This window comes from Microcystis sp. M049S2 (assembly GCF_020245625.1).
Lineage (GTDB): Bacteria > Cyanobacteriota > Cyanobacteriia > Cyanobacteriales > Microcystaceae > Microcystis > Microcystis ichthyoblabe_A.
Window position 1 is genome coordinate 1 of the sequence record NZ_JADBUN010000038.1, and the last position, 57,671, is coordinate 57,671.

At 43.5% G+C, this 57,671-nt stretch carries 44 protein-coding genes and 1 pseudogene (1 of these 45 running past the window's edge); 22 read left to right on the forward strand and 23 right to left on the reverse strand.

Annotation, left to right across the window (positions count from 1 at the left end; all coding sequences use genetic code 11):
• Nucleotides 1–144 precede the first annotated feature (144 nt).
• Both IM496_RS03230 and IM496_RS22280 read left to right on the forward strand, forming a co-directional pair.
• Entirely contained in the window at nucleotides 145–345 is a 201-nt protein-coding gene (locus tag IM496_RS03230) for a DUF433 domain-containing protein (RefSeq protein ID WP_287661256.1), read from the forward strand.
• Nucleotides 346–749: 404 nt separating this feature from the next.
• Entirely contained in the window at nucleotides 750–836 is an 87-nt protein-coding gene (locus tag IM496_RS22280) for a PEP-CTERM sorting domain-containing protein (RefSeq protein WP_080600724.1), read from the forward strand.
• 282 nt (nucleotides 837–1,118) lie between these two features.
• Here the strand turns inward: IM496_RS22280 and IM496_RS03235 are convergent, their stop codons facing one another.
• Nucleotides 1,119–3,755 carry a M1 family metallopeptidase gene (locus IM496_RS03235; protein ID WP_287661218.1) on the reverse strand — a complete coding sequence of 879 codons (2,637 nt, stop codon included), beginning with the start codon at nucleotides 3,753–3,755 and terminating at the stop codon, nucleotides 1,119–1,121.
• A 4-nt stretch (nucleotides 3,756–3,759) separates the two neighbouring features.
• On the opposite strand from IM496_RS03235, the gene IM496_RS03240 reads away from it, so the two are divergent.
• Together IM496_RS03240 and IM496_RS03245 are read left to right on the forward strand one after the other, a co-directional pair.
• Complete coding sequence (locus tag IM496_RS03240) at nucleotides 3,760–4,197, forward strand: DUF4079 domain-containing protein (protein WP_016514615.1); 438 nt, start codon at nucleotides 3,760–3,762, stop codon at nucleotides 4,195–4,197.
• Nucleotides 4,198–4,299: 102 nt separating this feature from the next.
• On the forward strand, nucleotides 4,300–5,394 hold the full coding sequence (locus tag IM496_RS03245; protein ID WP_287661219.1) for a CobW family GTP-binding protein: 1,095 nt from the start codon (nucleotides 4,300–4,302) through the stop codon (nucleotides 5,392–5,394).
• A gap of 82 nt (nucleotides 5,395–5,476) precedes the next feature.
• On the opposite strand, the gene IM496_RS03250 is transcribed toward IM496_RS03245, so the two are convergent.
• Nucleotides 5,477–6,388 carry a metal ABC transporter solute-binding protein, Zn/Mn family gene (locus IM496_RS03250; RefSeq protein ID WP_194015143.1) on the reverse strand — a complete coding sequence of 304 codons (912 nt, stop codon included), beginning with the start codon at nucleotides 6,386–6,388 and terminating at the stop codon, nucleotides 5,477–5,479.
• Nucleotides 6,389–6,522: 134 nt separating this feature from the next.
• Between IM496_RS03250 and thrS the strand changes: the two genes are divergently transcribed.
• Entirely contained in the window at nucleotides 6,523–8,322 is a 1,800-nt protein-coding gene (gene thrS / locus IM496_RS03255) for a threonine--tRNA ligase (protein WP_194015141.1), read from the forward strand.
• Nucleotides 8,323–8,583: 261 nt separating this feature from the next.
• Here the strand turns inward: thrS and IM496_RS03260 are convergent, their stop codons facing one another.
• On the reverse strand, nucleotides 8,584–8,880 hold the full coding sequence (locus tag IM496_RS03260; protein ID WP_194015139.1) for a DUF7219 family protein: 297 nt from the start codon (nucleotides 8,878–8,880) through the stop codon (nucleotides 8,584–8,586).
• A gap of 337 nt (nucleotides 8,881–9,217) precedes the next feature.
• On the opposite strand from IM496_RS03260, the gene purC reads away from it, so the two are divergent.
• Nucleotides 9,218–9,943, forward strand: a complete 726-nt coding sequence (gene purC, locus IM496_RS03265) for a phosphoribosylaminoimidazolesuccinocarboxamide synthase (protein WP_287661220.1) — start codon at nucleotides 9,218–9,220, stop codon at nucleotides 9,941–9,943.
• Between the two features lie 61 nt (nucleotides 9,944–10,004).
• A complete protein-coding gene (gene coaE / locus IM496_RS03270) occupies nucleotides 10,005–10,586 on the forward strand; it encodes a dephospho-CoA kinase (RefSeq protein WP_194015135.1) in 582 nt (193 codons plus the stop codon).
• Nucleotides 10,587–10,595: 9 nt separating this feature from the next.
• Here the strand turns inward: coaE and IM496_RS03275 are convergent, their stop codons facing one another.
• The gene (locus IM496_RS03275; protein WP_194015133.1) at nucleotides 10,596–11,426 is read right to left on the reverse strand and encodes an energy-coupling factor transporter transmembrane component T family protein; all 831 of its coding nucleotides are present in this window, start codon (nucleotides 11,424–11,426) and stop codon (nucleotides 10,596–10,598) included.
• Nucleotides 11,427–11,674: 248 nt separating this feature from the next.
• Nucleotides 11,675–13,843, reverse strand: a complete 2,169-nt coding sequence (locus tag IM496_RS03280) for a lytic transglycosylase domain-containing protein (protein ID WP_287661222.1) — start codon at nucleotides 13,841–13,843, stop codon at nucleotides 11,675–11,677.
• Between the two features lie 354 nt (nucleotides 13,844–14,197).
• On the opposite strand from IM496_RS03280, the gene cysC reads away from it, so the two are divergent.
• Together cysC and IM496_RS03290 are read left to right on the forward strand one after the other, a co-directional pair.
• Complete coding sequence (cysC, locus tag IM496_RS03285) at nucleotides 14,198–14,743, forward strand: adenylyl-sulfate kinase (RefSeq protein WP_104395846.1); 546 nt, start codon at nucleotides 14,198–14,200, stop codon at nucleotides 14,741–14,743.
• A gap of 347 nt (nucleotides 14,744–15,090) precedes the next feature.
• Nucleotides 15,091–16,818 (forward strand): ABC transporter ATP-binding protein, encoded by a 1,728-nt coding sequence (locus IM496_RS03290; protein ID WP_194018081.1) that lies wholly within the window; start codon nucleotides 15,091–15,093, stop codon nucleotides 16,816–16,818.
• Between the two features lie 538 nt (nucleotides 16,819–17,356).
• On the opposite strand, the gene IM496_RS03295 is transcribed toward IM496_RS03290, so the two are convergent.
• Nucleotides 17,357–18,304, reverse strand: coding sequence for an NAD-dependent epimerase/dehydratase family protein (locus IM496_RS03295; RefSeq protein WP_194018084.1), 948 nt, complete (start codon nucleotides 18,302–18,304; stop codon nucleotides 17,357–17,359).
• Nucleotides 18,305–18,490: 186 nt separating this feature from the next.
• Nucleotides 18,491–19,540, reverse strand: a complete 1,050-nt coding sequence (hemE, locus tag IM496_RS03300; RefSeq protein ID WP_287661225.1) for a uroporphyrinogen decarboxylase — start codon at nucleotides 19,538–19,540, stop codon at nucleotides 18,491–18,493.
• Between the two features lie 201 nt (nucleotides 19,541–19,741).
• Here hemE and IM496_RS03305 point away from each other — a divergent pair.
• Nucleotides 19,742–20,102 (forward strand): annotated as a pseudogene (locus tag IM496_RS03305) (four helix bundle protein).
• Nucleotides 20,103–20,189: 87 nt separating this feature from the next.
• On the opposite strand, the gene IM496_RS03310 reads toward IM496_RS03305, so the two are convergent.
• The 3 genes from IM496_RS03310 to IM496_RS03320 all read right to left on the reverse strand — a co-directional run bounded on the left by IM496_RS03310 (nucleotide 20,190) and on the right by IM496_RS03320 (nucleotide 25,067).
• Nucleotides 20,190–22,415 (reverse strand): heavy metal translocating P-type ATPase, encoded by a 2,226-nt coding sequence (locus tag IM496_RS03310; protein WP_287661227.1) that lies wholly within the window; start codon nucleotides 22,413–22,415, stop codon nucleotides 20,190–20,192.
• A gap of 183 nt (nucleotides 22,416–22,598) precedes the next feature.
• A complete protein-coding gene (locus IM496_RS03315; RefSeq protein ID WP_287661228.1) occupies nucleotides 22,599–23,813 on the reverse strand; it encodes an S-layer homology domain-containing protein in 1,215 nt (404 codons plus the stop codon).
• Between the two features lie 30 nt (nucleotides 23,814–23,843).
• Nucleotides 23,844–25,067 (reverse strand): NAD(P)/FAD-dependent oxidoreductase, encoded by a 1,224-nt coding sequence (locus IM496_RS03320; RefSeq protein WP_287661229.1) that lies wholly within the window; start codon nucleotides 25,065–25,067, stop codon nucleotides 23,844–23,846.
• 150 nt (nucleotides 25,068–25,217) lie between these two features.
• On the opposite strand from IM496_RS03320, the gene IM496_RS03325 reads away from it, so the two are divergent.
• Entirely contained in the window at nucleotides 25,218–26,405 is a 1,188-nt protein-coding gene (locus IM496_RS03325) for a glycosyltransferase (protein ID WP_287661230.1), read from the forward strand.
• A gap of 523 nt (nucleotides 26,406–26,928) precedes the next feature.
• Here IM496_RS03325 and IM496_RS03330 read toward each other — a convergent pair.
• The gene (locus tag IM496_RS03330; RefSeq protein WP_287661231.1) at nucleotides 26,929–30,618 is read right to left on the reverse strand and encodes a CHAT domain-containing tetratricopeptide repeat protein; all 3,690 of its coding nucleotides are present in this window, start codon (nucleotides 30,616–30,618) and stop codon (nucleotides 26,929–26,931) included.
• A 906-nt stretch (nucleotides 30,619–31,524) separates the two neighbouring features.
• Between IM496_RS03330 and IM496_RS03335 the strand changes: the two genes are divergently transcribed.
• Together IM496_RS03335 and IM496_RS03340 are read left to right on the forward strand one after the other, a co-directional pair.
• Nucleotides 31,525–31,791: a hypothetical protein gene (locus IM496_RS03335; protein WP_046661765.1), complete on the forward strand. Its 267-nt coding sequence runs from the start codon at nucleotides 31,525–31,527 to the stop codon at nucleotides 31,789–31,791.
• Nucleotides 31,788–32,210: a type II toxin-antitoxin system VapC family toxin gene (locus IM496_RS03340; protein WP_287661232.1), complete on the forward strand. Its 423-nt coding sequence runs from the start codon at nucleotides 31,788–31,790 to the stop codon at nucleotides 32,208–32,210. The genes IM496_RS03335 and IM496_RS03340 overlap by 4 nt, the downstream gene beginning before the upstream one ends.
• A 26-nt stretch (nucleotides 32,211–32,236) precedes the next feature.
• Here the strand turns inward: IM496_RS03340 and IM496_RS03345 are convergent, their stop codons facing one another.
• Nucleotides 32,237–32,476, reverse strand: coding sequence for an antitoxin (locus IM496_RS03345; RefSeq protein WP_159294788.1), 240 nt, complete (start codon nucleotides 32,474–32,476; stop codon nucleotides 32,237–32,239).
• A 394-nt stretch (nucleotides 32,477–32,870) separates the two neighbouring features.
• Here IM496_RS03345 and IM496_RS03350 point away from each other — a divergent pair, with 394 nt between their 5' ends.
• Entirely contained in the window at nucleotides 32,871–33,110 is a 240-nt protein-coding gene (locus IM496_RS03350) for an addiction module protein (RefSeq protein ID WP_004268322.1), read from the forward strand.
• Nucleotides 33,111–33,227: 117 nt separating this feature from the next.
• Nucleotides 33,228–33,422 carry a type II toxin-antitoxin system HicB family antitoxin gene (locus IM496_RS03355; protein ID WP_002784633.1) on the forward strand — a complete coding sequence of 65 codons (195 nt, stop codon included), beginning with the start codon at nucleotides 33,228–33,230 and terminating at the stop codon, nucleotides 33,420–33,422.
• A gap of 263 nt (nucleotides 33,423–33,685) precedes the next feature.
• Here the strand turns inward: IM496_RS03355 and IM496_RS03360 are convergent, their stop codons facing one another.
• Together IM496_RS03360 and IM496_RS03365 are read right to left on the reverse strand one after the other, a co-directional pair.
• On the reverse strand, nucleotides 33,686–34,810 hold the full coding sequence (locus tag IM496_RS03360) for a DUF1822 family protein (RefSeq protein ID WP_287661234.1): 1,125 nt from the start codon (nucleotides 34,808–34,810) through the stop codon (nucleotides 33,686–33,688).
• 70 nt (nucleotides 34,811–34,880) lie between these two features.
• Complete coding sequence (locus IM496_RS03365) at nucleotides 34,881–35,909, reverse strand: hypothetical protein (RefSeq protein WP_194016559.1); 1,029 nt, start codon at nucleotides 35,907–35,909, stop codon at nucleotides 34,881–34,883.
• A 114-nt stretch (nucleotides 35,910–36,023) separates the two neighbouring features.
• Here IM496_RS03365 and IM496_RS03370 point away from each other — a divergent pair, with 114 nt between their 5' ends.
• From IM496_RS03370 to IM496_RS03380, 3 genes are all read left to right on the forward strand, one after another.
• Nucleotides 36,024–36,974: a class I SAM-dependent methyltransferase gene (locus IM496_RS03370; RefSeq protein ID WP_194016557.1), complete on the forward strand. Its 951-nt coding sequence runs from the start codon at nucleotides 36,024–36,026 to the stop codon at nucleotides 36,972–36,974.
• 63 nt (nucleotides 36,975–37,037) lie between these two features.
• Nucleotides 37,038–38,204: a fatty acid desaturase gene (locus tag IM496_RS03375; RefSeq protein ID WP_159294784.1), complete on the forward strand. Its 1,167-nt coding sequence runs from the start codon at nucleotides 37,038–37,040 to the stop codon at nucleotides 38,202–38,204.
• Nucleotides 38,205–38,502: 298 nt separating this feature from the next.
• A complete protein-coding gene (locus IM496_RS03380) occupies nucleotides 38,503–39,489 on the forward strand; it encodes a quinone oxidoreductase family protein (RefSeq protein ID WP_194016555.1) in 987 nt (328 codons plus the stop codon).
• Nucleotides 39,490–40,114: 625 nt separating this feature from the next.
• Here the strand turns inward: IM496_RS03380 and IM496_RS03385 are convergent.
• Complete coding sequence (locus IM496_RS03385) at nucleotides 40,115–40,996, reverse strand: tetratricopeptide repeat protein (RefSeq protein WP_287661235.1); 882 nt, start codon at nucleotides 40,994–40,996, stop codon at nucleotides 40,115–40,117.
• Nucleotides 40,997–41,030: 34 nt separating this feature from the next.
• Entirely contained in the window at nucleotides 41,031–41,177 is a 147-nt protein-coding gene (locus IM496_RS03390; protein ID WP_172456657.1) for a hypothetical protein, read from the reverse strand.
• Between IM496_RS03390 and IM496_RS03395 the strand changes: the two genes are divergently transcribed.
• Both IM496_RS03395 and IM496_RS03400 read left to right on the forward strand, forming a co-directional pair.
• Complete coding sequence (locus IM496_RS03395) at nucleotides 41,119–42,597, forward strand: efflux RND transporter periplasmic adaptor subunit (RefSeq protein WP_287661236.1); 1,479 nt, start codon at nucleotides 41,119–41,121, stop codon at nucleotides 42,595–42,597. The genes IM496_RS03390 and IM496_RS03395 overlap by 59 nt on opposite strands.
• A 213-nt stretch (nucleotides 42,598–42,810) precedes the next feature.
• A complete protein-coding gene (locus IM496_RS03400; protein ID WP_287661237.1) occupies nucleotides 42,811–44,028 on the forward strand; it encodes an ABC transporter permease in 1,218 nt (405 codons plus the stop codon).
• Nucleotides 44,029–44,088: 60 nt separating this feature from the next.
• Here IM496_RS03400 and IM496_RS03405 read toward each other — a convergent pair whose 3' ends face one another.
• Nucleotides 44,089–44,520: an NUDIX domain-containing protein gene (locus IM496_RS03405; RefSeq protein ID WP_287661238.1), complete on the reverse strand. Its 432-nt coding sequence runs from the start codon at nucleotides 44,518–44,520 to the stop codon at nucleotides 44,089–44,091.
• 129 nt (nucleotides 44,521–44,649) lie between these two features.
• Between IM496_RS03405 and IM496_RS03410 the strand changes: the two genes are divergently transcribed.
• Nucleotides 44,650–45,579: an NAD(P)H-dependent glycerol-3-phosphate dehydrogenase gene (locus IM496_RS03410; protein ID WP_287661239.1), complete on the forward strand. Its 930-nt coding sequence runs from the start codon at nucleotides 44,650–44,652 to the stop codon at nucleotides 45,577–45,579.
• A gap of 329 nt (nucleotides 45,580–45,908) precedes the next feature.
• Here IM496_RS03410 and IM496_RS03415 read toward each other — a convergent pair whose 3' ends face one another.
• From IM496_RS03415 to sir, 3 genes are all read right to left on the reverse strand, one after another.
• Nucleotides 45,909–47,162 carry an AAA family ATPase gene (locus IM496_RS03415; protein ID WP_287661240.1) on the reverse strand — a complete coding sequence of 418 codons (1,254 nt, stop codon included), beginning with the start codon at nucleotides 47,160–47,162 and terminating at the stop codon, nucleotides 45,909–45,911.
• A gap of 3 nt (nucleotides 47,163–47,165) precedes the next feature.
• On the reverse strand, nucleotides 47,166–48,908 hold the full coding sequence (locus IM496_RS03420) for a tetratricopeptide repeat protein (RefSeq protein WP_287661241.1): 1,743 nt from the start codon (nucleotides 48,906–48,908) through the stop codon (nucleotides 47,166–47,168).
• A 105-nt stretch (nucleotides 48,909–49,013) separates the two neighbouring features.
• Nucleotides 49,014–50,951 carry a sulfite reductase, ferredoxin dependent gene (gene sir / locus IM496_RS03425; protein ID WP_287661242.1) on the reverse strand — a complete coding sequence of 646 codons (1,938 nt, stop codon included), beginning with the start codon at nucleotides 50,949–50,951 and terminating at the stop codon, nucleotides 49,014–49,016.
• A 196-nt stretch (nucleotides 50,952–51,147) separates the two neighbouring features.
• Here sir and IM496_RS03430 point away from each other — a divergent pair, with 196 nt between their 5' ends.
• Nucleotides 51,148–53,547 (forward strand): ATP-binding cassette domain-containing protein, encoded by a 2,400-nt coding sequence (locus IM496_RS03430; protein ID WP_287661243.1) that lies wholly within the window; start codon nucleotides 51,148–51,150, stop codon nucleotides 53,545–53,547.
• Between the two features lie 57 nt (nucleotides 53,548–53,604).
• On the opposite strand, the gene msrA is transcribed toward IM496_RS03430, so the two are convergent.
• The 3 genes from msrA to IM496_RS03445 all read right to left on the reverse strand — a co-directional run.
• A complete protein-coding gene (gene msrA / locus IM496_RS03435) occupies nucleotides 53,605–54,267 on the reverse strand; it encodes a peptide-methionine (S)-S-oxide reductase MsrA (RefSeq protein ID WP_149989070.1) in 663 nt (220 codons plus the stop codon).
• Between the two features lie 135 nt (nucleotides 54,268–54,402).
• Entirely contained in the window at nucleotides 54,403–56,052 is a 1,650-nt protein-coding gene (locus tag IM496_RS03440) for a DUF6930 domain-containing protein (protein WP_194015246.1), read from the reverse strand.
• Nucleotides 56,053–56,128: 76 nt separating this feature from the next.
• On the reverse strand, nucleotides 56,129–57,671 hold the 3' portion of the coding sequence (locus IM496_RS03445; protein ID WP_287661244.1) for a caspase family protein. It continues 533 nt past the right edge of the window; 1,543 of the gene's 2,076 nt are visible here — the last part of the coding sequence; the start codon falls outside the window, past its right edge — the gene reads right to left on this strand; its stop codon occupies nucleotides 56,129–56,131.

Consider the following 57,671-nt stretch of genomic DNA (forward strand, 5'->3'; position numbering starts at 1 on the left):
AGACCTCTTGCAAAAGTCTTAAGTCGATCCTTGTACAGCAACATTTTTGAAGATTATCAACTACTAATAAATAATTAACTGAAAGTCCCTCCCATTATTGTTTCTATCGTTTGTTTTCGGATTTATGCAAGAGGTCTAATCACGATTCAAAGTTTAGTCATGGATCATAAAACGGGAATGAGTGCCGAAGCGATCGCTAAAGAGTATCCTCAATTAAGTCTGGCTCAAATTTATAGCGATCTAGCGTATTATCACGCGAATAAAGAACAGATAGAGGCCGATATCGATGCTTACCGAGCCGATTGTGAAGACTGGGAATCCCGATATCGAGCCGGTGAATTGTAATGAGTCAAATCCGTCTCTACCTTGATGAAGATGCGGGTCAACGCTCGAGCGTGGAAGCTTTGCGGAATCTGCGGTCAGTAAGGTATGGGACTTGCGCTTTGATAATGTACCTTTTGGGCGAACGCAGTTCGCCCCTACATTGTGGACAAAATCCGTTACTGTAGGGGCGCAATGCTTGCGCCCTCCGCTCGCTCAGGTTTGCTGATCACCCTAAGGGACTTGCGCTTTGATAATGTACCATCTGGCTGGTCTGGTTTTTCTACGGAGCGATTTTCTGGCTGGGATATTATTTCTACGCCAGTCCCTATAGTCATTTCAATTAAAATTGAGAATATTAATCCCAGAGTTCATAAGGGTTTTGTCGGTATAGAGTGTATCAGACTTATCTGAAATGACTATAACTAATGATTTCGTTAGTACCGGAGCCTAGTTCTATTTTAGGGTTAGGCCTGTTTTCTTTGGTGGGTTTTTTAATTAAGAAATGGTCATAATCTAACCTGACTTTGATGGGAAAGTCCATAAATTCCCTATTTTTGGCATTTCAATCAGTTAGCGTCTAAATCATTAGATAAAAGGGCATCCTCGAAAAGGGGTGCTTTTTTGTTGTTCGGATGTATCGATCGAGCTACTCTGTTCTCACTCAACAAGCTCGGAGAAAGCGGGTTTCTTAACAAAAAATTTGAGCGTTAATTTAGATATTTACCAGAAACCCGCTTTCTGTTGCACTGACTGATAAGTATTGATATTGACTGATAACTGATAACTCAGGTTAACTAACTATTTTTCGCCTCTAATTTCGTCAAACGACTTTTAAGTTCCTGATTTTCCTGTTTCATTTTTTCTAATTCCTCGCGAATTTCCTGAATTGCTTTGTCGGAACCTAATTTTTTCTGGACTTTTTGTACTGCTTCCTCCGCTACACGACGGACGCGACCATCGGGAGTTCGATCGCTCAAAGCTTGTAAAATAGCGATAGCTTTGGCATTTTCTATCTGTCCTAAAGCGTTACACACTGCCACCTGCGTCAAGAAAAAAGTTTCCTTGGCAATAGTTTCTAAACGTTCCAAAATTACGGTTAATTTGTCGGTGGTTTGTCCCGAAGAAATCGCTCCCAGGGCGCGGATAGCTGCTAATCTCAGGGGTTGAGGCGTGCCTAAAGCCGTGTAGGTCAAAATTGACTCTAAAGCCGCCAGCGAGGTTTTTAACTGGCTTAAACCGCCAATTGCGCCCGCTCTTACTACCTCATTCCACCCCTTTCTTGACTGTAAAATATGATTGAGCAGGTCAATAATTTCCCCTTCTTTATTTTGCAATTGTCCCACGGCCATGGAGCCTAATCCTCGCGCCGTGGCCGCTTCCACATAATAACTAGCATCTCCGGTTTCTAGTAGGGATTTAAGCGCGTTATAACTATCTAAGGTTTTAATTTCACTTAATCCCTCGACAACTGCCCGACGGACTTGTGCTTTTTCATCGTTTAAACCTTTAATTAAAGCAGTAACCGCCTGATCTAACCGAAGAGTCGCTAACTGTTTGGCCACCTCCACACGCACACCCCAAAAAGGCTCATTTTCTAGGGATATCCCTAAAGCTTCGATCGCTTCTAAACCGCCTTTTTTAGCAATGGCTATGGCTGCATAGATACGGGAAATCGGATCGGGATCCTGTTGTAATTGCGCTTTTAATTCGCCGATGGGATACTCAAGAGTGACGGTTTTGAGGAAATTATTACCCCGATCAAACTTGACAAAATCGGGCTTTTGTGCTAGGGGAAAATAGAAACTTTGTTCTTTTTGGTGAATCCGCAGATTGTAGGTAATATCCTCAGAGTTGAGATAGGCAAAAGCGACGGGAATTTTCAAGTCGAATAGTTCCTTTTCGTCCTGGGTTTGGGTGACAGTTAATTGGGCTAAATTATTCTCATTGTCCCAACTGTAAGCGACCTTATAATCGGGATGACCACCGCGATAAACGTACTGATCAAAGAGGAATAATAAATTGTAGCCAGTCGCTTTTTCGATCGCCCTTAATAAGTCCACGGTTTCTACGGTTTTATGGGCATTATCCCGCACAAAAGTATGAATCGCTTTTGCAAATAAATCTTCCCCTAAAATAGAGCGGATCATGTGATAAACACAAGCAGCTTTTTCGTAGAGATGACGATCATAAAGTTCGATCGCTTCTCGATAAACATGAGTAACAATGGGACGACGATAGCGGGAAGCATCTTCTTCTAAATAACTTCTTGCTTCCCCTAATAAATAATAACTAGCATCAGCTTTTCCGTATTCCGATTCTGTCCATAAAACCTCAGAATAGGAGGCCATTCCCTCTTTAATCCAAGCGTGAGACCAGTGTTTAATTACCACTAAATCACCGAACCATTGATGAGCTAATTCATGGGCAACTAAGCTTTCTGTCCAAGTATGATCGATGCTGGCTCTTTGATCAATTAAACAGCGATCGGTTAAAATTGTGGTGGAAGTATTTTCCATCCCACCAAAAATAAAATCATCTACGCAAACTTGTGCGTATTTAGGATAGGGATAGGGATAACCAAACTTTTGGCTAAAAAACTCGATCATGCGGGTAGTTTTACCCATACTTCTTTGTCCCTCTTCTTCCCGTCCTTTTTCCACATAATAAGTGACAGGAACACCATTCCATGAGTCCCGTAATTCAGCAAAATTTCCCACCGCAAGAGTCATTAAATAGGTGGGATGAATTTGCTTTTGTGACCAGTGATAAATTCTGTCCTCACCAACGGTTGCCACCGAGATTAATTCCCCGTTAGAAATAGCGATATAGGGTTGGGTAATTTTAACCCGAATTTCGGAAGTGACTAATTGGCCAGGGTAATCAAAACAGGGAAACCAAAAGCGAGAATCTTCCTCTTCTCCCTGGGTCCAAACTTGCATCGGTTTGTCGGGATAATATTCGTCGGGGGCGATAAAATATAATCCCCGTTGTGGTTGCTTAACCTGATAGTTAATCGTCAGGATAATCGGTTTATCGGTGGTGGGTTGTAGCAGATGAATAGTCAGGAGAGAACGATCATAGTCAAAGGGTTGACTGATACCTTCAATGAACACAGAATTAATATTTAAATCCACCGCATCCAGGATTAAACTGCTAATTCCCTGACGAATGGGGGTGAGGGTAATCTGACAGCTACCATCAAAACTTTGTCCGGGAATATCAATAATTAAATCGAGAAAAATATGATTAACTTGTCCGGGTCGATCGGGGTTATAATGGGGTTTAGCCCCCGGTAATTCAAAGGGTTGACGCTGATTATTTTCCGTGTCGATGGTGAGATGAGACATATTAGCCCTAACTTGCTGATTTTTGTCCGGTAAACTTAAATTAACACGATCGGTCGTCCCTTTCCTTGCTAACAATAATCCCACCCCTATGAATCTCCCCTCCTTTCTCTGGTTATGGAAAATTGCCGCTTGGTCGATGGGATTTACCCTCTTTGCCTATTTTTTACTGGCAGTTTCGGGGGTAAACATGGGTTATCGACGACTTGCGGGCCAATCTCGACCGAAATGGTTAAGACCCTTTCATCTCCTCAGCGGCCTGATCATGGTTGCTTTGGTCTTAATTCTGCTGGGAATCGGATTAGTGGGAACAATCGGTCATTATGGCAGTTTAGGCCACTCTTCCCACCTGATAGCGGGTTTATCGGTGGTTTTTCTGGTTTTTGTTTCGGCAATTACCGGCCTGAACATTACAACTCGTCCACCTCTAGCGCGGTCTCTCCACATCGGCACTAATCTTTTATTGTTTCTGGGTTTTCTTTTTGTTACCCTAACAGGATGGGATGTGGTCCAAAAATATCTACAATAAAAATAGTCGGCGATCGAGTGGAGACTGTTCGATCAAGAAAAACTAGCCATCTCATCCCGAAAAATCGCTTTTTAGTGACAGAATACTCACCCCCAAATTATTATGCAAACCGTCGAATCACAAGCTATTAACACGATGTCAGTGCCAAAAAAAGGGCTACCGGTAACAATTATTACTGGGTTTCTTGGTAGTGGTAAGACTACTCTTCTCAATCATATTCTCAGCAATCAACAGGGATTAAAAACTGCTGTTCTTGTCAATGAATTCGGTGAAATCGGTATCGATAACGAACTGATTATCAGTAGTGATGACAGCATGGTAGAATTAAATAATGGCTGTATTTGCTGCACGATTAACGAGGATTTAATTCAAGCAGTTTATAAAGTTCTCGAACGTCCCGAAAAAATCGATTATTTAGTCGTAGAAACCACGGGATTAGCCGATCCTTTACCGGTAGCTTTAACCTTTTTAGGGACGGAATTACGCGAAATGACCCGTTTAGATTCCATTGTCACCATGGTGGATTGTGCCAATTTTAGTCTCGATTTATTCAACTCGCAAGCGGCCTTAAGTCAAATCACCTACGGTGATATTATTGTTCTCAATAAAACCGATCTAGTGGATGAAGCTGATGTGGATTCTTTAGAAATAAGAATCCGGGACATGAAGCAAGGAGCGAGAATTCTTCGTACTAGCAAAAGTCAGGTTCCTTTACCCTTAATTCTCAGCGTCGGACTATTTGAATCGGATAAATATTTCGACACAGAGGAAGAACACCACGACCATCATCACCACGACCACGATCACGACCATTGCGATCATGATCACGACCATCACCACCACGATCACGATCATCACGATCATTCTAATCATTTAGAGGTGGATGGATTTACTTCTATTTCCTTTGCTAGTGACCAACCTTTTTCGATTCGGAAGTTCCAGTATTTCCTCGATAATCAGTTACCAGAAAGCGTTTTCCGCGCTAAGGGTATTCTCTGGTTTGATGAAAGTCCTAAACGTCATATTTTTCACCTTAGTGGTAAACGTTTCACTCTCGAAGATGACGAATGGAAAGGTAGTCCGAAAAATCAGCTAGTTCTTATCGGTCAAAATCTCGATCATGAAACCCTAAAAGAACAGATTAACAATTGTCTCAGTTTACCTGCTGTCAATCGCGGTAAAGGATTCGGCAAATAAACCCCGTGGGGGTGTTAGCCTAGGGTAACGCACCCCCATCACCCAAATTCCCCACTTCCCCACTTCCCCCAATTATTTATTTTTATTCGGGTACTTTTCCCCCTAAAGATTCTACGATCGAGCGCGTATTTTCTTTCAGCATTTTTACATAACTATCGCCCCCAGTACCCACCGCGCCGATCGAATCAGAATATAATTGTTGTGGTGCTAATTTCACCCCCGCTTCTTCGGCTACAGTGGTAATTAAAGCGGGATTAATAGTCGTCTCGGCAAAGATAGCAGGAACCCGGAGATTTTTAATAGCATCGGCTAAATTTTTCACCGTTTGGGCGCTTGGTTGTTCTTCGGTACTAATACCAATTAAAGTTCCCGCTACTTTTAAACCATAGGCATGAGCATAATACTGAAAAGCGTCATGAGTGGTGACTAATTGTCTTTGGGAAGGGGGGATAGTTTCAATAGCCGCAGCAATCCAGCGATCAAGATTTTCTAATTCTGCGATTAATTGGGCGGCATTTTGGGTAAAAATCTCTTTATCTTCGGGACTTAATTCAATCAATTGATCTCGGATTTTTTTCACCATGATTATACCATTTTTAGCCGAACCCCAAACGTGGGGATCGGGGACTTTCTGCCCCTCTTTTTCCAATTGTAAAGGCTTGATTGCTTCTCCCACGGCCACTTTTTTAGCTTTAATTCCCGTAGAATTGATCATTTTAATTAACCCCGGTTCGAGATTATAACCGTTATAGAGAATTAAATCGGCTTTTTCTAAAGCTACACTATCGGCGGGAACGGGTTCATAAACGTGGGGATCATCCCCCGGTTTTAAAATGTCTTGATGGTCAATTTCTTCACCGCCTACTCGTGCGGTTAAATCGGCGATAATTGTGCTAGTGGAGATTACCTTAGGTTTTTGGTTATCGGTGGTATTAACCGAAGGATTACAAGCAACCAATCCCAAAAATAAACAGGATAAAATTAGTTTTTTCATCGAGAAATAGAGATGAGGGGTTAGAGGTTAGAGATGAGGGGAAATGGCATTGATATCTATCCTGATTTTTTTCCTCACTAAAGACTCCTTTTACTATTAAAATAGAGAATAGAGAAGGTGTAAATTGAAGAGATATGGATAACCAAGCCCCGATTAAACTACCGAAAACCAGCGAATCCGACCACCTTAAGCGCATTCGTCACACCACCTCCCATGTTATGGCCATGGCGGTGCAAAAATTATTCCCGAAAGCCCAAGTTACTATCGGGCCTTGGACTGAAACCGGATTTTACTACGATTTTGATGTGCCGGAACCTTTTACCGATAAGGATCTCAAGGACATCAAAAAAGAGATGGTCAAAATTATCAATAAAAAACTGCCGGTGATTCGCGAGCAAGTTTCTCGGGAAGAGGCGGAAAAGCGCATTAAAGCGATTAATGAACCCTATAAGCTGGAAATTCTGGCGGGAATTCAAGAACCCATCACCCTTTATCATCTTGGGGACGCTTGGTGGGATTTGTGCGCCGGTCCGCACCTAGACAATACAAGTGAACTAGACCCGAAAGCGATCGAATTAGAGACGGTAGCGGGTGCTTATTGGCGCGGGGATGAGAATAAAGCCCAATTGCAGCGCATTTATGGCACAGCTTGGGAAAATCCCCAACAATTAGCCGAATACAAGCGCCGTAAGGAAGAAGCACTGAAACGAGACCATCGGAAATTAGGCAAAGAATTAGGTTTATTTATTTTCTCTGATTCTGTCGGTCCTGGATTGCCTTTATGGACACCCAAAGGAACTTTAATTCGTTCTTTGTTAGAAGATTTTCTGAAAAAAGAACAGTTAAAACGCGGTTATTTACCCGTAGTTACTCCCCATATTGCTCGCGTCGATTTGTTTAAAATTTCCGGTCACTGGCAAAAGTACAAAGAAGATATGTTTCCCATGATGGCAGACGATGAGGAATCTGCTAGTAAGGAAATAGGATTTGTCCTCAAACCGATGAACTGTCCTTTTCATATTCAAATCTATAAAAGTGATTTGAGATCCTATCGGGAATTGCCGATGCGTCTGGCAGAATTCGGTACAGTTTACCGTTACGAACAATCGGGAGAATTGGGAGGATTAACTAGAGTTCGCGGTTTTACCGTCGATGATTCCCATTTGTTTGTCACTCCCGAACAATTAGACAAGGAATTTTTAAGCGTTGTTGATTTAATTTTGACGGTGTTTAAGAGTTTACAATTAAAGAATTTTAAGGCGCGATTGAGTTTTCGTGACCCCGAATCGGATAAGTATATCGGTTCCGATGAAGCTTGGGAAAAGGCAGAATCAGCGATTAGAAAAGCGGTGCAAACTTTGGGGATGGATTATTTTGAAGCCCCCGGAGAAGCGGCTTTTTATGGTCCAAAATTAGACTTTATTTTCCAAGATGCCCTCGAAAGAGAATGGCAGTTAGGAACGGTACAGGTAGATTATAATTTACCCGAACGTTTTGAATTAGAATACGTTGCCGAAGATGGTAATCGTAAACGTCCGGTGATGATTCATCGCGCACCTTTTGGTTCTTTGGAACGTTTAATCGGTATTTTAATCGAAGAATACGCAGGCGATTTTCCTCTTTGGTTAGCCCCTGTCCAGATACGATTATTACCGGTTAGTGATAGTCAATTGGATTACGCTAAAGAGGTGACAGCGAAAATGCAATTGTTAGGAATTCGCGCCGAAACCGATACCAGTGGCGAACGTTTGGGTAAAATGATTCGCAATGCTGAAACCGCAAAAATTCCCGTGATGGCAGTGGTGGGGGCAAAAGAAATGGAAAGTAATAGTTTAAGTATTCGCACCCGTGCCACGGGCGATTTAGGAGTAATTAGCGTTGAGGAAGTGGTGACAAAATTAGAAACTGCCATCCAAAATCACGGTAATTTTTAAGCGTTTGCTCATCTAATTCTATGGGGACAGAAAATATTTCTGTCCCAGTATTTTTGATCAACCCAGGAGATTTTTCGGGTGCATCTGATATTTGTGACTTTCTCTCACTTATGGTGAGCAGCAGCAGTTATTCAAAGAGGGCGAATGCAATTCGCCCCTACAATAATATTATTGCGCCAATAGTAGGGGCGCACCGCGTGCGCCCTGTAATATAGATATTTCTACAAAATTGAGATGCACCCGATTTTTCCTGATTATCCTTTAGATGTCATCATCTTTTTTAAAGGGATTTTCCCCAATGCCTAGGCCTTTTTTGCTCTGTTTTAAGTCTTTCCAGAGGGCTTTAATTTTTTGGTAGGCTTCTAGAGAACTGATTTTGCCCCCCGTTTCCAGATTACAAATAAAACTGACTTTTTGGGCAAATTCCTGTAAATTGGCGTTAAATAGCAAGTTTTCTGGCTTAAATTCCCCATAGTAGGGGGCGCGAGGATAGAGAAAATCCTCCTTGCGGCGATCGGGGGGATTCGGGTTATCATCGTTAGGAGGATTCTGATTCATAGGGCGACGGCGGGTAATTTTTCGGAATTTCTTTAGATTTTTCGGTAATGGTAATGGGAGATAATATCAGTTGTTGGCTATCATTGAGGATTTAAGTAAAAACTTGACTGATTCGCCAAAAGTTGACCCCTGGTATCGTGACACTTTTTGGTTATAGGTTAAGATTCGGTCGCCAAATGTTGGCATTTATCTTTAAGCAGCAATTATACATTATTTTTCTCAACAATTATCCCTCTGATAAGATAAATTTTTTGTCTAGGTTGATCGCCAAAATTTACTGATGCCACTATCTGATTAACCATCGATTTTCTTCTATCAATTGCCAAGGATGATAACTATGGAAAAACTCTATGAAGGCAAGGCCAAAATTCTCTATCAAACCGATGATCCTGATATTCTCCTCACTTATTACAAAGACGATGCCACCGCTTTTAATGCCCAAAAACGCGGGCAAATTGTCGGTAAAGGGGAAATTAACTGTACTGTCTCCACTGCCCTATTTCAATGGTTAGAATCCCTAGGAATACCCACCCATTATATCGATCGCCCTAGTTCTAGGGAAATGCGCGTCAAGGCGATTAAAATCATTCCCTTGGAGGTAGTAGTCAGAAATATCGCCGCCGGGAGTTTGTGCAAGCAAACGGGATTAAAGGAGGGGAAAATTTTACCTTTTCCTCTTGTAGAATTTTACCTCAAGGATGATGCTTTAGGCGATCCTTTGTTAACGCATGATCGCATAAAAGTGATTGATATTGCCAGCGAGGGGCAAGTCAATCAGTTACGAGATTTAGCCCTGCAAATCAATCAATATCTACAAGAATTTTTTGATAAGTGCCAGATTATTCTCGTCGATTTTAAGTTAGAATTTGGAGTTGATAAAACGGGCAAAATTTATCTAGGTGATGAAATTAGCCCCGATACCTGTCGTCTCTGGGATAAAACCCAAGAGGATGCTCAAGCGCGCATTCTCGATAAGGATCGTTTTCGTCGCGATTTAGGAGATGTGGAAACTGCCTATCAACAAGTACAAGCAAGAGTTTTACAACAGATAGAGAGTTTATAACTTTAGGGTGTGTTAGCGAGCGCGTAACGCACCTTAATTGAGATTAGCAATTTAATAATTTATGTCGAGAAGAATTATCGGATTAACAGGGGGAATAGCCTGTGGTAAATCCACGGTTTCTAATTATTTAGAAAATATCTACAAAATTCCCGTCCTTGATGCGGATATTTATTCCCGGGAAGCAGTGGAAAAAGGTTCGGCAATTTTAGAGAGAATTTTGGTGCGTTATGGCAGAAAAGTTAAAACTGAGGATAATTCCCTTAATCGCCAACAGTTAGGAGAGATTATTTTTAATAATCCCGAGGAAAAAATCTGGTTAGAAAGTCAGATTCATCCCTACGTTAGAGAATGTTTTAATCGGCATTTAGAGCAGTTGGAAGCCCCGATAGTTGTTTTTTCTATCCCTTTATTGTTTGAAGCCAAATTAACCCATTTAGTCACAGAGATTTGGGTGATTTATTGCAGTTTCGAGCAACAAATTCAACGCTTAATGACTAGAAATAACTTAACTAGAGAACAAGCGATCGCTCGGATTAATAATCAAATGCCTTTAGCCGAAAAAATTGCCTTAGCTGATATTGTTTTGGACAATTCTGGGGATTTAGAAGCTTTATATACCCAGATCGATCGAGCTATACAATAGGGATTAATATTAAAACAACCAGGCAAATTTTCCCACCCCGAATTTTACATAGAGAATAATTGCCAAAACCAATAAAAATAGAAAGCCAATAATTAATAAATAGTCTTTATTGGTTAAGATTGATTCCTGTAAAAATGTGCGATCAGGATCACCAGAGAAAGCCTTAGCTTGTAAAACTACCTCTAGTTTTTGCGATTTAGCCATAGCATTTAAAATTAAAGGTACAGCGATGGAAGCATAAATTTTTCCTTTTTGCAGCCAACCCATTTTTTCTATTGCTAATCCTCGTAATCTTTGAGCAGAAATAATCGATCGAGATTCTTCTACTAGGAGAGGAAATAAACGCAAGGTAGAGGAAAAAATAAAGACTATTTTGTAAGGAATTCTGGCTTTAGTTAAACTCACCATCATCTGATTTATATCAGTGGTAAAAATAGCGAGGGGAATAATTAAAACCATCGTGAGAGTTTTAAAGATAACATTTAAACCGTAGAGGGTTCCCTCCACAGTCATTTTAGTAGAACCGACAGTTAATAAGGGAGTTAATTCAGTTTTTCCCGTTAAAGCTTTTACCTGTTCCACATTAAAAAATCCCATGGTAATTAATAAGAATAGATAAAAGGGAGCCATGAATTTTAAAATAGTGAGGAGATAAGACCATTTTACCCCCGCCCAGAGACAAGCTAAAGCGACAATAAGAGTTAGAAAACCGCCAGCGAGAGGACTTTCCCAAGTAAAAGCGATGAGAGTAACCACGATCATCATGGTTAATTTTGTCCGAAAATCTAGGCGAGTAAAAGGAGAATCTCGATCGACGGTTTGCCAGTTAAATGATTGCATAATTAGGAAAAAAGTTAGTAAGTAGCTAGGTGTTAAAAACTGTCAGATGCCCCCCTTATTAAGGGGGATCCCCCCGCCTATCGGCACCCCCCTTATCAAGGGGGGCAGGGGGGATCGGCACACCCTTATTAAGGGGGGATTAAGGGGGGATCGGCACACCCTTATTAAGGGGGGATTAAGGGGGGATCTATCTTCAATTTAATTATAACTTTAAGGGAATGAGTTAATCACCCGTCCCCATTAATCCACTAGGAAGGGTTAGCAACTCTCTTCATTTGCTCTTGAATTTCGGGGTTATAAATCTGGAGATAATTCCAATAATTACCAAACACTGATTCTATATAACCCTTAGTTTCTCTAAAGGGAATATTCTCGACAAATTCATCGGGATCGCTAAAATCGAAACGCTGTCTCCATTTGGAAACTGCCCCAGGTCCAGCGTTATAACTAGCCACGGCAAAAAGTGAATTTCCGGCGAATTTGCCGTGGGTATAATCGAGATACCATGTCCCCATCATAATGTTATCTTCGGGATTAGTTAAAGAATAACTTTTATTGCCAGTATTACCCGCGATATATTTACCCGTATCGGGCATAATCTGCATTAATCCCACTGCCCCCACAGGAGAACGAATTTCTTTTTCAAAGCGGGATTCTTGCCGGATTAAAGCTGTCACTAGCAGGGGATTTAATTGTCTATCTTTAGACCATTGTAGGATGCTATCGTAGTAGGGAAAAGGGAATAAAGCGTGCCAGTATTTATCATTTTGTCGCAGGACTTTCCAGGCTTCCTTTTCCTCCGGGGTATCTCTTTCTCGCAAGCGCCAAATCAGGTTAATTCCTTCTAAATTTTGATTGCGAGAGAGTTTATAGACACCGAGGTTAAATTGTTCGTCAACGGTTAAATTCCAAGGATCAACAATTTCTGCTTGGAAGAGATTCCAAGCATCCGTATCTTCACCAATTCGATATAATTCCTTGAAAGCTTCCGAACCGGCGGGGGGATCGTTACGAGTGGCGGGTTTGACGGTGGTAGGATTATAGGAGCGGACAGTGGTAAAATCCCCCACGTCCCAACCTAATAAAACCGCCGAGCGCCAAGCATAATAGGAATGGGGATGACGAGAAATAGTGTAGGTAAAAGCTTGTTTTGCTTCTTGGTTTTTGCCGAGTTTTTGCGCCCATTTTCCCACCCAAAAGGCCGCTTTCGGGGCAATTTGACTATCGGGATTATTAACCGCAATTGGCTGCGCCCACTGCCACGCCTTGGCGTAATCACCGGATTTAGCGGCTCTTTGGGCCATTAACCAGCGATAATCGGCGGCTTCGTCGGATTTTGGGTATTTATTTAATAAAGTCTGCCATGTTTGACTAGCGGCCTGAGCATTAGTTGATCCTAGTAATTTGGCTTTCGCTTCCAAAGCTTCCGGAGCGCGATCGGGAAATTGCTTGACAATGCGATCGAGATATGCTATGGCATCGCGGTTAGGAGAAATTTGGGCGAGTCGCAGTAATCCCAAACCGGTTTCTGGGGCCTGGGGATAGGTTTTAATTAATTTTTGGTAAGCGCTGCGAGCTTCTGGCAGTTTTTTGGCAATTTGTAGCCCGCGGGCGTAACGATAGGCTTGTTCGGGGCTAGGAGTGGCTTTAGCGTAGGCTTTATAGGCTTTTTCGTACAATCCCGACTGCCAATAACCCGCCCCAATCATTGCCCAATCCGCCGGAGTTAACTGATTGGCGTAGTCTTTCACCAAACGATCGCGGGCCTGATTGAGGGTAGGATCAAAAGGATTAGCCTTGGCTAACTGTAACCATAGGGGAAATTGATCGGGATTTTCTTGAAGACGTTGGCGAATTAAAGCCAAAGTCCGCGGGTGTCGGGGGTATTCCTTGAGCAATTTTTCATGATAACTGGGGTCGTATTTGCCCAAAGAGTGGTAAGCTTCCGCCACTACGGGCGATTGGGGATAGGTTTTAATTAATTTTTGCCAAATTTCTCGCGCTTTTTCACTATCATTGCTTAATTCGTGGGCGCGTCCCTGTTTGAGGAGAATCTGGGGAGCGAGGACAGGATATTGTTTTTCTAAGCCTTCTAATTGTTTTAAAGCCGGACCGCCTTCATATTTTCTCAATAAATCCATGGCCAAGAGATAGCGGGCGCGACTACGCTCTAAAGAGGGCGAGTTGGCATCGGCAACATCTTTTAACTTGACATCTCGCTCGGTTTGTGGCAAAGAAGCGCTATCAACCACGGCAGAGGGTTGGTTAGGATCTTGGCTAGGAAGCGACGCACTATTGCGATCGAGCCAAGCGAGAATTTTCGGGTGAAAGAGAAAGAGACTGGTGAGAGTAAAAAGCGCAACCCCAGAACCTAGTCCAAGAATGAGCGGGGTGTGAGGGGGGAATTTCTTAAACATTACCTTAATTCAAGACAGTAACTCAACCTACATTATCAGTGATCGTGGTGACAGGTTGTTTGTTTCAACCAGCTTGGGGGTGTGGGGTGTGGGGTGTGGGGTGTGGGGTGTGGGGAAGTGGGGAAGTGGGGTGTGGGGTGTGGGGTGTAGGGTGTGGGGTGTGGGGAGAATAAATAGAAATAATCTCCTGTCTCCTGTCTCCTGTCTCCTGTCTCCTGTCTCCTATCTCCTGTCTCCTATCTCCTGACTCCTATCTCCTGACTCCTGACTCCTATCTCCTGACTCCTATCTCCTGATCACTGATCCCTGAGATATGGTACGCTAAACAGGATTTAAGTATTATTAATGATTACTATGAAACAGCGCGGCGTGACGGTTTGGTTAACGGGATTGAGCGGTGCGGGGAAAAGCACGATTACCGAGGCATTACAGGCAAAATTAATCGCTGAAGGTTATTCCATTGAGGTTCTCGATGGCGATATAGTACGGACGAACCTCACTAAAGGTTTAGGATTTAGTAAAGAGGATCGCGATGAAAATATCCGTCGCATTGGTTTTGTGTCTAATTTGCTTACCCGTCACGGTGTAATTGTCCTAGTTTCAGCTATTTCTCCCTATCGTGAGATTCGCGAGGAAGTACGGGGAAAAATCGGCAATTTTGTCGAAGTTTTCGTGAATGCTCCCTTAAGCGTCTGTGAGGAGCGCGATGTGAAAGGATTATACAAAAGAGCGCGTGCTGGCGAAATCAAGTCTTTTACGGGAATTGACGATCCCTATGAACCACCTTTTAACCCAGAAGTGGAATGTCGCACTGATTTAGAGACTTTAGAGGAAAGTGTCGCCAAAGTCTGGAACAAATTGACGGAATTAGGCTACATTCATCAAGCTGTGGCGGTTTGATCACAAAATAACTTTGTATTATTGGAAAATATCGTAGGGACGTGGACTAAAAACGTCTCTACACCCCAATTAACCCCTTAGGCAAATTTGTTAGTTAATCTCCTTTTCTTCAGTACCTAAGCAAGGTTAATTATACCTCTCACTAACCCTCTGGCCAAAGTGCAAGAGTGCCTAAACAGTAATCAGTGATCAGTAAACAGTAAACAGTAAACAGTGAAAAGACAGTAGGAAACTTCTATTTAATACTGCTCACTTAAAACTTAAATCTGATAACTGATAACTGATAACTGTCTCAACTAGCAAATTAATTTTGCACGAATACTTATATTTAAAGGCGATAAATTATTTTGAAATCTCGCTCTAGTTATTGGAACCTCATTCCCTATCTCCGTCCCCAAACCCAAACAATTATTTTGGCGTTTATCTGTACGATCGGATTTACGGTATTTTGGCCGATTTTAGCTTGGTTAGCTGGACAAATGGCCAGATATATCGGTGAGGGAAATGTGCAAGCATTGGCGACACTTTCGGGGGTGGGGGCAGTGGTTTTTTTACTGCGGGGAATGTCTCAGTATGGGCAAGATTCCCTGATGGCAAAAGCTTCTTTAAAAATTGCCCTGGAATTAAGAAAAAAAGTTTATGCACATCTGCAAACCCTCGGCTTAAATTACTTTGAAACAGCAAAAACTGGTGATTTATCCTATCGTTTAACGGAAGATATCGATCGCATTGGGGAAGTAATTAATAAATTTTTCCATGATTTTATTCCCTCCGCCTTACAGTTAATTGTCGTCTTTGCCTATATGTTTATTGTTAACTGGCAATTGACGATCGCTGTCATTATTATCGCTCCTTTGTTGGGAGTTTTGGTGGGATTTTTTGGTGAAAAATTATTACAATATGCTCGTCGCGCCCAAGCGAAAATATCTAATCTTTCTTCGTTATTAACCGAAGTTTTTGGCGGTATTCGTGTGGTGCAAGCTTTCGCAGCTGAAGATTATCAAACCGAGCTTTTTGCTCAAGAAGCGGAGGAAAATCGCCGCGCTCAATACCTATCAGAATCCACCAAAGCTTTACAATACGTCGTGGTGGGATTCTTACAAGCTCTCGGTGTCATCTTTTTATTCTTTCTCGCTGGTTGGCAAATTTCCCAAAAGAATTTAACTGGAATTGACTTTGTTAGTTATGTGGCAGCGGTGGCAATGTTAATCGATCCCATCGCCCATATTACCAGTAATTATAATCAATTTAAACAGGGTCAAGCCTCCATGGATCGGATTTTTGAATTGTTAGCTATTTTGCCAACAATTACCGAAAAACCGAATGCGATCAATCTGCAACCCCATAGCAAAGAAGTTGAATATTGTCAAGTAAATTTTTCTTACAATGAGGACAGACAGGTTTTAAAAAATATTAGTTTTACTGCACACGCTGGCGAAATGATTGCTTTAGTGGGAGCATCGGGAGCGGGAAAAACCACTTTAGTTAATCTTTTATTGCGTTTTTATGACCCCACTTCCGGCAAGATTTTAATCGATGGGGTGGATATTCGTGATGTGACTTTAAAAAGTCTCCGGCGACAAATTGGCGTAGTTTTGCAGGAAAATATTCTCTTTTCTGGTACTATAGCCCAAAATATCGCTTTTGGCCAGGGAGATTTTAATCTGCAAGAGGTGGAAAAAGCGGCAAAAATTGCCAATGCTCATCAATTTATCGGTGAACTTTCCCAGGGTTACTATACCTATGTGGGAGAAAGGGGTGTTAATTTATCGGGTGGACAAAGACAAAGAATCGCCATCGCGCGAGCGGTTTTATCTAATCCGAGAATTTTAATTTTAGATGAAGCAACTTCAGCGCTCGATTCGGAATCGGAAGCTTTAGTGCAGGAAGCTTTAGAAAGAATTATGACGGAGCGCACAGTATTTGTTATTGCTCACCGATTAGCAACTGTCAGAAAAGCTAACCGTATTTTAGTTTTAGAAAAGGGTGAAATTATCGAGGTGGGTAATCACGAGGAGTTATTAAATCTTAATGGTCGTTACGCTCAATTTCATGCTAGACAATTTCAAGATTAGTCTATTTGGCATTAAGAGTTGGGCATTATTTCTGATTTTATCACTCAAGCCAAGCTTTTGGGGGGTAGAATTCCCCAAGCCCCTAGGGTTGATTCAAGGTAGGGTTGATTCAAGGTAGGGTTGATTCATGAATCAACCCTACCCAAACCCCCCGTTGGGGGTAGAATCCCCCGAACCCCGGAGCGCATTAGTTTTTCGGTGGGATGCTTACACGCAGTTGTTCATATATTTGTACTAATTTAAGAGTCACCGATAGAGCAGTTATCTTAATGGTGAGGTAGGAACTTTTCGTTTTGGGGAGTCAGTCGCGGAATTAGGTGGCTCTCTTATCTTTGTGTGATAACTTATATAGTAGTGATCGATCTTTGTGTCCTTTGTGTCTCTGTGGTTCGTTCCACTCACTCGCCGGCAACACTGTATCTTAGAATACATTTTACCCACCAAACCTAAGAGAGACATTAGGTTAGATTTCATCTTTAAGGAAACGCTGTAAGTATCCAGACAGAATTAATTATAGATATTTTTCTGTTCCCTCTACTTAGGGTTTTTTTCGGGGAATTCCTCGCAGGGTTAAAACATCATCGAGGGTGGAACAATAGTTTTTTAAACCAAAATCGTCAGGAGTATAGGTTTTAATGTGGGTGAAGTGGCGATAATTCATGGCAAAACGGTCCCATGCTTCCATCTGCAAGTTAAAAACTTTGATAAAAAAGTTAGCAATAGTTAAAGATAAAGGAATGCGAAAATAGATTTTTTTGTTTAAATAAGTACAGATTTCCTCCACTGCTTGGTTAGCTGTTGTGCGTTGATTGCCTAGGACAATTTTGCTTTCTGGTGCGGGATTTTCGATTAAATAATTCACCACTTGAGCTATATCTTTGGCATGGATAAAATGAAAACTGCCATCAGCTTGAAACCAACGCACTAAACCGATATATTTCAACACATCCGGTAAACCACCATAGATATGAGAATAGGGTTTATTTTCGTCACCACCTAAGACAAAAGTGGGGTATAAAGTGATAATTTTATCGGCGATTTCTAGGTCAGTAAATTTGCTATAACAAATATATTTGGTGCGGATATAATTAGTTCCTATCTCCCCAGCTTCCGGTAAAGGTTGATTATTTTGATTGAGAATGCTGGCAGTGGAAAAGTAGAGGACTTTCTCGCAGATTTGAGCATCTAAATAACTAATTAATTCTAGGGTTTTTACCACATTAATCTGATAACTTTCCTCCTCTCCTCCCCAACTGGTAGCGATTAAAACCGCTATATTCATTGTTTTTAAAAGCTCCGCATATACCCCAATATTTTCCATATCGCCTAAAAGTATATGAACATTTGATCGCCCTTGGTAAGTAAATTTTAACTTCTCGGGATTACGCACTAAAAAATATAATTCATAGTCGGGATTTTCCAGTAAAATCTCAGCGATATAATGCCCAATACAGCCACTCACACCCGTTAGAAATATTTTTTTCATTATTTTAATTGATACGGCAGAATTTAGGGGACAGTGTGAAAGTAAAAAGTCAAAAGTAAAAAGTCAAAAGTAAAAAAGGGTGTTGGGGTTTTAGGGTTTTAGTTGAATTCCCCCATTTCCCCATTTCCCCATTTCCCCATTCCCCCATTTCCCCATTTCCCCATTTCCCCTGTTCCCTGAGTAACTTTATTGATAACTAAATCCTTTAGCGGTTTCAAAGAAGAAACGCACGTTATCTTCAGGAGTTCCCACCAAAACACCATGACCTAAATTGAGAATATGACCTTGATTACCCGCTTTACGAATAGTATCAAGAATCCGCTCGCGAATAAAGGACTGGGAACCGAATAAAACCCCCGGATCGATATTACCTTGAACCATCATCGATTTGCCTAAACGCTGTCTCGCTTCCGCCATATCGACGGTCCAATCGACGCTAATAATATCAACCCCCGATTGAGCCATTCTTTCCAAAACGCCAGCACTGCCACTAATGTAGAGAATTAAGGGTGTATCGGGATGGGTTTCTTTCACCAAACGAACTACTTTTTGTTGATAGGGTAAGGCAAAAACATCGTAATCTTGGGGAGTTAATTGACCCGCCCAAGAATCGAACATTTGTACCACTTGCGCCCCACAATCAATTTGATAACGGACATAGGTGGCGATCATATCCGCTAATTTATCTAAAAATTGGTGCAGTACCGAGGGTTCCGAAAAAGCCATCCCTTTAATCACAGAATAACTTTTAGAACCTTTCCCTTCCACTGCATAGGCTGCTAAAGTCCAAGGCGCTCCGACAAAACCGAGGACAGTGGATTTATTTCCCACCTCTTGACGCAGGGTTTTTAAAATCGTTTTGATAAAAGGTAAAGACTGATCGGGATCGAGGGGATTAAGTTGGTCCACCTGCGCTTGAGTACGAATGGGAGAATCGATAATCGGCCCCTTACTTTCGATAATATCAAAGGGAATACCAATTCCCGCCAAGGGAGTGAGGATATCGGAGAACATGATCACCCCATCTGGTTGAAAAGCGCGCCAAGGTTGCAGGGAGATTTCGATCGCTAAATCGGCATTTTCCGATCTTTCCCGAAAACTGGGGTATTTATCCCGCAATTCCCGATAAATCTGCATATAACGTCCTGCTTGTCTCATCATCCACACGGGAGGACGGGGTAAGATTTCTCCTTTGGCAGCGCGTAATAAATAAGGTATTTCAGGGGAGTCAGTCATATCAGGATGATTATTCTATTGCCTTTTCTACGGTATCATCCCCCGTACAGCTAATTTTTCTGGTTTTTCCTTAAGAATTGTTAACGAAAATTATCCCTCTTTGCATTGAAACTGGGTACTGGAAATTGTAGTACAATCTTTTGGGTTGAGACAGGGTGTAGAGTGTAGGCTATAGGGATAAGTTGATAAAATCTATGGCGGATTCAAAAATTCAATCTTACCGAGTATTTAAGAGTTTGGCAGGAGGCCGTAAATTTAGCTGAAAGTTGCTATCGTCTCACTAAAACTTTTCCCAAAGAAGAGCTTTATGGGTTGACAACACAGATTCGCCGAGCTTCGGTGTCAATAGCAGCGAATATTGCCGAGGGGACGCAAAACCAGGGGAGAATACATCCAATTTTTGTACATAGCTCAAGGTTCTCTCAAAGAGTTGGAGACTCATTGGTTAATCTCTCAAAGAGTTGAACTAGCTTCCCCTCAGAGCGTCAATCCTATTCTTAATCAATGTGAATCAGTAGGCCGACTCCTGCTAACTTTGATTCGCGCTCTTGAAAATAAATAACCCCCACACCCTACACCCCACACCCCACACCCTACACCCCACACCCTACACCCTACACCCTACACCCCACACCCTACACCCCACTCCCTACACCGCACTCCCCACCCTGGGGTGAATTCGACGCAATCGTAAAGCATTCGTCACCACGGAAAGGGAACTTAAAGCCATGGCAGCACCGGCAATAATCGGATTGAGCAGAAAAGGATAGAGGACTCCGGCAGCGATGGGAATGGCAATCAGGTTATAAATAAAAGCAAAAAAGAGATTTTCTTTGATATTTCGCATTGTTGCCCGACTTAACTCAATAGCGGTCACAATTCCCTCTAAATCTCCCGAAATTAAGGTTATATCACTGGCGGCGATCGCTACATCAGTCCCCGTGCCAATGGCAATACCTAAGTCCGCTTGCGCCAATGCGATCGCATCATTGATGCCATCTCCAACCATGGCGACTATTTTCCCTTTTTTCTGCAAATATTCGATTTTTTCGGCTTTTTCTTGGGGACGGAGTGCGGCAAAAAAGCGCCAGATACCCAACTCTCTGGCGATCGCTTCTGCGGTTTCGAGGTTGTCCCCCGTCATCATCATCACCTCTAAGCCCATTTTTTTGAGCTTGGCGACCACTAAGGAAGAAAAAGGTTTTAAAACGTCGGAAATGGCGATCACCCCCTCTAAACGCCCGTTAACCGCTATCCAAGCCACGGTTTTTTTCTGCCATTCCCAATCGTGGGCGACTTTTTTAAGAACTTTTGTTTCAACTCCTTGACGTTCTAACCATTGTTGTGTACCGATTTGCACTAAATCCGACCCGACTTTTCCCTGCACTCCTGACCCAGTTATTGAGTCAAATTCGCTTACTTCTAAGGTTTTAATCTGGTTTAACTGCCCATATCTAACTATTGCTTCTCCTAGCGGGTGTTCAGAATGATTCTCCACCGATACGACTAACTGCAGCAGCGATAATTCCCGTCCATCCCTCACCCCTTCGCGAGTCAAGAAGTCCGTCACCGTTGGTTTCCCCTGGGTGAGAGTTCCCGTTTTATCGAGGACAATAGTAGTAATACCCTGGGCTAATTCTAAACTTTCGGCATTTTTAATTAAAATTCCCTGTTTTGCTCCCTGTCCTGTTCCCACCATAATCGAGGTGGGTGTAGCTAATCCTAGCGCACAGGGACAAGCGATAATTAGGACTTCCACCATTGTAATCAAAGCGAGGGTGAGATTACCCGTGCGGAGAATCCAAAATAGGAAAGTTATTACGGCAATAATCATCACCACCGGCACAAAATAAGCGGTCACTCGATCGACTAATCTTTGTATAGGTGCTTTTGATGCTTGCGCGGTTTGCACTAATCGGACAATCTGAGCTAAAACCGTATCTTTTCCCACCCGCAACGCTTGCATTTGTAGGCTACCGGTTTTATTAATTGTCGCACCGATTACCTGTTGATTGACGGTTTTTCGCACGGGTAAACTTTCCCCTGTCACCATCGATTCATCAATGCTAGAACTGCCTTGGATAATTATGCCATCGACGGGAATTTTTTCTCCCGGACGCACTAAAATTATATCTCCTACCTTCACCTCTTCTATTGGTATATCTAGCGTCTGTTCTTCCCTAATTACCCTAGCAGTTTTTGCCTGTAATCCCATTAATTGTTTAATAGCAGCGGCCGTTTCTTTTCTGGCCCGTTTTTCGAGGAAACGACCGAGTAAAATCAGAGTAATGACGATAGCTGATGCTTCGTAATAGACATGGGAATTAAACCCCTGTTTTTCGATAAAATCGCTCCCGAAGGTTAAAAACAGGGAATAAAAATAGGCGGCACTGGTTCCCAAAACTACTAAAGTGTCCATGGTGGCAGTGCGGTTTTTAAAGGCTTTCCAAGCATTTTTATAAAAACTTTGACCACACCAAAATTGGACGGGAGTAGCGAGAATTAATTGTAATAAGGGAGCGTGTAACCAGTGGGGAATAAAAGATAGAGATAAACCCGTCATCATCGGCAAAGAACCGATAAAAAGTATAATGCTAATAACAATAGCGATCGATAGTTTAGTGAGAAGTTCTTTTTCTGGCCTGGATTCGAGATTAATTTCCGTTATCGGTGTAGCTTGGAAACCGGCATCCCTAACTTTTGCTTGAATAGTGTTAAGATCGGTACGCTTGGGATCATAGTCCACATCCACCTGTTCCATGCCAAAATTAACTTGACATCGAATCACTCCGGGGATAGATTTAATTATCCGTTCGATCGAATCAGCACAACCAGCGCAACTCATCCCGGCGAGTTTGAGAGTTTGATGGGTCATAATTTTAATAGCAGCGGAAGTCAGCAAGAAAATCCCCTACAGCAGAGTTATATCTTTAGGATAAAATATTCCCCTAGCTGCAGGGTCAAGAATCCTCTGTTAATTTTTCTGAATAGATATGAAGAAATGTCAAAAAGAGTGCTTATATTTTCCTAACACACCCTTAATTTTTGTGGACAAATTTTAATTAACCCCACTCTGTTGCGTATCTTGACCCTGCAAAGCATCGGCAGCGGAAACACCATCACCCTGAAAACCAAAATACCATAAAGTAGCGGCAGCTTCAGCGCGAGTTACTGGTCTTTTTGGCTGAAATAGGGTAGTAAAACCAAAAACTCGCCGAATATTGGCTTGTTCGGCATTTTGAAAATCGGCATAAAGAGCGCGCACCAGCTGCGGGTTAATTTTATTAGTATCCTGAAAACCCCAAGTATTTTTAATCGTATCAAGATTGGCACTCGGTAAAGCTTTTCTAATATCTAATGGCACTTTCCAAGCGATTAAATCTTCCCGGGTTAAAGGAGCATTGGGACGGAATAAAAGGGTGCTACTATCTCCCGTTAAGGGAGAGGGAATTAACCCCGCTTCCGCTAATCCTTGAATATAAATATAATCGGGATCGTTATTTTTAACATCACTAAAAGCTGGGGAACTATTGGGAGTAGCTAAACGGATTTGTTTACCCGCTACATTAGCATAAATGGCATTATTAGCCTGTAACAACCAGCGAGCAAATTCTCGGCGCGTTATGGTATTATTAGGGTTAAACTGATTATTATTACCTGTTAATACTCCTAATTTAGCTAAGTCTTGAATGTGGCTCTTTAAGGGATTAGGTAAGGATTCGAGATCGTTAAAACTGGTGGGATTAAGATTTGGCAAGGGGGAAGAAATAGGGGAGGGACTAGGGGAGGGACTAGGAGAAGCAATCGGGGTTCCCGTTGGACGATAATCGAGGCTATATTCGGTATTGGGAGAAGTGGCAGTTATGGTGATAGTTAATTCTAAATTATCTCGACGGGCCGTTAGGGTACTATTGACTCCTTCCCCAGAAAAGGGAGTGATAATTTCCCAATTATTATTAACTAATTCCTGTTGATAAAAAGCCTCGATCGCATTGCTGGGATCGTTGGATTGCCAACGAGTTTGCCCACCGGTATTATCAGGATTTGTCTGCACGGATAATAATTCTGATTGACTATATCGAGGAATTTCTGCGGGAAAATTTGCGGGTAATTGCTGGTTATTAGGAGAGTTTTCTGGTATGGGATTTGTTTGTAGATTAGGATCGGCAGCCAGACGATTTTCTAGGGCAGGATTGCCAGTACAGGCTGCTAAAATACTCAGCAGGGTGATCATTGTACTGTAGCGAATAAACTTACTCACGGTCTTTACCAATATTGTTTCCTTAGCTTTATCCTAGCCTATTTATCCGGGGTTTTGACTAGGGAAAATTCGGTGCCACCATTGACGTAATTTCCCCAGCAGAAATCCTCCTAACCCTTTTGTGTATTTTTCAAATTTGTAGTAAAATAAAATGTCGATTATATCCTGAGTAGAAAGATACTTGAGATAGGATACTCCTTGATCAATACGCACATCACTATATTCTAAATAAACTTTGCGACTGAGGCGATCGGATAAATTCCATTTTGGTTGAAAATATTCTTGCATCCTCTGTTGATAAGCGGCAAAACTACTCGATTTTCCCTGTAAATATTCTTCCATGTATTGACAAGCAATTTCCGCTCCTTTCATCGCGTGTCTAATTCCCTCTCCTCCTAAAGCATTGATAGTTGAAACTGCATCACCTATGGCGATAATATTTGGTTGTTTATAGTAAATATCTTGCAATCCAGAGGAATATTCTACGATGGAACCGTGTTGATCTAGTAAATCGTAATTATCTAACTTCATGTAGTTTTTTATTATCTCGATAATATAACTTTTTAAAGGCTTAACTTCAGAAACATAGGGATGTTCGCCCTCTAACCAAGCAGCTCCTATTTTTAATTGCTGGTTATCCATAGGAAAAATCCAGCCATAACCTTTAGGACTCCATTTATGACCGAGAAAAAATACTAAATTATCTTGATATTTTTGATAATCTACTTCTGGCACAGTAATTAAATATTCAATGCCCACTGCTTTTAGAAAATCAGGTTTTTCTCGTCTATGTTTATACATAACTGCTCTAGCGTATCCCGTGGCATCAACCAATAAACGAGTAGTAACTGTCTCGATTTTCTCGCCTTTTGATTTCAAGAAAACAGTTAGCTGATCCTCCATCTGTTGATATTTCAGATAACGACAACCTAAACGAACTTCTCCCCCCAAACCCAGCACTTCTGCGGCTAAAAACTCTCGCAATTTGGCAAAATCAAAAACTACCCCTAAAGGTTGCGGTGATGACCAAAAATGATGTATGCTAGTGGAGATAATTTCGATATTTTTCCAAAACCTAGCCACCACGGTTTCGGGGAGATTGAATTGTTCTAAAATTTCTAGGGGAGAAGCGGCACTAGAAAAGTTATTATCTTGCCAACTAGAATGTTGTTCCACTAAAAGAACACGATAACCTTTTTCACTTAATAATCTACCACAGTGACCTCCCGCTGGTCCGCCCCCAATAATTACGACATCATAATCCATGATTTACTCCCTCGCCTAATCTTACTAACTTGCTTTTATTTTACCCTAAATGCCCTCTGTTAAACCCCAAACTGGTTAAGCTGTTGTGCATCTAAATTTGATCCTCTTTTTAACCTATTCCCTGTTCCCTCATCGAAAGGCCACCAGCTTATGACATTTTTCTTATTATTAGTTACTTTCCTATCGCTAATAATTTGGTTATATTTAATCTTAGCCAGGGGACAATTTTGGCTATCTAACCAAAAAATTAATCCTGTCACTTCTCCCTTAACAAATTATCCAAAAGTCTCGGCAATTATCCCCGCACGAAACGAAGCCGACGTTTTACCTATCAGTTTAACCTCCCTCTTTAACCAAGATTATCAAGGCGAATTTTCCATTATTTTAATTGACGATCAAAGCAGTGATGGCACTGGAAAAGTTGCCCAAGAAATTGCTGATCAATCTCATAAATCTGGACAAATAACTATTATTTATGGACAACCTTTAGAGATAGGATGGACGGGTAAATTATGGGCAATGAAACAGGGAATAAAAGAGGCTACCGAGAAATTTGCACCCGATTATTTTCTCTTTACCGATGCCGATATTGCCCACGCACCAGATAATTTAACCCAATTAGTTACTAAAGCAGTACAGGAAAAACAAGCTTTAGTTTCCCTGATGGTGTTGCTACGCTGTGACAGTTTTTGGGAAAAATTTCTTATTCCTGCCTTTGTTTTTTTCTTCGAGAAACTCTATCCTTTTCCCCTAGTTAATAATCCTAATTCCCCGATAGCAGCCGCCGCTGGGGGTTGCATTTTAATTCGCCGAGATATCCTAGAAAAAATTGGCGGTATTGAGATTCTTAAACAAGCTTTAATTGATGATTGTTCTTTGGCGATTGCGGTTAAAAAATATCTGCAAAATCACCCAGAAAATAACGAGAGTTCCATCTGGTTAGGATTAACAGAAAGCACCTATAGTCTCCGTCCCTATCCAGATTTAGCCAGCATTTGGAATATGGTAGCCCGCACCGCATTTACACAACTAAATTACTCAATACTTTGGTTAATCGGCACAATTTTCGGGATGTTTTTAACCTATTTAGCTGCCCCCTTGGGCTTAATCTGGGGATTGGTCTTAAAAGAAAGATCAATTATTATAATTAGCGCCGTCACCTTATTACTAATCGCCCTTTCCTATGGCCCGACTTTAAGACTATATAAATTATCCCCCCTGCGGGCTTTAACTTTACCCCTAATTGCCCTATTTTATAGTTTAATGACCGTCGATTCTGCCCTGCGTTATTGGCGCGGTCAAGGGGGAGGTTGGAAAGGGCGAGTTTATCCTAATTAGGGATTGCTTAATAATGGTAAAACTCTTTGAAAATAGGGCTTTTGACCTGTTAAAATTGGAACCTTTAAAAACCCAGCATTATCCTTTTACAGTACAATAATTAGTAGTAGGGTGCGTTAGCGATAGCGTAACGCATCAAATAAATTAATGATAGATAAGAACTCTTGCAAATTAATTATATGTTATAATAAAGTTAAATTAATGATAGGTGTGGTGCGTTACGACGGATTGTTAGATTTAAGTTTAAGCAGAGATTGTCGCCGTCTAACGCACCCCACGTTTTACTTGCAACGCACCAAATAAATTAATGATAGGTGTGGTGCGTTACGACGGATTGTTAGATTTAAGTTTAAGCAGAGATTGTCGCCGTCTAACGCACCCTACGTTTTACTTGCAACGCACCAAATAAATTAATGATAGGTGTGGTGCGTTACGACGGATTGTTAGATTTAAGTTTAAGCAGAGATTGTCGCCGTCTAACGCACCCTACGTTTTACTTGCAACAAGGAAATAATTCCTAATTTTAAGGAAGTCCCAGACAATAGAACGCCCCCCAGTAACGATAATCCTGAAAAGGCACTGCATCGGGAGCAAATTCGTCAAGCCACTTGATCAATTCGCCGATTTTCTGATAATTGGCTTGAGCAGCATTGACGTTGGGATCCTTAGTTTGGCGCATTTGTCGCCAAGTCTGGAAAGCCTGCTGATAATCGACTGTCAAACTGTCCCGCCAGTCTTTTTGGCGAGTCTCCCGCAACGCTTGACGAGCCTGATGTAGAGCCGTTAAACGTTCCTCTCCGGCCCGCCGTGCGCGATGGTACTCCCGGGAAAACAGCGCCGTCGCTAGATCAGCCACCGCCCAATGACTACTAATCACAGCACGAGCGCCCCCCAGCAGAAAGCCTGTACCTAAGCTGAGGGGTTCGTCCAGTAATTCCGGTCGCAGCTTTCCCTCTTGATCTCGGAAACCGGCAAAACTGAGACCGGTTTCACAACAGGAGAGAAACACTTCCGACAATTCGGGAAAACGCCACAGGGGACTAAGTAAATCCCGGAGGGTGACTTTTTGCTCTTCGGCTAGGACGAGGTGGGAGTTGAGGGGATCATCGGCGCGGCTGGTGGCGTGGTGGCTGGAGAGCAAAGCCTGCACTTGTTTCAGCAATTGCAGATAAGAGTCGGGGGTGACTGTGCGCCCCTGTAGCCGCCGTTGGCGAGGCACATTCCAGGTTTGGGCGACCCACTCACACTCTAGGGGAGTATAGGGCAAATCCTCTGTGGTGTTTTCCACAATCCCCAGGGTGTCGGGAGTGGGTTGCGATCGCTCTTGGCACAGTCCGAGAATTTTCGTACTGGGGACAAACTGAAGGCGAAAGCGATCGCCCAGTAGTTGGCCTTGGGCGGTGGGTAGAAGGTCGAAGGGAATTTGGTGCAGGAACAGGTGGGGAATCAGAATTAACTCAGTGATGCCCTGGAGGTGCTGTTGGATGAGGGTGTCGAATTGCAGGCGGGTTGCCAGTTCTTGCAGACGAGTGGCCATAGCTTGGTGCCACTCATCCCGACGCTGCTGGCGGGATTGGGCGGTCTCTGCTTGATTAATCGCAATGTAGGGGATAACCCAGTTGACGATCAGCCAGTTTTGCAGGTCGTTGGCGGACTCCGGGGGATTGGGAATAGTGTGGCAGTTGACCCCTTCCCCGCCATCCCGGGAGGGGCGACGCAGGACAAAGATGTGGGTATGGGTGGCGGTGGTGTAGAAGCTGAGGAGGGCAGTCTGGGGGGATGGAAGCAGCGCCGTTAGCTGATCGAGTCGGGGTTGGGGTTGGGGTTGCTGAAGTTGGGCGGTGATGGCATCAAAGCGGTAGAGAGCGTCCCAGGCTTGACGTTCAGCGGCTTCGGCGGCCTGGAGTTGTTCAGTGGCAAAGCTGGCGCGGGTGTTACCGATGGGGTAGAGTTGGGGCTTCTGGGTGAATCCGGGCTGGTCGAGGGGTTTTTGACGGAGTTGGGATTGGATCTGACGGCTATCCTTAACCTGCTGATACCAGGCTTGGATCTCTGGGGGAACGCGCCCATCGGCGTAGAGGTCGCCCACAGCGATCAGGTCGGCGAGGCGTTTGGAGCGGGAACGTTCGACGGTTCGCAGCGCCAGGGAGAGGTCGCCTTGGTTAACGGCGGCTTGGATTAGGTTTTCATAAACACCGATAGACTTGCGGACAATCTCTTGGCGAAGGGCTTCACTGGTTGCCCAGGCGCGGCTTTGTTCAACGGCTTCCACGGCGGCGCTGTAGCCTTCGATGGCAATGTCCCACCAACCCTGCTGGAAACCGAGATTGCCTAAGTTGCGCCCAGTTCTCAGGGTGTTAGCCGGTAAGAGAGCGGGGTTGAGAAAGGAAAGTGCTTCTCGATAATTGGCGATCGCCCGTTCTAGGTTGGCTACCGGCTCTTTCCCTAGTTCGGCTTGAATGCTGTAGGCATTGCCCAGATTATTGAGGGTTAGGGCTAAATCCCTTTCTAATCCGGGTTGGCGGAAGATGGTGGTGGCTTCGGTGTAGGCGGCGATCGCCCGTTCTAGGTTGGCTACCGGCTCTTGCCCTAGTTCGGCTTGGATGACGTAGGCATTGCCCAGATTATTGAGGGTTAGGGCTAAACCCCTTTCTAATCCCGGTTGGCGGCAAATGGTGGCGGCTTCGGTGTGGACGGCGATCGCCCGTTCTAGGTTAGCCACCTGCTCTTGCCCCAGGTCGGCTTGGATGCAGTAGGCATTGCCCAGATTAGTGAGGGTTCCGGCTAAATCCCTTTCTAATCCCGGTTGGCGGCAAATGGTGGCGGCTTCGGTATAGGCGGCGATCGCCTGTTCTAGGTTAGCCACCGGCTCTTTCCCCAGTTCGGCTTGGAGGCTGTAGGCACTGCCCAGATTATCGAGGGTTTTGGCTAAATCCCTTTCTAATCCCGGTTGGCGGAAGATGGTGGTGGCTTCGGTATAGGCGGCGATCGCCTGTTCTAGGTTAGCCACCGGCTCTTGACCCAGTTCGGCTTGGGTGCGGTAGGCTAGGCCCAGATTAGTGAGGGTTTGGGCTAAATCCCTTTCTAATCCGGGTTGGCGGCAGATGGTGGTGGCTTCGGTGTGGTTGGCGATCGCCCGTTCCAGGTTGGCTACCGGCTCTTGACCCAGTTCGGCTTGGGTGCGGTAGGCATTGCCCAGATTATTGAGGGTTTTGGCTAAATCCCTTTCTAATCCCGGTTGGCGGCGGATGGTGGTGGCTTCGGTATAGGCGGCGATCGCCTGTTCTAGGTTAGCCACCGGCTCTTGACCCAGTTCGGCTTGGGTGCGGTAGGCATTGCCCAGATTATTGAGGGTTCCGGCTAATTCCCTTTCTAATCCGGGTTGGCGGAAGATGGTGGTGGCTTCGGTGTGGTTGGCGATCGCCCGTTCCAGGTTGGCTACCGGCTCTTGACCCAGTTGGGCTTGGGTGACGTAGGCTATGCCCAGATTATTGAGGGTTCCGGCTAAATCCCTTTCTAATCCGGGTTGGCGGCTGATGGTGGCGGCTTCGGTATAGGCGGCGATCGCCCGTTCTAGGTTGGCTACCGGCTCTTTCCCTAGTTGGGCTTGGGTGAGGTAGGCTATGCCCAGATTATTGAGGGTTCCGGCTAAATCCCTTTCTAATCCGGGTTGGCGTTCAGTTGCAGCACAAAATTCGTATCCATAGACGGCAATGGCTAGGTTAATGAGTAGATTACCTTTAGGAAACCCAGAAAAAGCATAAGCAAGACGATAGAGGAGTACCCCTAGTTGGTAAATTCCCCCTGGACTGGCCTGTTCCCTGGTTTGATTTCCCCAAGCACGGAGGAGGTTAACTAAGTTTTCATCTAAGAGATGGAGGTTATTGTCGAGCAGGGGATAAATTGCTTGGGGGTTTCCGGGATTTTCTGCGATAGTTTGCAGTAGGGTTTGTAAAAAACTGATGTAGAGGTTTTGGTTATCTCTGGGCGGTTCTAAAAATTGTTCTAACTGTTGCGCCATATTCAGCAACCATCTCCCGTTATTGCTGTCTCCTTGCTGTTCTAAGAAGCCTGCATACTGCTTCATCACAGCGACTAAGCCTGCATCAAGTAATTCCGCATTAGCTTGTAATAGCGCTGGTTCCTGACCATTTTCGCACTGGAAGAGCGCTTGGATTAGGGCTAAGTAAGCTTCTATTCTTGCTTCGTTCATGATTGGTTTTAGGTTGTAGTAGGGTGCGCCCTTCGATAGCGTAACGCACCAAATAAATTAATGATAGATGTGGTGCGTTACGACGGATTGTTAGATTTAAGTTTAAGCAGAAATTGTCGCCGTCTAACGCACCCTACATTTTACCATTTGGGGATGGGGAGTGAGTGCGATCATGGATTTTAAGCTATAATCAAAGATGTTGATTTATCCCATGAAGTTTTTAGTAGGGTGCGCCCTTCGATAGCGTAACGCACCAAATAAATTAATGATAGATGTGGTGCGTTACGACGGATTGTTAGATTTAAGTTTAAGCAGAGATTATCGCCGTCTAACGCACCCTACATTTTACTATTTGGGGATGGGGAGTGAGTGCGATCATGGATTTTAAGCTATAATCAAAGATGTTGATTTATCCCATGAAGTTTTTAGTAGGGTGCGCCCTTCGATAGCGTAACGCACCAAATAAATTAATGATAGATGTGGCGCGTTACGACGGATTGTTAGATTTAAGTTTAAGCAGAAATTGTCGCCGTCTAACGCACCCTACATTTTACCATTTGGGGATGGGGAGTGAGTGCGATTATCTGTAGTGCGATCATGGATTTTAAGCTATAATCAAAGATGTTGATTTATCCCATGAAGTTTTTAGTAGGGTGCGCCCTTCGATAGCGTAACGCACCAAATAAATTAATGATAGGTGTGGTGCGTTATGACGGATTGTTAGATGATTGAGTAGGGGCGAAGCATTCGGACAATAACCTATTACTGAAACCCTAGATTTCCTATCCGAATGCTTCGCCCGTACCCCGAATTTTTCTCTAGCAAACTCAATTGGGGATGGGGGGTGAGTGCGATCATGGATTTTAAGCTATAATCAAAGATATTGATTTATCCCATGAAGTAACAATGTTATCGATTAATCTAGATCGAGAAACCGAGAACTATCTAGCAGACATCATTTCCGAAGAGAATATTAGCTCAGAAGAACTTCTGAAAAAACTCATTTACGAACATTGGCAAAGCTTAAAACCGCGTAAAACTTTATTACAACGCCGGGGAGGTCATCCTCAGCATCTTTTAGAAAATGCTCCACCTGATTTGTCATTGCGAGAAAACCGCAAAAAAGTAGTAGCAGAATATATACAAAACCATCATCAGCAAGATCATTCATGACAAATTATCCCCCCAAAATTATTACAGATAGCAGTATTTTATTCGCCTATTACAGTTCCAAAGATAATTATCATCTGGCTGTCGTCAACTTTTTTGAACAATGTTCCAGCGACTTGATTACAACTGTTGCTTGTATAACAGAAGTAATGTATCTTTTGAGCCATAATTATCGAACGCAAAATGAATTTTTAAGTGATTTATCCCACCAGCTTTATCAATGTATTCCCCTTTTACCACAGGATTTTGCCAGAATCATACAACTTAATGAACAATACGCTGACCTACCGGGAGATTTTGCAGATCTATCCTTAATAACTATTTCTGAAAGACTTAATATTTCTGCAATTATTACCTTAGATAGTGACTTTGATATTTATCGCCGTTATCGAAAAGAACCTTTTGAACGAATCTATTTATAACAATAAAATTTCAGGGCTATTTTATTCTAAAACGTCATGTCATCAAGGGAAAGCAACCCTTCATCTATATCAGGAAAATTGTCTGTAATGTCTGGCAAAGTAGTCAGCAAAGAAAGTAGAGAACCAGAAGAAATCGGCTCAATGATTAAGCGATGACCTTCTTTGCGTAACAAAACCTCTGTGCTTGATAAGGCAAGTTCAGGAGGAATATTTAAGACTTGCTCTTGTCCACTTGTTAGTAAAGAAACCTGACGTAAGTTTTGCATCTGTTGACCTCTTTTTTAATGATCACCTTACTATTTTATAACAGGGAACAGGGAACAGTAGTAGTAGGGTGCGCCCTTCGATAGCGTAACGCACCAAATAAATTAATGATAGGTGTGGTACGTTACGACGGATTGTTAGATGATTGAGTAGGGGCGAAGCATTCGGACAATAACCTATTGCTGAAACCCTAGATTTCCTATCCGAATGCTTCGCCCGTACCCTGAATTTTTCTCTAGCAAACTCAATTCTAGTCTAATTATAGTGGGGTGCGATCTTCGATAGCGTAACGCACTGCCCATAGCAGATTAATTAAAGATTTATCAAAAAAGAACTAACTTAGTCGATTTTGCTGTAGAATGATAATACTTAGAGTTTATTATTCTGCGACGGGCTATGGGATCAATTGAGCAACTGACAGAAGAGATATTGTCCTTACCTAGTGTATCAAGGGCGCTGCTTGCAGACAAGTTGGTAGAAAGCTTAGAATTCGATACCGATTCAACAATTCAGGCAGTTTGGGTAACTGAAGCAAAAAGACGAAGAGGCGAGGTTCGGGATGGCTCTGTGCAGCCAATTTCGGGGGAAGAAGCTCTGGCTCAAGTTAGACGACTGATTGAGCCATATATCAGATGATTCAGGTTATACCTGGCAAAAGTAAAACCTGAGAGGGTTTCAGAGATTGTAAATATCCTAACTGCTTTGGCGGTTGTTATAATTACAAATGATAATAGTCAAAATTAAAAGGTAAGTATGCGCTATAAAGTAAGGTTACAAGAGAGCGAGGAAGGATATGCGATATGGTGTCCAAGTTTACCGGGGTGCTGGTCACAAGGGGAAACTAAAGAGGAAGCTTTAGAAAATATCAAGGATGCCATTCAACTCTACTTAGAGACAGTCGAAGAACTAAATAAAGATGACGAATCTCTTTATGTAGAAGTTGGATAATTATGCCAAAACTTCCAGGAATAAATCATTTAATAGCAATTAAGTCCTTAGAAAAAGCAGTATTAGTAGGGTGCGCCCTTCGATAGCGTAACGCACCAAGTAGTAGTTAAATTAATGATAGATGTGGTGCGTTACGACGGATTGTTAAATGATTGAGTAGGGGCGAAGCATTCGGACAATAACCTATTGCTGAAACCCTAGATTTCCTATCCGAATGCTTCGCCCGTACCCCCAACGCACCCTACATTCTGATATTATTATTTTTAAATACATTTTCCCAATTCATCAAGCCAATCCATCGCCACCGTTAGCCAGTCCACCGCACCCTCTGAAGACGGCTCAGGCGTTGCTTCCCTTACCCCTTCTGGACGCGAGACTAAGGGTTTAAAATTCTCATTATTCTCGTTGGCCTTCTCTTCTAAAAACTCCTTTAATAGCGTCGGACGCTCATAGTCCTGCCGATAGTCCCAGACCCAGTTTAACACCGTGATTACCTCCGATCGCTGTTCCACTGACCAGCCTTGTTTATCGATATACTGCGCCATGATTTGCTGACAGTTTTCCCACCGACGGTAAGCCTCCCACAGCGCCGATATAGGTTTCCTCATCGCCAAGGACACCGCACCGCCTTCTGGGAAATCTTGGCGCAGGTCCGAACTCAACAGAACCCCAGTTAACCAAGCTCCCCCTTCCCCTAACTCGATTAAAATATAGGCTAGAGTTGCCGGATTTAGGTCAATTTCGACACTAATTTGGCTTAAATCCAACAGTTCTTCACCAGAGTCTTGGGGAATCAATATAGCTTCCAGTTTACCTAGCTTGGGTAGCACCACATCTGCTGTTGGATTGAGTAGTTGTAGCACCGCTTGAGCGTGGTCAGCCGCCGCAGCATCTACCTCTATCCCATGCTCTTCTAGATAATATGTCAGCACCGCCGCCGCTAAGGTGTTCTGACGAATCAGTTCCCCAAACCTGGGATTAGGGTGAGCCAGGGCCAGTTTATTGGCTCGCTGTTGAGCCGCTGCGTCCCAGGGAACCCAAACAGAAGTTGTGGCTAAATCCCTTTCTAATCCCGGTTGGCGGCTGATGGTGGTGACTTCGGTGAAGGCGGCGATCGCCCGTTCTAGGTTAGCCACCGGCTCTTTCCCTAGTTCGGCTTGGGTGAGGTAGGCATTGCCCAGATTATTGAGGGTTTGGGCTAAATCCCTTTCTAATCCGGGTTGGCGGCGGGAGGATGCTTGTCCAGTGCTGTCCTCCTCCTCCGCTGTGTCTGCGATCGCTAACCACGCCTGAAACTCAGGATCGTTTTCCAGTTCGTCATCGTCAATCCAGTCCTCTAGGGGATTGAGAGGCTCATTGACATCTGAGGTTGAGGTAGAGATAGACATAATTTTCTAGGAGGGAACGGGGGACATTAGAAAAGGGGTTTATTCGAGAAACTCCTTTTCTGGGTTAACTTCAGTCTTCCGAGAGAAGATCTTCTGCGGAAAAATGTTTTTGGAGCCAAGGACAACACTTGTCATTATAGAACCGGCGAATTGTGGTGTCGTCGCACCCCCACTGTTCTGCCATTTCCTCCCAAGGGACGGATTCTGGGGGTAAGAGATTTAAGATCACCAGTTGGGCGTTAATGTGCCTTAATGCTTTGCTTCGGGGCTGAATCTGTTGGAGTTCCTCTGCACAGGGACCCTCCACTGCTTCTCTGATCTGCTCCCACCACGCTTGAGACGGCTTAGACTTAATGTTATCTAAAGGATCAATGGTTTGATCTGCATCATTGGGGTTAATTCGGGGATTCGCCCTCAAGCGTTTCTTGTCGGCTTTTCTGATAGCTACTTCCTTCAGTTCGGAATAGATGCGTGTTCCTAGCCACCCTTTAACGGTACACTGTCCACTCTGTTGTCGGTAATGGGGATTAAAGACAGAATCCCTACCCCTGGCGGTTGGTTCGCCTTTTAAGCTCAGGCCAAGATAGCGCCACACCTGGAATTGCGCTTGATTAATGTCCTCTTGCTTAAGTTCCTGTTGATATTTGGCACTAATCTTCCCTTGAATCCAGGGAGCAGAGATCCAGTTTTTGATTTTAGGATCTAACTTCCTGCCAATGTCATCCTTAAGGATATGCCAGAGGCGATCGAGTTGCTGCCAAGTTGGGTTATCCTTTGCCCGATAGTAAGGAGATTCGGGTATGACGCACTCATTGCTACTGGGATGACGGTTATCGAGGACAATCCGCACAAGAGCGCATAAGGGGAGGAGAATCTCTAGCGGTAGGCTGGTTAGCGCCCTTGGGGAGTTGAGAAATTGAATAATGTTATCTATACATTCATAAAAGCGCTTTTCCGCTTGTAACCACTGCTCACTCCCTGAGGGGAGAAAGTTAGAGTCATTTTCTTCAAGGGGTTGGTTGGTTTCCGGCACAACATTACGGAGTCGTAGCCGCCAGTAGGTTGCCACCTTGACTAGGGGAATAAGCTCGTCGTTCACGGCATTGTCTTTTCCTTAAAATTATTTTTCCCACAACTGCAAAAAAAGTCTAGTGGCTCTCATTAGTTAAGTAAGCGGACGAAAAGCCGCGATAACTTAACAAGGAGTTGACTGATGGCAGCAACAATTGTAGCACCCTCGAAGCCGGATTTTTCCTCGATCGGAACTGAGCAAAAATCATTATTCGATCGGGTTATCAATCCCCAAGCCCTGTATAATCGTTTCGGATCTTCGTCTCAGGCATTGACCGCCCAGAATGAATTTAGCACCGAAGGACGCGGCGAAGATTATCTGGACAGTATTCGGCTGTTTCCAGATGTTCGCTCTGAAGGAACCCTTGATTTATTGAGGCTGGCTCACCCCCAAGGTTCCCTGGAATTTGACGGTGACTATATTATCGCTGATCTTCTCGCTGGCGATGGCTATATCGAAGAAACGTCCAAACGTCATGTATCTTTTGCCCCGCTTTTCGTGAATTCTGATAGCTCAGCTTTCATGGTGGAGAAGTGCCGGAAGAAGGCGATGTTCGCGGTTTGCGAATTCGCTCAGGATTTGTTTTGGTTAAAAGATGAGTCAGTCGATGCCGTGATCTTTGCATACGGGACTCACCACATTGATCGGGTCTTTCGGAGTCAAGCTGCGAAAGAAGGAGCGCGGATTTTAAAATCTGGTGGACGTTGGGTCCTCCATGATTTTGAGGAAGATGGCCCGATGGCTCGCTTGTTTGGCGAGGTAGTGAATGAATACGGCAAGACGCGCCACGATTACCCGCATTTTACCCGACAGGAAATGCTTAATCTTGCTCAAGATGCAGGGCTTTCAGATATTGCCATTGAATATATTGCCGATCCTTTTGTGGTCCAGGCCCCCTCGAAACTTGCCGCGAAGCGTTTGCTTTGCAACTACGTTATCAAGATGTATGGACTGAGCGGTTTAGAGAATGAACTTGATTTCACTTTTCACCTGCTCGAACAGTATTTTAGCGTGAATTTGACTGAAAATCTGTCCGGCTATGAAGCTCGACTCATTCGCAATGCTTTAGTTTGCCACGGGACCAAACCTTAGTTGATTGATTCGCCCCCTGACTTCTCCAGGGGGCTTCCTCACCCCCTGACCCTAGAAATATTTATGACTGACAATCTGACTTTTAATCAAGCGCCAACTGTGCGCGATTCTTTGCCTTCGCCGAATCGGTCGGGAGTAAGGAAAGAAATGGAGGCTTTACCCAAAGTTCTTCAGCCATTTTTAACCTGGGTTGTCGGTGTCCCCGCTACCGATGAGACTCTACCTCAACCCAGACCGCGCCGCTATTTAGCCAAGGTTTGCGGTTTACTGTTGCTGGGGATTTCCCTCAGTTGTTGGGCTTTAGTCCTTCAAGGGTGGGGTTATCTATGGTTGATTGTCGGTTGGAGTCTCACTGTTTCCGCCTCTCGACAACTGCAAGTGGTCATCGTTCACCATTGCGCCCACTCTAATTTCACAGGCGATCGATTATTCGATCAATACCTTGGACGGTGGATTTCCGCCTTAATGTTGATTCTCAGCTTCGATCAATATCGAATCCGCCATCGTAAACATCATCAAGATCCCTTGCTTGATGATGATGAGACAGTGGAAGCGCTTCGTCTTCGGGCGGGAATCCATCCTGGTTTGAGTCGAGAAGCCCTATGGCGACGGATGATCATGGGTTTGTTTTCTCCCCTCTTTCATGGCCGCTTCTGGATTGATCGAGTACGCTCAAGCCTATTTTCGAGCGATCGCGCCCATCAACTACGCAGTGGGTTAGTGGTCTTGGCCCAGTTAGGTTTGGTCGGGTTCGGTCAATGGTGGCTCGCCTACGGGGTGGCGTGGCTGTTCCCTGTGATCCTGTTGCATCAGATGAGTACCTTAATCCGCCAATGTTCAGAACACCTTCACCCCGCGCCCGAAGCAGATTTGAAAAAGGGCAAGCGTTATTATGCCCGGGCAACGGTGGGGATATTTTTGGGAGATCCTCTACCCAGGGCGGATCAACCCTTTGGCATTAAATTCTGGCAATGGTGCGTTTGGTGGTTGAGGTTAGGGATGATCTATGTTCCGATTCGCTTGCTCATCCTAGTGGGGGATACCAGTTGCCACGATTATCATCACCGTCACCCCGGTGTCGATCAGTGGCTCAATGCGGCGATCGCCCGACAACGGGATGTGGACGCGCATCATCCGGGCTGGCCAGTACCCTATCAAGAAGTATATGGGCTATGGCGGGCGATCGATCTGTCGTTTACAAGTTTGAGCCTAATACCAGTGCAAAAGTAAATTATAGAACATTTGTATTGGCAGTTGAGGCAAGGAAACGGGCAACAGGCAACAGGCAAGAGTAAGGGTTTTCGCTTGTTTTTCCAATTTTGACAATATGGAATTTCAATCCACAACAGCTTACTTGTTATTTACTTTTGCCCGTTGCCTATCCCCAATTCCCAATTCATCATTCATAATTTCCCAATTCATCATTCATCATTCCCAATTCATAATTCATCATTCATCATTCCCAATTCATCATTCATCATTCCCAATTCATCATTCATAATTCATAATTCCCCAAGGAGTTGACATCATGTTGTGTATAGTAGTTGAAAAATACGGACCCCCCGACCAGCTTCAATTGCAAATCCTGCCAACGCCGACGGTAGCGCCTGATCAAGTCTTGGTCAAGGTAAAGTATGCTGGGGTAAATTTTGTCGATATCTATGAACGCTCTGGGGTCTATTCTACGCCTCTGCCTTTGATTCTGGGAAAGGAGGGAGTTGGCGAGATTGTGGCCATGGGATCTGGGGTCAAAGCCTTCCATATCGGGCAACGGGTAGGATTTCCCTATGTGGAACAGGGAGCTTATGGGGAATATATCGCCCTATCTGCCGATGGGTTAGTGTCGTTACCAGAGTCTATCTCCGATGAAGTAGCGGCATCCGTTTTGTTGCAGGGACTGACTGCCTTGTTTCTCTCCCATGAGACTTTCCCTCTCAATCAACAACATACGGTGCTGATTCATGCCGCCGCTGGTGGAGTGGGTTTTCTGTTGGTTCAAATGGCAAAGTTGCGGGGAGCGAGGGTGATTGGTACTGTTTCTTCGGCAGCCAAGGCTCTGCTGGCGTTTCAGGCTGGCGCTGACAAGGTAATTCGATACGACCGCGAGAATTTTGTCGATGGGGTGATGGATTTCACGGCGGGTCAAGGGGTTGACGTGGTGTATGATTCGGTGGGTCTGAGAACCTTTGAAGATAGCCTAAAAGCCTTAAAAAATCGCGGTTTGCTGGTTGCTTGTGGGCAAGCGAGTGGAGAAGTGCCGCCGGTAGCATTGAATCGTCTGCTAGGGTGTCGCACTTCTGAGCGAGGCTCTTTTTATTTGACTCGCCCGGTCATTCGCCATTATATTTCCGATCCCATGGCTTTGAACCAACAGGCATCTTTATTTTTTGACTATTTAAGCTTAGGAAAGATTCAGCCTCCCTGTTATCAAATCTATTCTTTAGAGCAAGCAAAAGAAGCCCATTACGCCTTAGAAAGTCGGCAGGTTACGGGGAAGTTACTACTGAAGAGTTAAGCAATTGATACTAAATCTAGTTGTGATCCCCCACTTTTGTGTATATTGTTGACATTTGAGTTGTGGACAATTGGAAGCACAATAAGTGATGTATAGCGTTTCTCACACCTGTGTAGCAGTGTAGCGGGAGCATCTCACCTTTGTAACCCCTAAACCAGGTTTTTATGTCAAGCTATTTTGAAAGCCTTGCTAGAAACCAGTTTTATGGACAAGTATAATTACTCACTTGCATAAATGAGATGCTCCCAGTGTAGTATGTAGCACACTTAAACCTTTGCTGATTAAGCTTTTCAACGGCGATAATGTACCTCTTGCGAACAGGAAACGCTATATATCGCTCTTCTGGGACTTTTGGAAATCCCTAACCGAATCTAGGTTCTGAAACCCTTGGTTGACAAGTGATCGCTAACTTTTTTTCTAATAAAAACTCAAACTTCGGGTTTCTGTTAGTTAGCACTGGCTTGAAGGCTTACCCCATAAGAGAGCTAGAGTTTAGAGACTGTAAGACTTTTGCCAGACTCCCTCCAAGAGCGATATAGCCAACCTAAATGAGTTGTGAAAAGGCATCAAATCTTTTCAAGTTAGGAAATTTGAAAAGATTAATTAGAACCACTTACTTATCAGCTTAATTTTCTTCCTCCGCTTCTGGGGTTGGTTGTGGTAAACGAGCGATAAAATCTTTCATTTTAGGATGATTAAACATTTTCTCCGTATCTTGCAGAAGACGTTTACCCCAGAGATTTTCCCCTAAAAATTCCAGACTTACATAACGACTATCGCTAGTGAGAGCGGCCTGAGCTAATTTGATGCCCTCCTCAGTTTTCCCTTGACTATAAATAGCCACCGCAATAGCTAACTGAGGTTCCGGCTGTTTAGGATCGATTTTCAAAGCGGCCCGCCAATCTTTAAGAGCGGCTTCCTTATCACCCTGTTCGTATTTAACTAAACCAATATTATTAATAGCGGGCCAAAAATCTTTATCTTGATTAACAGCCTTTTCGTAAGATGCGATCGCTTGGGGATATTGTGCTAACTTGAGATAGGAATTACCGAGATCAAAAAGAGCGGGGGAGATATCGGGTTTAATTTGCAAACCCGCTTCAATCTGGGCAATAGCAGACTTGTAATCCTGATTCTGAAAATAGGCACTACCGAGGGAAAATTTAATATTAGCGTGGGCATCGGCGGGAGCAATGGACAAAGATTGATTTAATGCCTCGATACCGAGTTGCACCTGATCGTCTTGCAGATATAAACTACCGAGAATAAACCAAGTTTGATAGAGATGGGGGGCTAACTGCACCGCTAACTTAGCCCGTCCGAGGGCCGCATCGGTACGGCGAAAACGAGCTAATTGGATGGCATCTTCGGCGATTTCAATTCCCGCTTGTTCCATCTGTTCTAACTCCGGTTCGATGGCGTAGGGGAGTAGTGCTTGGGAAAAAGCCGGCGGGCTGCCAGCGACGAAAAAAATGAGCAAAGAAATGATTAATTGAAGTTTTGGCACAGTTTACCCCCGCGATAGGCCTTTTTTAATCAGTCTATCTCGCTTGGGAGTTGTTGGCTAAAGAAACAACAAAGGCAGCTCTAGAGACGTTAGTATATAACCAATTAACTTTTGGCTGATCGATGGCAATAACCGTGTTGGGAAAATCAAATCGCCCCCTATTTTGGATATTCGGACTCATGGCTAGTGGTTTTCTGGCGGTGGGAGTGGTTTCTTATCGCTTGCTGCAAACACCTCCTCCTGGCCTAGAATTGGCGAAAATGACCGTTCCTGCTCAACGGGAAACCCTCGCTGTGGAAATTAAAGCTAGTGGTAGGGTGGAACCAATCCAAAGTGTTAACATTAGCCCAAAAAACCCCGGCCGATTAGTGCGATTATTGGTGGATCAGGGCATGATTGTTAAAAAGGGACAAACCCTCGCCGTCATGGATAATTTAGAGGTGTATGCCCGAGGAATGCAGTCAGAAGCGCATCTACGGGAAGCTCTAGCCAGTCTGGAACAGGCTAAACGCAGCATTCCCGAAGATATCCGGCAATTACAGGCCCGATTTTATCAGGCCCAGGCCAGTTATAAGCAATTAGAAGCCCGTTTAGCTCAGGCCAAAGAAAGAATTCCCAAAGATTTAGACCAGCTGCAAGCTCAGGTACAAGCGGCCCAATCCCGTTTTCGACTAGCAGAAAATCGGGTTAAACGCAATGAAAATTTAGTCCGGGAAGGGGCGATCGCTCAAGACCAATTTGATGCCGTCCTCAATGAATATCTCAACGCTAAAGCCAATTTAGACGAATCGATCCGCCGTTTGGAACAAGCGGATAAAACCGCTTCCCCAGAAGTGGCCGGAATTGAGCAGGAAATGATAGGAGCGGCAGCAGCGATCGCAGAAGCGAAATTTGCCCTCGAACAACGCCAAAAAACCCAAGAAACCGAGCTGGCTCGACTAGAATCATCTGTAGCGGCCGCTAGGGCCGATTTAGAGCAAATCAAGATTCAATACCGCGATACGGTCATTACTGCTCCCTTTGATGGCATCGTCACCCAAAAATACGCCACTGAGGGTTCTTTTGTCACCCCCACCACTTCGGCCTCTAGTACCGCTTCCGCCACTTCCACCTCGATTATCGCCCTAGCATCGGGATTGGAAGTAATTGCTAAAGTGCCGGAAGTAGATGTGGGTTTATTGCAGCGCGGCCAACCCGTGCGAATTGTCGCCGATGCTTTTCCTGAAGAAGTCTTTGAAGGTCGAGTTATTCTCGTGGCTCCTGAAGCAATTATCGAGAATAATGTTACTTCTTTTGAGGTCAGAATCGGTTTGGTGACGGGACGGGACAAACTTAAATCGAAAATGAATGTGGATGTAACTTTTGTCGGCCAGCAGTTAGATAATGCCCTCGTCGTGCCGACTGTAGCCATTGTCACCCGGGAAGGCAAGTCAGGGGTTTTAGTTCCCGATGCCGAAAATAAACCCAGTTTTAAACCCGTTTCGATCGGTTTGGTCCTAGACGATAAAACCCAAATTTTATCAGGTTTGGAAGCTGGAGAAAAGGTCTTTATCGATCTCCCCGAAGGGTCCGAAGATACCTCGAAAACTAATCAAAAATAATCAAAAATCTCAATAATTTTTCTTAACAAATATATCCAAATTGTCTTTTTTCTGATCGGGCAGGATTCGGGAAATGGGGGAATGGGGGAATGGGGGAATGGGGGAATGGGGAAATGGGGAAATGGGGGAATTCAACTAATACCCCAAAACCCCAAAACCCTACAACTATCTAACCGATAACTGATAACTGATCACTGATCACTGATAACTGATATGTTTATCATCGAAAGTTTAAAAATGGCCGTCTCCACCCTAAGGGCCAATAAAGTGCGTAGCGGCCTGACCATGCTAGGAATTATCATCGGTAACGCTTCAGTAGTGGCCATGATCGGTATTGGCCAAGGGGCGCAAACCTTAGCCAATGACCAGTTTGCTAACTTGGGACCCAATACCATTTTTGTGGTGCCGGGGTCGCGACAAGCACGCAATACCACCGTTGATTTACCGAAAACCCTGGTTTTAGCCGATGCTCAGGCGATCGCCGAACAGGTTCCCACCGTCGCCGAAGTCGCTCCGGAAATAAACGCTCGTTTCCTGATTTCCTATCGTAATCGCAACATGACGGCTCTAGTCACGGGAAGCACCTCAGAATACGCTTCTGTCCGCAATTTTACCCTAGAAAAAGGTCGTTTTATCAATAATATCGATCTAGCCCGCAACAAACGGGTAACGGTAATCGGCCGTGAAGTGGCAGCGCAACTTTTCCCCACCCAAAATCCCCTCGGTCAACAGCTGCGGATCAAAAATCTCAGTTTTGAGGTGATCGGGATTTTAGAGGCGAAAGGCTCCTTTTTTGGCAATAATCAGGATGAAATGCTGATTATTCCCCTTAGTACCATGAACTCGCAACTGGTGGGCAAAACCTCCCCCTACGGTGTCGAGTTGAGTTGGATTAGTCTCAACGCGCGATCGGGGGAGGAAATCCGCGCCGCTAAGTTCCAAATCCAGAATCTCCTGCGTTTACGCCATAAAATCGTCGCTGAGGATGATTTTCGCGTCGAAACTGCTAAACAGATGATCGAAATCTTCGGTACGATTACCAAGGGTCTAACCCTACTTTTGGCTCTAATCGCCGGTATTTCCCTAATTGTCGGTGGTATCGGGGTGATGAATATTATGCTGGTTTCGGTTTCGGAAAGAACCGGGGAAATCGGACTAAGAAAAGCGATCGGAGCCAGAGAACAGGATATTCTCTTACAATTTCTGATTGAATCAACTCTCGTTTCCATCGCCGGCGGTGCGTTTGGTATTCTCTTCGGTGCAGGAGCGATCGTTCTCGTCTCCAGTTTCTCTCCCCTGGCTGCCACTGTTTCCGCCACCGCCGTCGCCCTGTCTTTGAGCGTTTCCACGGGTATTGGTCTCTTTTTTGGCGTTTTTCCCGCCTATCGTGCCTCTAAATTGGAACCGATTGTCGCCCTCAGAAGTGTATAATTTTTTAAGTTTTTTCGGGGACGTTTTTGGCAAGGATTGCTTTTATAGCTAAGTTGGGGTTTAATGTGTGGGACGGATTTTATAATCCCGATAACGACGATAATCATTGAGGATGCGATCGTGATCAAAGCATAAAGGTTGGGGGAATTCCCAGAGATGAAAAATCCCGACTTTTTTGGCATCATCGGCAGCGATCGGTTTTCCTTTTGCCGTGGCGATAAAAACGATACTAATGGTGTGTTGACGTGCATCGCGGCTAGGATCGGAATAGACGTGAAATTGCTCGATTAACTGCACCTCTAAACTGATTTCCTCGTAAGCTTCCCGAATGGCCGCCTTTTCCACCGATTCACCGTAGTCCACGAATCCCCCCGGAATTGCCCAACCAAAGGGCGGATTTTTTCTCTCAATTAGTACGATCGGACGATGGGGCGAGTCGATCAGTTCGATGATAATATCAACAGTAGGGGCAGGATTGCGATAGGTTGTCATTTTTTTCAGTTGTCAGTGAACATTTATCGGTAATCGGTGAATAATTTCATTTAAGATTCATAACCTTAAAATCGAATGCTTTCTAACCAGTCACTGATCAGGGATCACTAATAAGGAGGATCATAAAAGTTGTTAGAAAATGCCAAGAAAATTACGGTTATAGGTGGGGGAATTTGGGGGCAAACTCTCGCTAATTTGGCTAGACTTAATCACTTAGCTGTTAGGGTTTGGTCGCGTCATAGTGGGGAAGATTTAGGGGCTATTATAGCAGATACTGATGTAATTATTTCAGCAGTTTCGATTAAAGGAGTTGTTCCCACGATCGAACAATTACAGCAATTACAATTAAATTCTTCCACAATTATCGTCACCGCCACTAAAGGATTAGAGCCAATCACCACTCGTACCCCTTTTCATCTCTGGAATCAAGCTTTTCCTGCTAATCCCCTTGTGGTTCTTTCCGGTCCTAATTTAGCTAAAGAAATTAATCAAGGTTTACCCGCTGCGACGGTGGTAGCAAGTTATCAGCAAAAAGCAGCAATATTGTTACAAAAATTATTATCTGGGGAATCTTTTCGGGTTTATCTGAATAGCGATCCCTTGGGAACAGAGTTAGGTGGCACTCTTAAAAATGTCATGGCGATCGCTTCTGGGGTTTGTGATGGTTTACAGTTAGGTACTAATGCCAAATCTGCCCTATTAACTCGCGCTTTACCGGAAATAATTCGGGTGGGAACTTGTCTAGGAGGTTGTCAAGAAACTTTCTTCGGTTTATCGGGTTTAGGGGATTTATTAGCTACCTGTAATAGTCCTTTATCCCGCAATTATCAAGTGGGTTATCAATTAGCTTTAGGTTTATCTTTGCCTGAGATTTTAGGGAAGTTAGAGGGAACTGCCGAGGGAATAAATACCACAGAAGTTTTGATGAGAATTGCCCAAGAAAAAAAATTATATGTACCGATTACCTGTCAAGTTGATCGTCTTTTGCGCGGGGAGATTTCTCCCCAAGTTGCCGTTTATGAATTAATGCGTCGGGATCTAAAAGCAGAATTTGATTAAGAGACAAGAGATTTTTTAGTAAACAGTAAAAAGTAATCCGTGAGGGGTTGGGGAGTGGGGACGAAGGTTTAACGCTTTGCTTTATTGGTTATCTTAGTCATAAATAAAGTATGATACTAAATCCGTTGAGTAACGCACAGAAAATGGGTTTCTCCGAGAAACCCGTTTTCTACTCATGCAAAAGGCAATAACCAGATTTAGTATCAAATAGCCCCAGAGGGATTCTCTACAAGATAAGCACCATGGCTCACCACTACTACCCAATCATTACCCGGTTGCTTTTTTGCTCGATCAATTTTTATAACTCCCCTAATGGCTTCAATTATTATTTACTCAGACTGAGACTCAGGGAGTAACTTAGGTTGAAATAATTGGGAAGGAACAAAACGAAAACCGCTTTGATCTTCTTGACGAATTAATAATCCTTGTTCTTCCATCGATTTAAGTTGGGGCAAGAGAGCAACAAAGGTTATAGCATCAAGTTTAGCCAAAGTTTGATCAGAAATATTCTCACTAATGCCACCGGCTTGATGAGCAACGTATAATAAATGACGAAACTGAGGACTTAAATAATCAGTAAAGTCTTTTTGAAGGATTTGCCAAATTGAATAAAAAGCAGTTTCATCAATAGTTTCATATCCTGCTGAAGCAGCTTGCCGTAATACTTTTTCACAGATAGTATTCAGTTCTCGAGGAATTCCTTGAGCGTAACCCGTAATTAAATTGATGACTTCCTCTGTGAAAGGATAGGGATCATTTCGCTGTTCGTTTCTCGCACTATTAAGATAATTAATAGCAATGTGACGTAAATCATCTTGACTCATGGGTTCAAGGGGAATATCTTCAGAAAAGATACCAAGGGCTTTTAAGGTTGCTTCTTGAAACTCGGTAAAGCCTCTTCCTGTCATAATAAATCCTCGATGTTTTCCCATCCGAAATAAATCTAAACTACTTTCTAAAATTGTCTGGACAACAATGGGGTCTTTTTTGTCAAAATCATCAATAGCAATAACAATACGAGAATAAATTTCTTCGGCTCTATTTAATAAACGAATGAGTAAAGGATAGGGATCAGCATTGGCAGTGGGAGTCAGTTGATTAGCAGGGGATTCTTCCTTTTTGCCAAAGGATAAAAAGCCTAATTTAACTTGTCCTTCAGTAGTGGTTTTATTGCGTTGAATAGAATACCCTAAAAGCGTATTAGCAATGTCTTCTGATTCTTGATCACTATCCGCTAAACTATCGGCTACAGCTAATAATAAAGCACGATAAAATTCCGTGGAACTTTCCCCAGGAATACTGCTAATATAAAGCAATAACATTTTTTCATTTAATTGGTTAACTTCCTGTTGTAACTGGTTAATTAAATTAAAAATTAAGGCGGTTTTACCAATACCCCAAGCTCCCCTAACTAAGATATTACGTCCTTCATAGAGGGTCGGAATAACGACATCTAAAACTTGATCTCGTCCATAAAAAATCTTTGCTAATTTTTTGCGATCATCGGGGGGAGTTGGTCGAAAAGGATTTTCTATAAGTCCCCATTTTTTGAGAGTTGATTGATAACGGCTGAGTCTTGACATTTTTTACGCAGATTGTAGAATTTTTAGTAGATAATTAATTTCCTCTAGTCGTTCTGAATTATTTTTTTCTTGATAATATGTTTGTGCTTCTTTTAAATGACTACAAGCTTGGGAAATCTTGCCAATTTGTATTTCTAGATTGCCCAGTGCAGTTGTCACAGAAGCCACATTATCTTGATCACCTAAACGACGGAATAGACGTAAAGAATCTTTAAAATAAAGTCTTGCCTGTTCGAGCCTACCAGTGCGATGATAGAGACGGGCAAGTTCCAATAAAATTGGAGCCAAACTACTAATATCCTTTTGTTTTTGATAAAGTTGCTGACAATTTTCTAAGTGTTCAATAGCTTCTGTATAATATCCGCCCTCAAATAAAGCTTTTCCTAATTGATAGGAATAGTTAAAATATAAGGTTTTGTCTTCGGTTTTTTCAATAATTTCTCCAGCTTGTTTATAAGAGTTAATTGCTTGTTGAATGTCTGTCACTTTACCAAGAAGTTTAAATCGTTCTCTGAGAGTATTGGCTAAATTATATTGTGTCTCTGCCCAATCTCCTGGAAAGGCTTGACGGGTATAAATTTTTAAGGCTTCTTGATAACAGACAATTGCATTTTCGATATTCTCGGCTTTATTGCCTCTAATTCGTTCACTATAAGCATTGCCTAAATTATTTTGAGTAGTTGCCCAGTCAAGAGGAAAGACATCAAAAGTACGAATTTTTAAGGCTTCTTGATAACAGAAAATTGCGGTTTCTATATTCTCTACTATGTCTCCTTTGATTCTGTTTATGTAAGCAGTCCCTAGATTATTTTGTGTTACTGCCCAATCTTCAGGAAAAGCATCACGGGTATAGACTTCTAATGACAGGTTATAAGCAACAATCGCTAACTCTAGATTATCTGCCTTTTCCCCAAGAATGCGCTTACTATAAGCATTACCCAGATTATTTTGTGTTACTGCCCATTCATAAGGAAAAGCATCACGGGTATAGTCTTCTAAAGACTGGTTACAAGCAACAATAGCTAACTCTAAATTTTCTGCCCTTTCCCCTCTGATGCGCTTACTATAAGCAGCACCCAGATTATTTCGTCTCCTTGCCCATTCATAAGGAAAAGCATCACGGGTATAGACTTCTAAAGACAGGTTATAAGCAACAATAGCTAACTCTAGATTATCTGCTCTTTCCCCTCCAATACGATCACTATAAGCAGTCCCTAGATTATTTTGTATTACTGCCCAATCTTCAGGAAAAGCATCACGAGTATATACTTCTAAAGACTGGTTATAAGCAACAATAGCTAACTCTAAATTTTCTGCCCTTTCCCCTCTGATGCGCTTACTATAAGCATTCCCCAGATTATTTTGTATCCTTGCCCATTTTTCAGGAAAAGCTTGACGGGTATATACTTCTAAGAGGGTCTGATAGCCTGTAATAGCGATTTCTAGATTATTAGCCCGACTTCCCAAAGGAAAATCTGCAATCTTAATACATAAATTCTGAATCACCCCGACAATAGCCGCCACTTCTTCTGGTTTCCCTTGAGAAAACCTATATCTAGCCCATTGTTGCAACAGTTGGGCAAAGGTATCATCTAACAGATGTTGACCGCGTTGTAGGATAGGATAAACCACCGCAGGATCGCTATTACTCTCCCATTCTGCTTGTAAGACTTCTGATAAAAACTCCTTATATTCCTCTATACTTCCCGCTTGAAGGTTGAGAAACTGCCCCAATTGTTGCACCATATCGCGTAACCAAGATGATGTGATGGACGATGATTTTTTCGACAGACCGACCCTATGAATATACTAATTAAAAAAAGGTGGGTTAAGTCCCACCTTGATAACTGATTAGGATTTTTGGCTGAAATAGGCCTCTAGCGCCTCATTGATGATTTGATTCATCGGCCGTTTTTCCGTTTCCGAAGCTTCCTTGAGACGGACAAACATATCATCGGGGACGCTGACACGGTTTTGATTTTTACGCACGCGTTTGGGTTTTGATTCAGTGGTAGTAGTTTCGGTCATTTTAGGTGTGTAGGTGGCTGAAAATGCTTGTAAAGCAGGGAAATTGACTCGATGACAGAATTCTCCGAAGGTTTCGTTATTTTGTTGATCCTGTTGGAAGTAAACGAAAATCGGTTCTAAGACCTTTTCTAGATCATCGATCGCCATTTTATCCAAATAGGGGCGCGCTAGTCGAGTTTGATCGGCTGTTCCCCCTAACCAGAGTTGGTAGGAATTGGGAGCGCTACCCACAAATCCTAATTCTGCCATATAGGGACGCGCGCAGCCATTGGGACATCCTGTCATGCGGATGACAAATTGCTCTTTGCTTAATCCTAAGCGATTAAGCAGGGTGCGAATGCGTTCAATCACGCTGGGTAAAATTCTTTCTGACTCAGTAATCGCTAATCCACAGGTGGGCCAAGCGGGACAGGCCATGGCATAACGAGTTAAAGGGTCAATTTCGGCGGGATTGGTGACAATTCCGTGTTCTTTCAGGATCGCCTCGATCGCTTGCTGATCCTTGGGTTCAATTTCGTAGAGAATGATATTATGGTTAGCCGTCAAGCGCATGGGCAACTGAAAACGCTCGATAATCACTTTTAAGGCGGTTTTTAGCTGAAAACTGCCTTCATTTTTGACCCGGCCATTCTCCACAGAAAGACCAAAAAATAATTTTCCGTCTCCCTGTTCATTCCATCCCAAAAAGTCTTGATATTTCCAATCGGGGAGGGGTTGGTAGGGGGCAATTTTTTGGCCGAAATAACCCTCAACAGTGCTGCGGAATTTTTCTACTCCCCATTCTTCGAGGATATATTTCATTCTCGCATGACGACGTTCGCCGCGATCACCGTAATCCCTTTGGGTTGCCACGATCGCTTTTACCAGATCGTACACCTCTTCTTTGTCCACATAACCGATCGCATCGGCCATTCTGGGGAAAGTTTCTTCCTTATTGTGGGTTCTTCCCAGTCCACCCCCCGCAAGGATGTTAAAACCCTGTAATTCCCCGTTTGCATCGGTAATCACCACCAAACCGAGGTCATTGGTGTAGATATCGATGGAGTTGTCTCCCGGCACGGTGACACCGATCTTGAACTTACGGGGCATATAATGTTGACCGTAGATCGGTTCGATCGGATCGTTTTTGTTAATCCCATTTGTATCTTTTTGTCTCGATGCCTTGACTTCTGGGGCTTCTTCTGCACTGATAACTTTTTCGCCATCGAGCCAAATTTCGTAGTAGGCTCCAGTTTGGGGACTGAGCAAATCGGCGATATTATTGGCATATTCCCAAGCATAGCCGTATTCGGGGCGATTTTTGTAGGGGGCTGGCGGTGCGGTGACATTGCGGTTAACATCACCACAGGCCGCTAAAGTGGATCCCATACTGCGGATAATTTCCCCGAGGGTAGCTTTGAGATTTTTCTTTAAAATGCCGTGTAATTGGAAGCCTTGGCGAGTTGTCACCCGTAAAGTGCTGTTACCGTAGCGATCGGACAAACTATCGAGGGTAAGATATAGTTGCGCGGGAATAAAACCCCCCGGACTGCGGGTACGCAACATCATTTGATAGTCTTTTTCTTGACCTTTGGCTCTATTGTCGCGATTATCCTGTTGATAGGAACCGTGAAATTTGAGGATCTGCACCGCCGCATCGGTAAAATGGGTTGTATCTTCGAGGAGTTCACTGGCCAAAGGTTCTCGTAGATAATTACTGCGTTCTTTGATACCTTCGACTTTAGAAACCTTGGCGGTAGGAGAAATAGGAGTTGTAACCATCGTCTAACAGCACGATAACCTGTGGATAGGTCTTAGGAATAGGAATTTAGACAAGCTCGATCGATCCTAAGAAGTTTTACTAAGATGATCTCTAGAGTTCGTTCCAGACTCTGAGGTTAACAGTAGCGATCGAGACCTTAATTCTATCTTAGCTTCTTACCGTCCCCCGCGAACGCCATCTACCGATCGAGTTTTTATGACCAATTCTCCCAACATTAAAACGGTTATTAGTCAAGAACCCTACATTATTCTTAACAATCAGGGAGAAATTCTCCCTTCTATTAATCTGAGTCGTCCTAATTATAAATTGGGTCGGGATGGTCAACAGGTGGATTTAGTTGTTCCCCAACACTGGACGGTGGTGAGTCGAGTCCAAGCTTGTTTTCGTCGTCAGGGAGATGATTACTATATCTACGATGGAGACGGGACTAATCCTAGTTCCAATAAACTTTTTATCAACAATCGCGTCATTACTCCCAAAGAGGGCTATCTTTTACAAAATGGGGATGAGATTAATATCGGTCAAGATGTCAAAAATTGGGTCAAGATTACCTATTATCATCCTAACCAACCAGTAAAAAGCCAATCTTTAGCTTTTAAATCAGTTTCCCTAGGCAATCGCAGTGTAGTTTTAGGACGAGATAATGCTGCCACTGTGGTTTTAGACGCTCCGACAATTTCCCGACAACACGCGATTATCGATAGCGATAACCAAAATCGTTATATTCTCTACGACAAAAGCACCAATGGAGTCTTTATCGACGGAGAAAAAGTATCGGGTAGTGCCATTTTAACCAACGGTTGTACGGTGAGAATCGGCCCCTATAGTTTTCGGTTGCAGGGAGATGAATTAGTTTTATTAGATACGGGGGATAATATCCGTCTGGATGCCGAAAATATCGTCAGGATGGTGCGGGATAAAAAGAAACAACCCTTGATAATTCTCAATCATATCTCCTTACCGATCGAACCAAGTCAATTAGTGGCGATTGTTGGGGGAAGTGGTGCGGGAAAATCGACTTTATTAAAGACTTTATTGGGAATTGAACCCACCACCTCAGGGACAGTTTATCTGAATGGGGAAGAGCTGCGCCAGAATTTTAATATCTATCGCACCCAAATCGGTTATGTTCCCCAATACGATATCGTTCACAGGGATTTAACTGTGGGAGAAGTGTTATATTATGCTTCTAAATTAAGGCTACCTCCGGATCTTAATTGCCAAGAAGTGATCGAGAAAACCCTGGAGCAGGTGGAATTATTAGAAAGAAGAAATACTTTAGTCAGAGACTTAAGCGGTGGTCAGTTAAAAAGGGTGAGTATTGCGGTAGAATTATTAGCCAATCCCAAATTATTCTTTTTAGATGAACCCACCTCGGGATTAGACCCCGGTTTAGATAAAAAGATGATGGAATTGCTGGCAAAATTGGCCAAAGAAGGCAGAACAATTCTCCTAGTCACCCATGCTACTAATAATATCAATCTCTGCGATCGATTAGTTTTTCTCGGTCAAGGGGGCAATTTATGTTATTTTGGTTCTCCGGGGGAGGCCTTAAATTTTTTCTCTTTACCTCAGGGGGATTTTGCCGATATTTATATTCATCTGGAAACTAGCGAAAAAGTTGATCAAGAATGTCAACGTTTCCAACAATCCGACTACTACAAAAATAATATTGAAGCAAGAATTGGTAAAATATTTCAGCAAAATAATAGTAAACCGCAACAGGTTCAACAATCTTTTTGGCAACAACTACAGGTCTTATGTCAACGCTATAGCCAATTAATTATCCGCGATCAGGTTAGTTTAATTTTATACCTATTAACCGCCCCGATCGGAATTTTATTAATGGCTATGGTTTTAGGTGGCAAAAATCCTTTATTTTTGGGGGATAATCCCAGTTTTGATCAGGCTATCCAATCCGCACCTTTAGCCTTAAAAACTCTCTTTGTTTTTACCTGCGCGGAATTATGGGTAGGTTTTGCCTGTTCCCTACAGGAAATTGTCAAAGAATCGCCAATTTATCAGCGAGAAAGATTAGTTAATCTGGGATTATTACCCTATTTATTCTCAAAAATTCTGGTTTTAGCAGCCTTAGCTTTTCTGCAAACAATTGTAATTACCTGCGTGATATTTTGGGGATTTACTGACCCGCAACCGGAATTAATGACCTGGTTAATTGGCTGTTTTATTACCACATTTTTAACTATATTTGCGGCGATTAATCTAGGTTTATTAATTTCTGCTGGCGTTAGTAATATCACTCAAGCAAATAGTGCCTTACCTTTAATTTTAATTCCTCAGATTATCTTTGCTGGGGTATTATTTAACTTAGAAGGTCTGGGAAAATATCTATCATGGTTGATGATTAGTCGCTGGTCAATTGGTGCCTACGGGGTATTAGTAGAGGTGGAAGCTATGATTGCAGAAGCAAAAGAACAAAATAGTTTTAATTTCCCTTTACCCTTTGAGGATACCAATCAAGTTTATCAATTATCTATCAATAATTTGTTATTGAATTGGGGATTATTAATTCTTCATTCCCTTATTTATTTTCTCCTTACCTATTGGTGGCAAAAAAGAAAAGATATTTTATGATCTAAATTATGAATTATGAATGATAACTGATAACTGATAACTGACGGCTAACCCTACTTAATTTAACTTCAGATCAAGAGCGATCGGACATTCCACTTTCGTTCCCCCTAAACCGCAGTAACCGCCGGGGTTTTTAGCTAAATATTGCTGATGATAAACTTCAGCATAATAAAATTCAGGTGCGTCGATAATTTCCGTGGTAATTTGACCATGGCCCGCTTTATTGAGAGCTTCTTGATAGATCGATCGAGATTTTTCCGCTAATTGCTTTTGCTGGGGACTATAGGTATAGATACCCGATCGATACTGAGTTCCCGTATCATTACCCTGACGCATTCCTTGGGTGGGATTATGACTTTCCCAGAAAACCTTTAACAGTTGTTCGTAGGAAATCACACTGGGATCATAGACCACTAAGACCACTTCATTATGCCCAGTCATGCCTGTACACACTTCCTGATAGGTGGGATTGGGGGTGATACCAGCCGCATAACCTACGGCCGTGGTGTAAACTCCTTCTAATTGCCAAAATTTCCGCTCTGCTCCCCAAAAACAGCCTAAACCGAACATTGCACTTTCCATACCGCCAGGGAAGGGGGGCTGCAAAGGATGACCGTTAACGTAGTGGCCGCTAGGTACGGGCATTTTTTCCGATCGCCCGGGTAGTGCTTCCCTTGCTGTGGGCAAAGTTACTTTTTTTCCGAATCCGAATAACACCATAATTAAGAATTTGTCCAGAAAGTTTTACTTTACTTTACATTGTCGCTTAATTTTAGGGATTTCAGTGATCAGATTAGAGTTTTCAGTTCACTGATTACTGTTCACTGAAAAAAGCTCCGTCGCTGCCAGTTCAAATTAACCGAAGTGAGGCATAAGAGTCAAAACCCCCAAGTCTAAATCTTTACTATCGATCGATTTTGCCTCGTAGAGGGCTAACATATCGTTTAATTGGGGATTACCGCAGGAGGAACCGGTTACGCCCATGGCAATAATCAAACCACAATAACCCTCGGTATTTTTGATGCGTTTTTGCCAATTGCGGCGAGCATTACGGTGGTCGGGATCATCTTGCTCGAATTCTCCAAATAGATAGAGATCACCGTTAGCCATTTTCAGGATACCCAGATCATAACGGGTATCTTCAAGGGGATCTTCGCCGGGGTTAAAACCAATGGCCGCCAAACCGCCAGCTTGTTCGATTTTTTCGATAATTTCCTTGGCTTTAGGTCGGGAGGTCTGGATCATGACCACGGGGAAACCCTCCCCTTTTGTGGGTACGGATTGGGGTTGATAATGGATTTTCGGACGACTGCGAATTTTATCTAATAATTGCCAGGGAACCATTCCCAGACTCAGATGTGCATTATCAGGGACTAGATTTTCCTTGAGTACGGATTCTTCCTCATCATCATCCTCATCATCCTCATCGTCGTCCTCCTCCTCTAAGAGTTGCATAAATTCCGCACATAGATCGGGCATCGTGGCCACCGTCACAGCCACGGTTTCCCCTTTTGCTTGTTCGGGATCGAGGGGAATGCGAAAACGACGCTGTAATTCTCCGATCGGTTCTTCGGATAAAGCGGATTGATTGCCTTTAAAAAAGCGCAACAGAGCTATTAAAGCTAAATATACCGTGATTGCTTCTTCTTCATCCAAGTAGGGGCGAATACCTTCGTAGGGATGCACGCTGCCGAAAACTGGATGGATTTGGGAGGGGGCAGCCGAGGCTAGATCGTAGTCATCCTCATCATCTTCCTCATCATCATCGGCCAATTCGTAGCTTAAAAACCAACAATCTTGGGAAAGAAAGGCCTTTTCTAATCTTTCCATCGATTTTTCTTCTAAAGCGGCCTGCCGGAATTGTTTGAGGGATGCTAGGGAACGATAGAGAATGACTCCGTATTCCCGACCGAGCATTCCCATGACACAGGCGTAAAGATGCGGGAAATCGGGGCGATCAATCTTAATTTCCAAAATATCGTAATCGGCCAAACATGACCAGGGTTCAGCTTTCCAAATTTCGTGAGCGGTTTTCACTAAAGCGGACTGCCAAGCGGGGGGAATTGCCGGGGGACGATTATTTTGGAATTCGTCGAATCCACGAAAGAGATCATCGATCAGGGGCAAATTGGGGACATAATCGATGGTGATATCGAGATCTTGTAGTACCCCGCGCAGAAAAAACTGTGTTTCTCGATCGCGGACGATAATTTTTTTCGGTCTGGCTGGCCGGGCGGGATTTTGGGGTGTTTCGATGGCGCGGATTAAGGTTCTCACCATGGCCTCCGGTCCGGTTTCGGGGGAAACTACTTCCATAGCGCGTACACAGCCCTCGCTACCATCCACCCAGATCACGCACTCGCCACCGCTTTCTTGATTTGGTTCTAGGGTGGCCCGGGGCATTCTCTCCGATAAGGATAAAGCACGACGATCTCCTTCCCAAACACTGGGAATTTGTGGAATTTTTTTGAGGCGGCTTTGGGTGGTCCGGGGCAGAAGATTCATCGGGAAATTTAGGGGTAGCTGTGTTAGGATTTTAACCTTTTCTTTTCAAGGATTCCATAAGAATTATTCTATCGATTTAGTCGATAACTTGATAAATAAACCGGAAACCTGACCAAGTTCCCAGATCAAAGGCGTATTCATCAATGACACTGCCAGAATTATCCGTTTTTAAGCCTAAATCTAATTTTAGATCGCTCCAGAAAGCTCTGGCTATTTCTAGGGGGTTAGTCAGGGTGAGCAGTTGGCTGGCTTCTCCCTTGAGGCTTTGAGTGGCATTGAGAAGGGTCAAGGTGTTCGGGAAAGGATGGCGACTGAGGATCAGTATATTCTCTCTGATGCCCTTGGGTTGACTAATTTTCCAATGCCCTTGGCGGTCATTGGGGATGGTGGCCTTGGTTTTGGCCGCCACGACAAAGGGGGCTAATGGACTGGAATTGGTGAAATTATCGGGGTTTTCTGAACGGGAACAGTATAAAAGCGGTTGGCGATCGCTGTTGAGGACAAGGATCATTGCGTAGAGGGGTTGTTCTTCTTGATTCTCGATTTGATAGCGAATTTCCGCACCGACGGGCAGAATTAAGTCATTTTTAGCGGTATTATTCCCCCTGCTACCCAGGATTTTTTGGGTTTGTACCGTGGAGATATAGGTTTGATCGAGGCTTTCCAGGGTGACGATGACGGCTAAACCGGAGGATTCTTGATTGATCAATAAGTGCCACAATTTGCGGGCCAGCAGGCTTTCTAGTTGCGATTGCAGTCGTTTGATTCCTGATTTAATGGCTTCGTTGGCCGCCCCTAAACTACCGATAATTAGGGAGCCATTGGCAGATAATAACTGATAATTGCCAGTTTCTTCGCTACCAACTCGACTTAAGAGACAATCTACCGTTTGTTCACCAATGTTAACCACGGCGGCCACATCGGGCAAACTGGCAAAGGTACTGGTGGCATCTACCCGTTCAATCCGGGTTAAGTTACTATCCAAACCGACGATTAAACCGATTTGACTGGGAAAAACCCGCAATTTTTCCTGTAGAATCTGTCCTATTTCTAGGGAGGCGGTTGGTGATAATAACTGGGCTTTCGCTTTTAAACCCTGACGGGAGAGAATTTGTAGGCTGATTTCCTCCCCATTCGCCTCAATAAAGCTCAAACAGGAGTTAATCCCGTAATTTTCTAGGATTTCTAAGGGCAGGCCGACCAGATTGACTTCTAGGGTGCGTTCATCAATAAGATTTGTAACAATTGCCGCCCCACCCCTTGACGTTTCTAACGCTGTATGATAGGGCGGGGCAGAATTATTTTTTTGATTATTGGTCAGGATTGCCGGTTGCTGTTGTTCACTGCTGTGACTAGCGACGAGATTACGGAGATGGGGAAAAGCGATCGCAATTGTCGGACTGGGGGAAACTTGCCAGAGATACTGAGTGAGATCATAGGTGAATAAGCCAGCATTGGGGCTATTACCGCTCAATTCCAGGGCGATTTGCTCTGGTTTAGCGGCAGCGAGAATAACGCCGTTACTAGGCTTATTTTTGAGGTTAAAACGGGTTTTAATATCGGCAGCGAAAGTTAATTCGGCGGGGTTAGGATCAGTAATGGTTCTAGAATAGGAACGA

Coding starts and splice junctions, on each gene's coding strand:
- IM496_RS03405 (WP_287661238.1), bottom strand. CDS start 44,520: ATGACAACCTATCGCAATCCTGCCCCTACTGTTGATATTATCATCGAA.
- IM496_RS03355 (WP_002784633.1), top strand. CDS start 33,228: ATGCGCTATAAAGTAAGGTTACAAGAGAGCGAGGAAGGATATGCGATA.
- IM496_RS03390 (WP_172456657.1), bottom strand. CDS start 41,177: ATGAGTCCGAATATCCAAAATAGGGGGCGATTTGATTTTCCCAACACG.
- IM496_RS03360 (WP_287661234.1), bottom strand. CDS start 34,810: ATGTCTATCTCTACCTCAACCTCAGATGTCAATGAGCCTCTCAATCCC.
- IM496_RS03295 (WP_194018084.1), bottom strand. CDS start 18,304: ATGAAAAAAATATTTCTAACGGGTGTGAGTGGCTGTATTGGGCATTAT.
- IM496_RS03310 (WP_287661227.1), bottom strand. CDS start 22,415: ATGACCCATCAAACTCTCAAACTCGCCGGGATGAGTTGCGCTGGTTGT.
- IM496_RS03345 (WP_159294788.1), bottom strand. CDS start 32,476: ATGCAAAACTTACGTCAGGTTTCTTTACTAACAAGTGGACAAGAGCAA.
- IM496_RS03280 (WP_287661222.1), bottom strand. CDS start 13,843: ATGTTTAAGAAATTCCCCCCTCACACCCCGCTCATTCTTGGACTAGGT.
- IM496_RS03350 (WP_004268322.1), top strand. CDS start 32,871: ATGGGATCAATTGAGCAACTGACAGAAGAGATATTGTCCTTACCTAGT.
- IM496_RS03415 (WP_287661240.1), bottom strand. CDS start 47,162: ATGTCAAGACTCAGCCGTTATCAATCAACTCTCAAAAAATGGGGACTT.
- IM496_RS03245 (WP_287661219.1), top strand. CDS start 4,300: ATGCAAACCGTCGAATCACAAGCTATTAACACGATGTCAGTGCCAAAA.
- purC (WP_287661220.1), top strand. CDS start 9,218: ATGGAAAAACTCTATGAAGGCAAGGCCAAAATTCTCTATCAAACCGAT.
- IM496_RS03400 (WP_287661237.1), top strand. CDS start 42,811: ATGTTTATCATCGAAAGTTTAAAAATGGCCGTCTCCACCCTAAGGGCC.
- IM496_RS03370 (WP_194016557.1), top strand. CDS start 36,024: ATGGCAGCAACAATTGTAGCACCCTCGAAGCCGGATTTTTCCTCGATC.
- msrA (WP_149989070.1), bottom strand. CDS start 54,267: ATGGTGTTATTCGGATTCGGAAAAAAAGTAACTTTGCCCACAGCAAGG.
- IM496_RS03250 (WP_194015143.1), bottom strand. CDS start 6,388: ATGAAAAAACTAATTTTATCCTGTTTATTTTTGGGATTGGTTGCTTGT.
- coaE (WP_194015135.1), top strand. CDS start 10,005: ATGTCGAGAAGAATTATCGGATTAACAGGGGGAATAGCCTGTGGTAAA.
- IM496_RS03325 (WP_287661230.1), top strand. CDS start 25,218: ATGACATTTTTCTTATTATTAGTTACTTTCCTATCGCTAATAATTTGG.
- IM496_RS03420 (WP_287661241.1), bottom strand. CDS start 48,908: ATGGTGCAACAATTGGGGCAGTTTCTCAACCTTCAAGCGGGAAGTATA.
- IM496_RS03340 (WP_287661232.1), top strand. CDS start 31,788: ATGACAAATTATCCCCCCAAAATTATTACAGATAGCAGTATTTTATTC.
- sir (WP_287661242.1), bottom strand. CDS start 50,951: ATGGTTACAACTCCTATTTCTCCTACCGCCAAGGTTTCTAAAGTCGAA.
- IM496_RS03335 (WP_046661765.1), top strand. CDS start 31,525: ATGTTATCGATTAATCTAGATCGAGAAACCGAGAACTATCTAGCAGAC.
- IM496_RS03430 (WP_287661243.1), top strand. CDS start 51,148: ATGACCAATTCTCCCAACATTAAAACGGTTATTAGTCAAGAACCCTAC.
- cysC (WP_104395846.1), top strand. CDS start 14,198: ATGAAACAGCGCGGCGTGACGGTTTGGTTAACGGGATTGAGCGGTGCG.
- IM496_RS03275 (WP_194015133.1), bottom strand. CDS start 11,426: ATGCAATCATTTAACTGGCAAACCGTCGATCGAGATTCTCCTTTTACT.
- IM496_RS03380 (WP_194016555.1), top strand. CDS start 38,503: ATGTTGTGTATAGTAGTTGAAAAATACGGACCCCCCGACCAGCTTCAA.
- IM496_RS03320 (WP_287661229.1), bottom strand. CDS start 25,067: ATGGATTATGATGTCGTAATTATTGGGGGCGGACCAGCGGGAGGTCAC.
- IM496_RS03260 (WP_194015139.1), bottom strand. CDS start 8,880: ATGAATCAGAATCCTCCTAACGATGATAACCCGAATCCCCCCGATCGC.
- IM496_RS22280 (WP_080600724.1), top strand. CDS start 750: ATGATTTCGTTAGTACCGGAGCCTAGTTCTATTTTAGGGTTAGGCCTG.
- IM496_RS03330 (WP_287661231.1), bottom strand. CDS start 30,618: ATGAACGAAGCAAGAATAGAAGCTTACTTAGCCCTAATCCAAGCGCTC.
- hemE (WP_287661225.1), bottom strand. CDS start 19,540: ATGACTGACTCCCCTGAAATACCTTATTTATTACGCGCTGCCAAAGGA.
- thrS (WP_194015141.1), top strand. CDS start 6,523: ATGGATAACCAAGCCCCGATTAAACTACCGAAAACCAGCGAATCCGAC.
- IM496_RS03395 (WP_287661236.1), top strand. CDS start 41,119: ATGGCAATAACCGTGTTGGGAAAATCAAATCGCCCCCTATTTTGGATA.
- IM496_RS03375 (WP_159294784.1), top strand. CDS start 37,038: ATGACTGACAATCTGACTTTTAATCAAGCGCCAACTGTGCGCGATTCT.
- IM496_RS03240 (WP_016514615.1), top strand. CDS start 3,760: ATGAATCTCCCCTCCTTTCTCTGGTTATGGAAAATTGCCGCTTGGTCG.
- IM496_RS03440 (WP_194015246.1), bottom strand. CDS start 56,052: ATGAATCTTCTGCCCCGGACCACCCAAAGCCGCCTCAAAAAAATTCCA.